Origin of the sequence: Micromonospora sp. URMC 105 (genome assembly GCF_051386295.1) — a bacterium.
Classification (GTDB): Bacteria; Actinomycetota; Actinomycetes; order Mycobacteriales; family Micromonosporaceae; genus Micromonospora.
This window is the reverse complement of record NZ_JBPQTL010000005.1, coordinates 55290-109454: the sequence shown is the minus strand read 5'-3', so window position 1 is coordinate 109454 and position 54165 is coordinate 55290. Positions and strand designations below refer to the sequence as shown.

55 protein-coding genes (1 of these 55 cut by a window edge) are annotated in these 54165 nt (G+C 74.4%); 32 read left to right on the top strand and 23 right to left on the bottom strand.

Annotated elements, in window-relative coordinates:
• Nucleotides 1–78 precede the first annotated feature (78 nt).
• Nucleotides 79–1236 (bottom strand): glycosyltransferase, encoded by a 1158-nt coding sequence (locus tag ACSNN7_RS03565; RefSeq protein WP_436679079.1) that lies wholly within the window; start codon nt 1234–1236, stop codon nt 79–81.
• A gap of 106 nt (nt 1237–1342) precedes the next feature.
• Nucleotides 1343–2356, bottom strand: a complete 1014-nt coding sequence (locus tag ACSNN7_RS03560; protein ID WP_436679078.1) for a glucosyl-3-phosphoglycerate synthase — start codon at nt 2354–2356, stop codon at nt 1343–1345.
• 218 nt (nt 2357–2574) lie between these two features.
• Between ACSNN7_RS03560 and ACSNN7_RS03555 the strand changes: the two genes are divergently transcribed.
• The 7 genes from ACSNN7_RS03555 to ACSNN7_RS03525 all read left to right on the top strand — a co-directional run bounded on the left by ACSNN7_RS03555 (nt 2575) and on the right by ACSNN7_RS03525 (nt 11217).
• Nucleotides 2575–3588, top strand: a complete 1014-nt coding sequence (locus tag ACSNN7_RS03555; RefSeq protein WP_436679077.1) for a Gfo/Idh/MocA family protein — start codon at nt 2575–2577, stop codon at nt 3586–3588.
• Entirely contained in the window at nt 3581–4669 is a 1089-nt protein-coding gene (locus tag ACSNN7_RS03550; RefSeq protein WP_436679075.1) for a zinc-binding dehydrogenase, read from the top strand. Before ACSNN7_RS03555 ends, ACSNN7_RS03550 begins: the two co-directional genes overlap by 8 nt.
• Before the next feature lie 47 nt (nt 4670–4716).
• On the top strand, nt 4717–6468 hold the full coding sequence (locus tag ACSNN7_RS03545; RefSeq protein ID WP_436679074.1) for an ABC transporter ATP-binding protein: 1752 nt from the start codon (nt 4717–4719) through the stop codon (nt 6466–6468).
• Between the two features lie 110 nt (nt 6469–6578).
• On the top strand, nt 6579–8870 hold the full coding sequence (secA2, locus tag ACSNN7_RS03540) for an accessory Sec system translocase SecA2 (protein WP_436679073.1): 2292 nt from the start codon (nt 6579–6581) through the stop codon (nt 8868–8870).
• A 178-nt stretch (nt 8871–9048) separates the two neighbouring features.
• Nucleotides 9049–9789, top strand: coding sequence for a GAF and ANTAR domain-containing protein (locus ACSNN7_RS03535; RefSeq protein WP_436679108.1), 741 nt, complete (start codon nt 9049–9051; stop codon nt 9787–9789).
• A gap of 102 nt (nt 9790–9891) precedes the next feature.
• The gene (locus ACSNN7_RS03530) at nt 9892–10395 is read left to right on the top strand and encodes a DUF2231 domain-containing protein (RefSeq protein WP_436679072.1); all 504 of its coding nucleotides are present in this window, start codon (nt 9892–9894) and stop codon (nt 10393–10395) included.
• Nucleotides 10396–10458: 63 nt separating this feature from the next.
• Nucleotides 10459–11217: a class I SAM-dependent methyltransferase gene (locus ACSNN7_RS03525; RefSeq protein ID WP_436679071.1), complete on the top strand. Its 759-nt coding sequence runs from the start codon at nt 10459–10461 to the stop codon at nt 11215–11217.
• A 6-nt stretch (nt 11218–11223) separates the two neighbouring features.
• Here ACSNN7_RS03525 and ACSNN7_RS03520 read toward each other — a convergent pair whose 3' ends face one another.
• Nucleotides 11224–12168, bottom strand: a complete 945-nt coding sequence (locus tag ACSNN7_RS03520; protein ID WP_436679070.1) for a DUF3500 domain-containing protein — start codon at nt 12166–12168, stop codon at nt 11224–11226.
• Nucleotides 12169–12311: 143 nt separating this feature from the next.
• On the opposite strand from ACSNN7_RS03520, the gene ACSNN7_RS03515 reads away from it, so the two are divergent.
• The 9 genes from ACSNN7_RS03515 to ACSNN7_RS03475 all read left to right on the top strand — a co-directional run bounded on the left by ACSNN7_RS03515 (nt 12312) and on the right by ACSNN7_RS03475 (nt 18220).
• Nucleotides 12312–12683 carry a signal peptidase I gene (locus ACSNN7_RS03515; protein WP_436679069.1) on the top strand — a complete coding sequence of 124 codons (372 nt, stop codon included), beginning with the start codon at nt 12312–12314 and terminating at the stop codon, nt 12681–12683.
• 107 nt (nt 12684–12790) lie between these two features.
• A complete protein-coding gene (locus ACSNN7_RS03510; RefSeq protein ID WP_436679068.1) occupies nt 12791–13228 on the top strand; it encodes a cysteine dioxygenase in 438 nt (145 codons plus the stop codon).
• A 53-nt stretch (nt 13229–13281) separates the two neighbouring features.
• The gene (locus ACSNN7_RS03505; protein WP_436679067.1) at nt 13282–13776 is read left to right on the top strand and encodes a rhodanese-like domain-containing protein; all 495 of its coding nucleotides are present in this window, start codon (nt 13282–13284) and stop codon (nt 13774–13776) included.
• Nucleotides 13777–13827: 51 nt separating this feature from the next.
• Nucleotides 13828–14385: a winged helix-turn-helix domain-containing protein gene (locus ACSNN7_RS03500; protein WP_436679065.1), complete on the top strand. Its 558-nt coding sequence runs from the start codon at nt 13828–13830 to the stop codon at nt 14383–14385.
• Nucleotides 14386–14662: 277 nt separating this feature from the next.
• Entirely contained in the window at nt 14663–15271 is a 609-nt protein-coding gene (locus ACSNN7_RS03495) for a winged helix-turn-helix domain-containing protein (RefSeq protein WP_436679063.1), read from the top strand.
• A 52-nt stretch (nt 15272–15323) separates the two neighbouring features.
• Nucleotides 15324–16043, top strand: coding sequence for a uridine kinase (locus ACSNN7_RS03490; protein WP_436679062.1), 720 nt, complete (start codon nt 15324–15326; stop codon nt 16041–16043).
• A gap of 116 nt (nt 16044–16159) precedes the next feature.
• Entirely contained in the window at nt 16160–16558 is a 399-nt protein-coding gene (locus tag ACSNN7_RS03485) for a TraR/DksA family transcriptional regulator (protein WP_334454402.1), read from the top strand.
• A gap of 51 nt (nt 16559–16609) precedes the next feature.
• Nucleotides 16610–17485, top strand: a complete 876-nt coding sequence (locus ACSNN7_RS03480; protein WP_436679061.1) for a DUF72 domain-containing protein — start codon at nt 16610–16612, stop codon at nt 17483–17485.
• Between the two features lie 306 nt (nt 17486–17791).
• On the top strand, nt 17792–18220 hold the full coding sequence (locus ACSNN7_RS03475; protein WP_436679059.1) for a DUF2267 domain-containing protein: 429 nt from the start codon (nt 17792–17794) through the stop codon (nt 18218–18220).
• 63 nt (nt 18221–18283) lie between these two features.
• On the opposite strand, the gene ACSNN7_RS03470 is transcribed toward ACSNN7_RS03475, so the two are convergent.
• Complete coding sequence (locus ACSNN7_RS03470; protein ID WP_436679057.1) at nt 18284–19033, bottom strand: DUF72 domain-containing protein; 750 nt, start codon at nt 19031–19033, stop codon at nt 18284–18286.
• A gap of 9 nt (nt 19034–19042) precedes the next feature.
• The gene (locus ACSNN7_RS03465; protein WP_436679055.1) at nt 19043–19825 is read right to left on the bottom strand and encodes a PIG-L deacetylase family protein; all 783 of its coding nucleotides are present in this window, start codon (nt 19823–19825) and stop codon (nt 19043–19045) included.
• 186 nt (nt 19826–20011) lie between these two features.
• On the opposite strand from ACSNN7_RS03465, the gene ACSNN7_RS03460 reads away from it, so the two are divergent.
• Nucleotides 20012–20302 (top strand): hypothetical protein, encoded by a 291-nt coding sequence (locus ACSNN7_RS03460; RefSeq protein WP_436679053.1) that lies wholly within the window; start codon nt 20012–20014, stop codon nt 20300–20302.
• Nucleotides 20303–20310: 8 nt separating this feature from the next.
• Nucleotides 20311–21594, top strand: a complete 1284-nt coding sequence (locus ACSNN7_RS03455) for a cupin domain-containing protein (protein WP_436679051.1) — start codon at nt 20311–20313, stop codon at nt 21592–21594.
• 112 nt (nt 21595–21706) lie between these two features.
• Here ACSNN7_RS03455 and ACSNN7_RS03450 read toward each other — a convergent pair whose 3' ends face one another.
• From ACSNN7_RS03450 to ACSNN7_RS03430, 5 genes are all read right to left on the bottom strand, one after another.
• Nucleotides 21707–22372: a hypothetical protein gene (locus ACSNN7_RS03450; RefSeq protein ID WP_436679049.1), complete on the bottom strand. Its 666-nt coding sequence runs from the start codon at nt 22370–22372 to the stop codon at nt 21707–21709.
• Entirely contained in the window at nt 22369–25011 is a 2643-nt protein-coding gene (locus tag ACSNN7_RS03445) for an FtsK/SpoIIIE domain-containing protein (RefSeq protein ID WP_436679107.1), read from the bottom strand. The genes ACSNN7_RS03450 and ACSNN7_RS03445 overlap by 4 nt, the downstream gene beginning before the upstream one ends.
• Nucleotides 25012–25045: 34 nt before the next feature.
• A complete protein-coding gene (locus ACSNN7_RS03440; protein WP_436679047.1) occupies nt 25046–25948 on the bottom strand; it encodes a hypothetical protein in 903 nt (300 codons plus the stop codon).
• Between the two features lie 10 nt (nt 25949–25958).
• The gene (locus tag ACSNN7_RS03435; RefSeq protein WP_334454418.1) at nt 25959–26219 is read right to left on the bottom strand and encodes a hypothetical protein; all 261 of its coding nucleotides are present in this window, start codon (nt 26217–26219) and stop codon (nt 25959–25961) included.
• Nucleotides 26220–26421: 202 nt separating this feature from the next.
• Entirely contained in the window at nt 26422–26817 is a 396-nt protein-coding gene (locus ACSNN7_RS03430; RefSeq protein ID WP_436679045.1) for a hypothetical protein, read from the bottom strand.
• 124 nt (nt 26818–26941) lie between these two features.
• On the opposite strand from ACSNN7_RS03430, the gene ACSNN7_RS03425 reads away from it, so the two are divergent.
• The 3 genes from ACSNN7_RS03425 to ACSNN7_RS03415 are packed head-to-tail and all read left to right on the top strand — an operon-like array spanning nt 26942 to nt 30023.
• Nucleotides 26942–29494, top strand: a complete 2553-nt coding sequence (locus ACSNN7_RS03425; RefSeq protein WP_436679043.1) for an ATP-dependent Clp protease ATP-binding subunit — start codon at nt 26942–26944, stop codon at nt 29492–29494.
• 14 nt (nt 29495–29508) lie between these two features.
• Nucleotides 29509–29673 (top strand): hypothetical protein, encoded by a 165-nt coding sequence (locus tag ACSNN7_RS03420; RefSeq protein ID WP_334454423.1) that lies wholly within the window; start codon nt 29509–29511, stop codon nt 29671–29673.
• The gene (locus tag ACSNN7_RS03415; RefSeq protein WP_436679106.1) at nt 29673–30023 is read left to right on the top strand and encodes a DUF3140 domain-containing protein; all 351 of its coding nucleotides are present in this window, start codon (nt 29673–29675) and stop codon (nt 30021–30023) included. Before ACSNN7_RS03420 ends, ACSNN7_RS03415 begins: the two co-directional genes overlap by 1 nt.
• Before the next feature lie 69 nt (nt 30024–30092).
• On the opposite strand, the gene ACSNN7_RS03410 is transcribed toward ACSNN7_RS03415, so the two are convergent.
• The 9 genes from ACSNN7_RS03410 to ACSNN7_RS03370 form a co-directional block, all read right to left on the bottom strand.
• Nucleotides 30093–30338: a hypothetical protein gene (locus ACSNN7_RS03410; protein ID WP_436679041.1), complete on the bottom strand. Its 246-nt coding sequence runs from the start codon at nt 30336–30338 to the stop codon at nt 30093–30095.
• 67 nt (nt 30339–30405) lie between these two features.
• Nucleotides 30406–33963 (bottom strand): ThuA domain-containing protein, encoded by a 3558-nt coding sequence (locus ACSNN7_RS03405; RefSeq protein WP_436679039.1) that lies wholly within the window; start codon nt 33961–33963, stop codon nt 30406–30408.
• Nucleotides 33964–34254: 291 nt separating this feature from the next.
• A complete protein-coding gene (locus ACSNN7_RS03400; RefSeq protein WP_436679037.1) occupies nt 34255–35124 on the bottom strand; it encodes a sugar phosphate isomerase/epimerase family protein in 870 nt (289 codons plus the stop codon).
• A 76-nt stretch (nt 35125–35200) separates the two neighbouring features.
• On the bottom strand, nt 35201–36391 hold the full coding sequence (locus ACSNN7_RS03395; protein WP_436679035.1) for an ABC transporter substrate-binding protein: 1191 nt from the start codon (nt 36389–36391) through the stop codon (nt 35201–35203).
• Between the two features lie 88 nt (nt 36392–36479).
• Nucleotides 36480–37430: an ABC transporter permease gene (locus ACSNN7_RS03390; protein ID WP_436679033.1), complete on the bottom strand. Its 951-nt coding sequence runs from the start codon at nt 37428–37430 to the stop codon at nt 36480–36482.
• Nucleotides 37430–38437 (bottom strand): ABC transporter permease, encoded by a 1008-nt coding sequence (locus tag ACSNN7_RS03385; protein ID WP_436679032.1) that lies wholly within the window; start codon nt 38435–38437, stop codon nt 37430–37432. Before ACSNN7_RS03385 ends, ACSNN7_RS03390 begins: the two co-directional genes overlap by 1 nt.
• A complete protein-coding gene (locus ACSNN7_RS03380; protein ID WP_436679030.1) occupies nt 38434–39975 on the bottom strand; it encodes a sugar ABC transporter ATP-binding protein in 1542 nt (513 codons plus the stop codon). The genes ACSNN7_RS03385 and ACSNN7_RS03380 overlap by 4 nt, the downstream gene beginning before the upstream one ends.
• Nucleotides 39976–40197: 222 nt before the next feature.
• Nucleotides 40198–41169: a LysR family transcriptional regulator gene (locus tag ACSNN7_RS03375; RefSeq protein WP_436679029.1), complete on the bottom strand. Its 972-nt coding sequence runs from the start codon at nt 41167–41169 to the stop codon at nt 40198–40200.
• 67 nt (nt 41170–41236) lie between these two features.
• Nucleotides 41237–41854 carry a hemerythrin domain-containing protein gene (locus ACSNN7_RS03370; protein WP_436679028.1) on the bottom strand — a complete coding sequence of 206 codons (618 nt, stop codon included), beginning with the start codon at nt 41852–41854 and terminating at the stop codon, nt 41237–41239.
• Nucleotides 41855–42030: 176 nt separating this feature from the next.
• Here ACSNN7_RS03370 and ACSNN7_RS03365 point away from each other — a divergent pair, with 176 nt between their 5' ends.
• Nucleotides 42031–43359, top strand: coding sequence for a M20/M25/M40 family metallo-hydrolase (locus ACSNN7_RS03365; RefSeq protein WP_436679026.1), 1329 nt, complete (start codon nt 42031–42033; stop codon nt 43357–43359).
• A gap of 50 nt (nt 43360–43409) precedes the next feature.
• Complete coding sequence (locus ACSNN7_RS03360; protein ID WP_436679024.1) at nt 43410–44069, top strand: hypothetical protein; 660 nt, start codon at nt 43410–43412, stop codon at nt 44067–44069.
• Between the two features lie 87 nt (nt 44070–44156).
• Here ACSNN7_RS03360 and ACSNN7_RS03355 read toward each other — a convergent pair whose 3' ends face one another.
• Nucleotides 44157–44348 carry a DUF5703 family protein gene (locus ACSNN7_RS03355; RefSeq protein WP_039906151.1) on the bottom strand — a complete coding sequence of 64 codons (192 nt, stop codon included), beginning with the start codon at nt 44346–44348 and terminating at the stop codon, nt 44157–44159.
• Nucleotides 44349–44540: 192 nt separating this feature from the next.
• Between ACSNN7_RS03355 and ACSNN7_RS03350 the strand changes: the two genes are divergently transcribed.
• Complete coding sequence (locus tag ACSNN7_RS03350) at nt 44541–45011, top strand: GNAT family N-acetyltransferase (RefSeq protein ID WP_436679022.1); 471 nt, start codon at nt 44541–44543, stop codon at nt 45009–45011.
• Nucleotides 45012–45074: 63 nt separating this feature from the next.
• Here ACSNN7_RS03350 and ACSNN7_RS03345 read toward each other — a convergent pair whose 3' ends face one another.
• Both ACSNN7_RS03345 and ACSNN7_RS03340 read right to left on the bottom strand, forming a co-directional pair.
• Complete coding sequence (locus ACSNN7_RS03345) at nt 45075–45926, bottom strand: SseB family protein (RefSeq protein WP_436679021.1); 852 nt, start codon at nt 45924–45926, stop codon at nt 45075–45077.
• On the bottom strand, nt 45923–46342 hold the full coding sequence (locus tag ACSNN7_RS03340) for a YbaB/EbfC family nucleoid-associated protein (RefSeq protein ID WP_436679019.1): 420 nt from the start codon (nt 46340–46342) through the stop codon (nt 45923–45925). The genes ACSNN7_RS03345 and ACSNN7_RS03340 overlap by 4 nt, the downstream gene beginning before the upstream one ends.
• 103 nt (nt 46343–46445) lie before the next feature.
• Between ACSNN7_RS03340 and ACSNN7_RS03335 the strand changes: the two genes are divergently transcribed.
• The 3 genes from ACSNN7_RS03335 to ACSNN7_RS03325 are packed head-to-tail and all read left to right on the top strand — an operon-like array spanning nt 46446 to nt 48780.
• Nucleotides 46446–46778 carry a hypothetical protein gene (locus tag ACSNN7_RS03335; protein WP_436679017.1) on the top strand — a complete coding sequence of 111 codons (333 nt, stop codon included), beginning with the start codon at nt 46446–46448 and terminating at the stop codon, nt 46776–46778.
• Nucleotides 46775–47839, top strand: a complete 1065-nt coding sequence (locus ACSNN7_RS03330) for a WXG100 family type VII secretion target (RefSeq protein ID WP_436679015.1) — start codon at nt 46775–46777, stop codon at nt 47837–47839. The genes ACSNN7_RS03335 and ACSNN7_RS03330 overlap by 4 nt, the downstream gene beginning before the upstream one ends.
• 23 nt (nt 47840–47862) lie before the next feature.
• Nucleotides 47863–48780 carry a hypothetical protein gene (locus tag ACSNN7_RS03325; RefSeq protein ID WP_436679014.1) on the top strand — a complete coding sequence of 306 codons (918 nt, stop codon included), beginning with the start codon at nt 47863–47865 and terminating at the stop codon, nt 48778–48780.
• A 68-nt stretch (nt 48781–48848) separates the two neighbouring features.
• Here ACSNN7_RS03325 and ACSNN7_RS03320 read toward each other — a convergent pair whose 3' ends face one another.
• Nucleotides 48849–49820: an aldo/keto reductase gene (locus tag ACSNN7_RS03320; protein WP_436679012.1), complete on the bottom strand. Its 972-nt coding sequence runs from the start codon at nt 49818–49820 to the stop codon at nt 48849–48851.
• Nucleotides 49821–50019: 199 nt separating this feature from the next.
• On the opposite strand from ACSNN7_RS03320, the gene ACSNN7_RS03315 reads away from it, so the two are divergent.
• The 5 genes from ACSNN7_RS03315 to ACSNN7_RS03295 form a co-directional block, all read left to right on the top strand.
• Nucleotides 50020–51072 carry an LLM class F420-dependent oxidoreductase gene (locus ACSNN7_RS03315; RefSeq protein WP_436679011.1) on the top strand — a complete coding sequence of 351 codons (1053 nt, stop codon included), beginning with the start codon at nt 50020–50022 and terminating at the stop codon, nt 51070–51072.
• A complete protein-coding gene (locus ACSNN7_RS03310) occupies nt 51069–51905 on the top strand; it encodes an undecaprenyl-diphosphate phosphatase (RefSeq protein ID WP_436679010.1) in 837 nt (278 codons plus the stop codon). The genes ACSNN7_RS03315 and ACSNN7_RS03310 overlap by 4 nt, the downstream gene beginning before the upstream one ends.
• 87 nt (nt 51906–51992) lie before the next feature.
• Nucleotides 51993–52697, top strand: coding sequence for an MSMEG_4193 family putative phosphomutase (locus ACSNN7_RS03305; RefSeq protein ID WP_436679009.1), 705 nt, complete (start codon nt 51993–51995; stop codon nt 52695–52697).
• A 111-nt stretch (nt 52698–52808) separates the two neighbouring features.
• Nucleotides 52809–53387 (top strand): DUF3090 domain-containing protein, encoded by a 579-nt coding sequence (locus ACSNN7_RS03300; RefSeq protein ID WP_436679008.1) that lies wholly within the window; start codon nt 52809–52811, stop codon nt 53385–53387.
• Nucleotides 53384–54165: the 5' portion of an SCO1664 family protein gene (locus tag ACSNN7_RS03295; RefSeq protein ID WP_436679007.1), read on the top strand. Its footprint extends 37 nt past the window's final position; only the first 782 of its 819 coding nucleotides appear in the window; it begins with the start codon at nt 53384–53386; the stop codon falls past the right edge of the window. Before ACSNN7_RS03300 ends, ACSNN7_RS03295 begins: the two co-directional genes overlap by 4 nt.

Genomic DNA, 54165 nt, shown 5'->3' with positions numbered 1-54165 from the left:
TCGCGGCGTTCCCGTCCCCCCGCACGACAAACGGGCCCGGACCATGCCGGTCCGGGCCCGTGCGAGTCGGGGGACGCCTCAGACGACCTGCAACTGCCGGACCCCGGCGCCCTGCCGAAGGCGCTCGTACAGCTCGACGTAGCGCTGCGCCATCACCGCCGGGGTGAACCGGCTCGCGGCCTCCCGGCGGCACTCGTCCGTGTCGAGCAGGTCGGCCGCCAGCAGCAGCTCGCCGAGCTCGTCCTCGTCGCCGGTGAGCAGGCCGGTGCGCCCGTGCTCGATCAGCTCGGGCAGGCAGCCGCGGGCGGTCGCCACCACCGGCGTGCCCAGCGCGAGGGACTCCACCACCGCGGTGCCACCCGGTTCCTCCCAGCGCAGCGGGAAGAGCGAGGCCTTCGCCCCGGCCAGCAGGTCGTCGCGCTCCTGCCCGGCCACCGTGCCGACCCAGCGGACCAGGTCGCCGTCGACGTGCGGGGCCACCTCGTCGTAGAAGAAGCGCACGTCCGGGTTCTGCCGGGCCTCGTCCCCGGCCGCGGCCAGGTCCTCCGGCCGGTGGTACGGCCCGACCGGGCCCGCGAGCACCAGTGGCACCCCGACCCGCTGGGCCAGCCGGGCGCCCACGTCCTGCCCCTTGCCCGGGTTGATCCGCCCCAGGATGATCGCGTAGTCGCCCTTCTCCGGGCGCGGCGCACGGTCGGCGCCGACGGCCAGCGGGGTGGACAGGTGCACGTGCCCCACCGAGTGCTCCCGCAGCGCACGGGGAGCGCGGGCCAGCTGGGAGGCGGAGACGCCGTTGACCCGGACCCGGTCACCGGCGTCGAGGTTGCCGTAGAGCTCGGGGTGCTTGGCCAGGTCCCAGTGCAGGGTGTGCAGCGCCGGTGGGGCGTCCGGCCCCATCGCGGCGAGGGTGGCCAGCCCGACGGCCTCCACGTGGTCGTGCACCAGGTCGATGTCGTCGCGCCGGCGCAACTGCCGGACCACCCCGTTGAGGTGGGCCTGCGAGATACCGCACACCTGGTTGTAAGGCCGCTGCAGGGCGTGGAACTGCCCGTCCGGGAAGACCGAGAACTTTTCGTCCACCGGCAGCGCGCTGCTGCCGACCGAGGCCAGCACCACCCGTACGCCCAGCCGCCGCAGCTCCGGGACAAGGGTGGCGATGACGTTCTCGATCCCGCCGTAGCCGGGAGGCGGCACGGACAACCAGGGACCGGCGTTCATCAGGACGGTGAGACTCATCGCGCTGGTTTCCTCTCCTCGGCGGGGCCCCCGTCGGCCGTCCGCTTCCCGCCATCGACCGGCCCGTGCGGCCGGCCGTTCCGTACCGGGCGCGGCGGCCCGTACCTCACGCCGCCACCCGCCGGCGCGGCACCCGGTGCTTCAGCTGGGCCAGCGGCGGGCGCTCCTCCACCGAGACGTCGCTGACCACGATCTCCCGGTCCAGGTTGGGCAGCGCGTCCGTCCCACCCCGACGGAACTGGGTGAGCGCCGTGGCCGGCATGGTGCCGGGGCTGGCCCAGCCGCGGCGCTGCAACCGTGACCAGGCGGTGTGCATGATCTGGGCGGACATCCGGCCCAACGCCGCGGTGTCCTGGTGGCGGTGCTTGCGCTCGCCGAGGTCCACCTGCGCGAGGGCGTCCAGGCCGACCAGTTCCAGCAGGTCGATCAGCATCGCCGTCTCGACCCCGTAGCCGGAGACGAACGGCACCTGCTCCAACACCTCCCGGCGGCCGGCGTACTCCCCGGCGAGGGGCTGCACGAAGCCGGCCAGCTCCGGCCAGAAGAGGTTGAGCAGCGGGCGGGCCATCAGCTCCGTCACCCGCCCGCCGCCGTCGGCCTCCACGCTGGTGGGGCCCACCAGCGGTCGGTGGTAGAAGCCCTTGACGAAGTCCACCGACGGGTCCGTCAGCAGCGGTCCGATCAGGCCGGTCACGAAGTGCGGGCGGAACTCGCGCAGGTCGGCGTCGACGAAGGCGACGACGTCTCCCTCCGCGGCGGCCAGGCCGGCCCAGAGGGCGTCGCCCTTGCCGCTGAGCCGGGGCAGTCCCCGGGTCATCGCGTCCTGGCTGACCACCTCGGCGCCCGCGGCGCGGGCGACCTGGGCGGTCCGGTCGGTGGACCGGGAGTCCACCACGATCAGTTCGTCGACCAGGGCGACCCGGTCCATCAGGTGTTCGCGGATCGTCGACACGATCGCGCCGACCGTCGCCTCCTCGTTGCGGGCCGGCAGCACCACGCTGACCCGGCTGTCACCCTTGGCGCCCAGCAACCGGCGGGCCGGCCAGTCACCGGCCGAAGTCGTCCGGTACGTGGCCCATGCCTCCACCACAGGTGAGACGATCGAATCTGTATCCCGCACTGGCACACCCCCAGATCGTGGCGGAAAACGCGGACTTGGTTTTCCCATCTGCACCCGCGCGCTAACCGGATCATGCCTAACAGCTTGATCACGAACCGTGCACTGCCTGGTTCCCGCCAGATGAACGGTTCGTTGCCGGACGCGCCGGGTTTCGCGTTCGGCCGCTGCGGAAAGTGCTGTTCCGCGAGTCGTGGAACAGCGTCGAGAGGGTCGGTGGAATGCGTACGTGCCGGGTGGGACTGGTAGGAGCCGGCGGGGTGGCACAACGTCACGCCCGCGTGCTGAGCGGTTTCGAGGACGTGGAACTGCTCGGGGTGACCGACGTGGCCCGCGACGCGGCGGCGGAGCTGGCCGGCGCGTACGGCGGCCGGACCTTCGTCGACATCGAGGAACTGCTCGCCGCCGGGCCGGACGCGGTGTACGTCTGCGTTCCGCCGTTCGCGCACGGACCGGTGGAGGAGGCGGTCATCGCCGCCGGCGTCCCGATGTTCGTGGAGAAGCCCGTCGCGGTCGACCTGGACACCGCCGAGCGGATCGCCGCGCTGGTCGAGCAGAAGCGGCTGCTGACCGCCGTGGGCCACCACTGGCGGTACCTGCACATCGTGGAGCAGGCCCGCGAGCTGCTGGCCGACCGGCCGGTGCGGATGGTCAACGGCGCCTGGCTGGACAAGGTCCCGCCGGTGCCCTGGTGGGCGGTGCGGGACCGCTCCGGCGGGCCGGTGGTCGAGCAGGCCGCGCACGTGCTGGACCTCGTCCGGTCGCTGGTCGGCGAGGCGGTCGAGGTGACCGCGTACGGCGACGGCAACCCGCCGCCGGTGCAGGGCGCCGACATCGACTCGGTGACCGCGGCCACGCTGCGCTTCGCCAACGGCGCGGTGGGCACCCTCGCCGCGGCCTGCGTGCTGGGCTGGAAGCACCGGGCCGGGCTGGAGATCCTCGCCGACGGGCTGGCGCTGTCGCTGGCCGAGGACGGCCTGGTGGTCTGCGACGCCGACGGGGAACGGCGGATGGAGTCCGATCCGGACGGAGCCCGGGTCGCCGTCGACCGGGCCTTCATCGACGCGGTGACCGGGGTCGGCGACGACATCCGGGTGCCGTACGCCGAGGCGCTGCGGACCCAGCGGCTGGCCCTGGCGGTCGCCGAGTCGGCCCACACCGGCCGTGCCGTGACCCTGCCGACCGGCCCGGCCGTCGCGCCGCTGGCCCGCGCGGGGGTGAGCGTCGATGCGTGACAAGGTCGTGGTGGTTAGCGGCCCCGGCGCCGTCGAGCTGGTCGAGCAGGACGCCGCCGAGCTGCGTGAGGGCGCCTTCCGGGTGGAGACGCTCTACAGCGGAGTCTCCGCCGGCACCGAGCTGAGCTTCGTCAAGGGCACCAACCCCTATCTGAACGTCACCTGGAATCCGGACCTGGGTCTGTTCCAGCCCGGCGAGGCGAGCACTCCGTACCCGGTCAACCGGCTCGGCTACATGCAGGTCGGCCGGGTGGTGGAGAGCCGGACTCCGGCCATCGGGGTCGGCACGGTCGGGGCCATGACCTACGGGCATCGCAGCGGCTGGGTGGCCGACCCGGTCGCCGAGCGCTTCGTCCCGCTCCCGGACGACCTCGATCCGCTGCTCGGCGTCTACGTCGCGCACATGGGCCCGATCTGCGCCAACGGTCTGCTGCACGCCGCCGCGGACCTGTGCGGCAGCGACGTGCGCTCGCTCGGCGACGGGGTGCGGGGCCGGCGGGTCGCGGTGGTCGGCAGCGGGGTGGTGGCCCTGCTCACCGCCCTGTTCGCCAAGCGGCACGGCGCCGCCTCGGTGGTGGTGCTGGACCCGACGCCCCAGCGGCGGCAGGTCGCCGAGGCGCTCGGCCTGGAGACGCTCGACCCGGAGGCCGACGACCCGGCCGTGGTGCTCAAGACCCGGTGGAACCACGCCGCCGGGGACCGGGGCGCCGACGTGGTGTTCCAGTGCCGCGGCCAGGCCTGGGCGCTGCACCTCGCGCTGCGCCTGCTGCGCCCGCAGGGCACCGTGATCGACCTGGCCTTCTACCAGGACGGCGCGGACGCCGTCCGGCTCGGCGAGGAGTTCCACCACAACGGCCTCTCGCTGCGCTGTGCGCAGATCGGGCGGGTGCCGCGGGGGCTGGCGCCGACCTGGGACCGGGAACGGCTCTCCGCCGAGACCATCGAGCTGCTGCGGCAGTACGGCGACGTGATCCGCAAGCATCTCGTCACGGCGGTGGTGCCGCTGGAGGAGGCGCCCGCTCTCCTGACCGACCTGGCCGAACGGCGCCGGCAGGAACTCCAGGTGGTGCTGACCGGCTGACCCGCGCCCCCGGCACCCGGCTGGGCGGCGGCGGCTACGGTCGGCTGATGACCACCACCGCCACCGCCGGCCGGCCGCTCGGCCTGGCCGCTCTGCTGCCGTACCTGCGCGCCCACCGCGGCACCCTCGCCGTGGTGGGCGCGTTGTCGCTGGCCGGCGCGGGCGCCTCGCTGGCCCAGCCGCTGCTCACCCGCCAGGTGCTCGACGGGCTGGCCGCGGCTCGCCCGGTCGGTGGCCTGGTGGCGGTGCTGGTGGCCCTGGTGGTGCTCGGCGCGGCCCTCGGCGGCCTGCGCGACTTCCTGCTGCAGCGCACCGCCGAGGGCGTCGTGCTGGGCACCCGCCGCCGGCTCGCCGGGCACCTGCTGCGCCTGCCCATCGTCGAGTACGACCGGCGCCGTACCGGCGACCTGCTTTCCCGGGTGGGCTCCGACACCACCCTGCTGCGGGCCGTGGTCACCTCCGGGCTGTTCGAGACGGTCACCGGCGCGGTGATGGTCCTCGGCGCGGCCGGTGCGATGGCGCTGCTCGACCCGGTGCTGTTCGGGGTGACCCTGCTGGGCGTGGCCGCCGGCATCGGGTTCGCGCTCACCGTGGCCCGCCGGGTGCGCGCGCTATCCCGCGCCGCCCAGGAGCGCGTCGGCGAGATGACCTCCGCCGTCGAGCGAGCGATCTCTGCGGCCCGCACCATCCGCGCCGCCGGAGCCGAACACCGCGAGGCCGATGCCGTCGGTGCCAGCGCGGCCCAGGCGTACGCGGCGGGGCTGCGGGTGGCCCGGGTGCAGGCGGTCGTCGGCCCGGTCAGTGCGGTCACCATCCAGGGCGCGTTTCTGCTGGTCCTGGGCGTGGGCGGGGCCCGGGTCGCGGCCGGGGCGATCACCGTCGGTGACCTGGTCGCCTTCGTGATGTTCCTGTTCTTCCTGGTTCTGCCGCTCGGTCAGGCGGTGCACGCGTACACGCAGTTGCAGACCGGGCTGGGCGCCCTGCAGCGGATCGAGGAGGTGCTGGCCGTACCGGTGGAGGACGCCGGGGACGACGCGGCTCCGGCGGCGGCCCCGCCGGCCGGGCGGCCGGCGGTGATCGAGTTCGACCGGGTGGGGTTCGGCTATCCCGACGGCGCGCCGGTGCTGCACGAGGTGAGCTTCACCGTGCCGGCCGGCACCCGCACCGCTCTGGTCGGCCCCTCCGGGGCCGGCAAGTCGACGCTGCTCGCGCTGGTGGAGCGCTTCTACGAGGTCACCTCCGGGTCGCTGCGCATCGACGGCGTCGACGTGCGCCGGCTGCCCCGGGCCGCCCTGCGGGCCCGGCTCGGCTACGTCGAGCAGGAGGCCCCGGTGCTGGCCGGCACGCTGCGGGACAACCTGCTCATCGGTGCCCCGGACGCTACCGACGCCGCGCTGCGCGCCGTCCTCGACGAGGTCAACCTGGGCCACCTGGCCGAGCGCACCGACGCCGGGCTGGACGTGCAGGTGGGGGAGGGCGGGGTGCTGCTCTCCGGTGGTGAGCGGCAGCGCCTGGCGATCGCCCGGGCGCTGCTCGCCGGCCCGCCGGTGCTGCTGCTGGACGAGCCGACCAGCAACCTGGACGCGCGCAACGAGGCGGCGCTGCGCCGGGCCATCGACGCGGTGGCGGTGCGGCGGACCCTGCTGATCGTCGCGCACCGGCTCGCCACGGTCGTCGACGCCGATCAGATCGTGGTGCTCGACGGCGGCCGGGTGGTCGCGGTCGGCACCCACGACGAATTGACCGTCACCAGTCCGCTCTACCGCGAGCTGGCCGCCCACCAGCTGCTGGTGAGCTGACCCGGCCGGACGCCGCTGACCTGCCCGGACGGGCCGGGACGGGGACACCGGGGACGCCCCGGACGAGCCGGGCAGCCACGGGCGGGCCGGTTCGCGTACCGTTGCCGCTCATGGGTGTGTCGCAACGGTTGAAGAGCAGGTTCCGGCGGTTCCTCCAGCGCCCGGGGACGACGGTCGACCTGGCCCCGCTGGAGAAGTTGCTGCCGCAGATCGCCGCGCGCGAGGACGAGCTGTCCGCCCTCGATGACGCCGAGCTGACCGAGGCCGCCGGTGCCGCCACGGAGTACGCGGAGATCTGCGCCGTCGGCCGCGAGGCCGCCCGCCGCGGGCTGGACCAGCGGCCGTACGACGTGCAGCTGCTCGGGGCGATGGCGCTGCTGTCGGGCAAGGTCGCCGAGATGGCCACCGGTGAGGGCAAGACGCTCACCGCCACCATCGCCGCGTACGGGCACGTCCGGCTGGGCAACGGCCCGGTGCACGTGCTCACCGTCAACGACTACCTGGCCCGCCGCGACGCGGAGTGGATGGCGCCGGTCTACCGGCTGCTCGGGCTCACCGTCGCCTGGGTGAACGAGGCCTCCACCCCCGAGGAGCGGCGCGCCGCGTACGCCTGCGACGTCACCTACGTCTCGGTCAGCGAGGCCGGTTTCGACTTCCTGCGCGACCAGCTCGTCACCGACCTGGCCGACCGGGTCCAGCCGCCGCTGAAGACCGCGATCGTCGACGAGGCCGACTCCATCCTGATCGACGAGGCCCGGGTGCCGATGGTGCTCGCGGGCGCGGTCGCCGGTGAGCAGGACCCGGTGCACGCCGCTGCGGCGCTGGTGCGCGGCCTGCGCAGTGGCAAGCACTACACCATCGCCGAGGACGGTCGCAGCGTGGCGTTCACCGCCGCCGGCCTGGCCACCGTCGAGGCGAAGCTCGGCGGCATCGACCTGTACGACACCGAGCACGTCGGGCAGCTCTCCGCGGTCAACGTGGCGCTGCACGCGCACGCCCTGCTGCACCGTGACGTCGACTACATCGTCCGGGACGGCTCGGTCGAGCTGATCGACGAGATGCGCGGCCGGGTGGCCCAGCGCCGCCGCTGGCCGGACGGCCTCCAGGCGGCGGTCGAGGCGAAGGAGGGCCTGGACGCCACCGCCGAGGGTGAGGTGCTGGGCACCATCGCCGTGCAGGCGTACATCGCGCTCTACCCCACCGTCTGCGGCATGACCGCGACCGCGGTGCTCGTCGGCGACCAGCTGCGGGAGTTCTTCGGCCTCGAGGTGGCGGTGATCCCGCCGAACACCCCCTGCGTCCGGGAGGACGAGCCGGACCGCATCTACGCGACCCGGGCGGAGAAGGAGGAGGCGCTGATCGACGAGATCACGCGCTGCCATCGCGCCGGCCGGCCGGTGCTGGTCGGCACCCTCGACGTCAAGGAGTCCGAGGGGCTGGCCGCGGGCCTGAATGCGGCCGGGGTGCCCTGCGTCGTGCTCAACGCCAAGAACGACGACGAGGAGGCGGCGATCATCGCCGAGGCCGGCGCGTACGGCGCGGTGACCGTCTCCACCCAGATGGCCGGCCGGGGCGTGGACATCCGCCTCGGCGGCAGCGACCAGGCCGACCGGGACCGGGTGGCCGAGCTGGGCGGCCTGTACGTCCTCGGTAGCGGCCGGCACGACAGCCGCCGGGTCGACGACCAGCTGCGCGGCCGGGCCGGCCGGCAGGGCGACCCGGGTGGCTCGGTCTTCTTCGTCAGCCTGGAGGACGACCTGGTGGTCCGGCACGCGGGCGACACCGTGCCGGCCTCGCCGCGGATGAACGCCGACGGCCTGGTCACCGACGAGCAGGTGGACTACGCCGTGGAGCACGCCCAGCGGGTGGCCGAGGGCGTCAACCACGAGATCCACCGCAACACCTGGCGCTACAGCGTGGTGATCGAGCAGCAGCGCAAGGCCCTCGCCGAGCGCCGTGAGCGGCTGCTCACCAGCGACGTGGCCGCGCTGATGCTGCTCGACCGGGTGCCGGAGAAGGCCGGCGAGATGGACGAGGACCTGCTCGCCCGGGTGGCCCGGTCGATCGCCCTCTACCACCTCGACCGGCTTTGGGCCGAGCACCTGGCCGAGCTCTCCGAGGTTCGCGAGGGTGTGCACCTGCGGGCGCTGGGCCGCCTCGACCCGCTGGACGAGTTCCACCGGGCGGCGGTGCCGGCGTTCAACAATCTCGTCCCCGAGATCGAGACCCGCACCATCGCCACCTTCACCGAGACCGAGTTCGACGACGACTGGGAGCCGGACGCCGCCAAGCTGGTGCGGCCGAGTGCCACCTGGACGTACCTGGTCCACGACAACCCGTTCGGCTCGGAGCTGGACCGGCTGATCGCCTCGGTCGGCCGGCGGCTCTCCGCCGCGCGCTGAGCGGCCTGCGGGGTCCCTTCCGGCGCCGACCCGCGCCGGAAGGGACCCCTTTTGCGCGGTTTCGAGCCTGGTCTGCGAGGGTAGTAGCCCGGGGCTCAAGAGTCAGGGGAGATCACACGATGAGACAGGCAACGGGGCCGGTCGGCGGGGTCGGTCGGTGCGCGGGGGCCGTGCGCCGGTGAACCTGGGCATGCGGGAACCGACGATCGACACCCTCGGCGTGCTGGAGACCGCCGCCCTGCTGCGCGAGCTGACCGCCGGCCTGATCGCCGCCGCCGACTTCGACGCGGCGCTGGCCCGGCTGGTGCGCATCGCCCGGGACGCGGTACCGGAGGTGACCTGGTGCGGCTTCACGGCGCTGCGCGCCGGGGAGCCGGCCGGGGTGGCCGCTTCCGACCCCCGGCTGGCGGAGCTGGACGACCTGCGGCACGGTCCGGAGTCGCCGGCGATGACCGCCATCGGGCGGCGCGAGCTGACCGTGGCGCAGGATCTCGCCGCCGAGGAGCGCTGGCCGGGCTGGACCGCCCGGGCGCGCGGCCTCGGTGTACGCGGGGTGATCTCCGCGCCGGTCGACGTCGACGAGCAGGCCATCGGAGTGATCAACCTCTACACCGACTCCGCCGGCACCTTCACCGCCCGGCACCAGCTCACCGCAATGCTGCTGGCCGAGCACGCCGGCCTGCTGCTGGCGGCGGTACGCGACCGGGTCAAGCAGGCGGAGCGGGCCGGCGAGCTGGACGGGTCGCTGCTGGAGGAGGGCGTGGTCGGCCAGGCGGTCGGAGTGATCATGACGCAGCGCGGGTGCCCCGCGCCGGAGGCCCTCGACGTGCTGCGCAACGCGGCGTCCTCGCTGGACATCCCGCTGCGCGAGGTCGCCGAGCGGCTGGTCGCCACGGTGTCGCGCTCCCGGCAGGGCTGATCGCGTCGTTTCGCCCGCGGAGGGTCGGGCGCGTCGTTTCGCCCCGCTGGCGTACGGGTAGCACCCTGGATTCGTGATTGACGCGATCCTGGGGAGGAACCGATGGAGAGCCGGCTGCGGGTGCAGGGGCATCCGATCCAACCGATGCTGGTGACGTTCCCGTTGGGGCTCTTCGTCAGCGCGGTCGTCTTCGACCTCGCCGACGTGGCGGGCGGGCCGGCCTTCCTCGGCGAGGTCGGCTACTGGACGGCGGTCGCCGCCCTGGTCGCCGCCGCGCTCGCCGGCGTCGCCGGCATGGTCGACCTGTGGGACGTCCGGGCCGGCCGGACCCGCCGCACCATGCTCACCTTCAACCTGGTCAACGCCGGCATGGCCGCGCTGTTCCTGCTGGCCTGCCTGATCCGGGCCGACGTACCGCAGCGTGGCGCGAGCGGGGTGCTGCTCGGCGTCGAGCTGGTCGCTCTCGTGGTCGGCGCGGTCGGGGTCCGGCTGGGCGCGCGCCTGATGCGCCAGTTCGAGCGCGGCCGCCGCGAGCCGAGCGGCTTCGAGGCGCTCGACGGCGTGCCCGCCGGTTCCACCGTCGAGATCATCCGCCCCCGGGCCTGACCCGCGCCCGGGCCGGGCGATATCCGGTTGCCCGCAGGCGGCGCCGGCGGGCACGGTGGCCGGATGGCAGCGCGTACCTTCGCCGAGCTGGTCGCCGAGGCGGCGGGCGCGCCCGTCGACGGGTGGGACTTCTCCTGGCTGGACGGGCGGGCCACCGAGGAACGCCCGCCCTGGGGCTACGCCCGCCTGGTGGCGGCCCGGCTGGCGGAGGTCACCGCCGCGCTCGACGTCGACACCGGTGGGGGCGAGGTGCTCGCCGAGGCGCCGGCCCCGCCGCCGCTGCTGGTCGCCACCGAGGCCTGGCCGCCCAACGTCGCCGTCGCCCGCCGTACGCTGCGCCGGGCCGGCGCGCGAGTCGTCCAGGTCGGCCCGGGGTCCGGGCTGCCGTTCCGCAACGCCTCCTTCGACCTCGTCACCAGCCGGCACCCGGTCGCCACCGGCTGGGCCGAGACCGCCCGGGTGCTGCGCCCCGGCGGGGCGTACCTGTCGCAGCAGATCGGCCCGGGCACGATGCGCGAGCTGAGCGAGGCGATCCTCGGCCCGCTGCCGCCCCCGGCGGCCCGGCACCCGGAGCAGGCCGTCGCCGCCGCCCGGGCCGCCGGCCTGACCGTGACCCGCCTCGAAGAGGCCACCCTGCCGGCGGTCTTCCACGACGTGGGCGCGGTGGTCTGGTTCCTGCGCAAGGTCGTCTGGACGGTGCCGGGCTTCGACGTCGCGCGGTACCGGCCGCAGCTCGCCGCGCTGGACCGGCGGATCCGCGCCGAGGGGGCCTTCGTCGCCCACGCCCGCCGCTTCCTGATCGAGGCGGTCCGGCCGGCCTGACCGGCGTCAGTGGGACCGGGCGCGGTGGGCGGCGAGCACGTCGGCGCCGAAGTCGCCGGCGGGGCGCCGCAGCACGGTGTGCGCGTGGTTGCCGTCGTCGGTGGTGTTGTCGTACTCGATCAGCAGGTCGTCGCCCTGCACCCGGTAGTAGTGCCGCCCGCCCGGCCGGGTCGACCCGGCCCAGGCGAAGTGCAGCTCACCGCCGGCCAGCCGGTCCGCCTCCCGGACGGCCAGCTCGGCGGGGAGCCGGTCCAGGTAGAGCGCCACCAGTTGGTCCAGCAGGGCCCGGCCGGTGACCCCGAGCCGGTCGCCGGGCACGCCGAGCGGGGTGAGTGGCGCCTCGACCGACGCGCGGGTGGCGCTGACGATGTCCGCCGGCGCCTCGTCGGCGACGATCGCCGTGGCCCGCGCGGCCGGTCCGATCGCCGCCAGCAGTTCGTGGCCGAGGTCCTCCTCGACGCCGAGCGGGCGGGAGACGGGCCGCCCGGCGTGCCGGACGGTGGCCGGGTTGGCGCCGAGGAAGACCGGGGCGGGGGAGACCTCGTCGTCGACCACCGTCATGCTCACCGACAGGTGGTGCCCCTCGAACCGCCAGGCCCAGCGGTCGTCGCGGTTCGGGTCGCCGTACAGGGCGATCCAGTAGTCGCCGCTGTGCCGCCCGCGCCGCCATCCCTCGGCCCGGTCGAGCACCTCCTCCAGCGCCACCACCGTCATCGCCTGCGCGTACGCCGCCGGGCTCAGCGCGGTGGCCAGCAGCCGGTGCGCCGCCTTGCGCCCGGCGCGGTCCAGGTCGGCCAGGCAGACACCGGGTCGCGGCCGGGGCCGGTACTCCAGCCACCGTCGGCCCTGGTCGTCGAAGGCGTGGCCGGCGGCGGCGCGCGCCGGCTCGTCGAGCGTGGCCAGCAGCGCGGTGGCCGCCGTGCGCATCCGCTCCGGTACGGGATCGTCCATGGTGTCGCCTCAGCGGAAGGTCAGCGGGGTGAGCAGCGCCGGCAGGGCGGGCGTCTCGGCGTCCGGGTCGTCGGTCACCGGTCCAGGCTAGTCGGCGGGCACGTCCGGCGACTGGTAGCTTGCCAGCCCACGACGGGAGGGTCATGGACGAGGTGTACGTGGGCAACGCGGGCGTCGACGGCGCCACCAACGCCGGTTGGCTGCTCGGTCACTTCATGCCCGCCGGCGACCCCCGGCACAGCGCCGAGCTCGAGGTGAAGTGGGGCGTGCACCCGCCGGGGCAGGCCCGCTCGCGGTGGGCCACGGGGGAGCGGCGGACGGCGCTGCTGGTGCTGGTCAGTGGCCGGTTCCGGATGGAGTTCCCGGACCGGACGGTGGTGCTCGGCACCCCGGGCGACTACGTGGTGTGGGGCCGGGTCGACCACTGCTGGTACGCCGAGCAGGCCTCGGTGGTGCTGACCGTGCGCTGGCCGTCGGTGCCGGGCTACCGGGTGGACCCGCCGGTGCTGCGCTGACCCTCCGGGGGAGCACGGGACCGCCGTCCCAGCATCCGATATTCCTACTAAACCTATAGGCTTTGACTCCTATAGTGGTGTCCGGACGCACCACACGGGAGACCACCATGAACGACCTGCTCGCCGCCGCCGCCTCGTACGCCGACCCGGCCACCTGGCCGGTGCCGCTGCGCTTCGACCCGGCCGAGCGCTGGTACGCCCGGCTCGCCGCCACCGGCACGCACGAGGTGTGGGCGCTGAGCTGGCTCCCCGGCCAGGGCACCGACCTGCACGACCACGGCGGCTCCTCGGGCGCCTTCCTCGTCGTCGCCGGGGAACTGACCGAGGAGACGGTGGCCGGCGCGCACCTGCGCCCGCACCGCCTGGCGGCCGGCGCAGGGCGACGGTTCGGCCCGCGGCACGTGCACGTGGTGACCAACCGAGCCGACCAGCCCGCCGTCAGCGTCCACGTCTACCGGCCGGCGCTGCGCCGGATGACCCGCTACCGGCTCGACGCCGGCCGGCTGCGGGTCGCCGACGTGGCCGAGGCCGGGATCGCCTGGTGATCCCCACCGCCCGTACGCCCGCCCGCCGGCTCGATCCTGGAAGGACCGCGAGGATGCCGCAGCAGCTTCACCCGATCATCGAGAACTGTCCGGTCCCACCGACGGGATCGCGCGGCATCGACGAGATCCTCGCCGCCGCCCGCGCCCGGCTGCGCCGGCTCGACCCCGAGGCGGCGCACCTGGCGTACCGCGGCGGGGCCCTCATGGTCGACATCCGGCCCGCCGCCCAGCGGGCCGCGCACGGCACCGTGCCGGGCGCGCTGACCATCGAACGCAACGTGCTGGAGTGGCGGCTCGACCCGCGCTGCCCGGCCCGGCTGCCCCAGGCGGTCGGCTACGACCTGCCGGTCGTCGTGATCTGCCAGGAGGGCTACACCTCCTCGCTGGCCGCCGCCGCGCTGCACGATCTCGGCCTGCGCCGGGCCACCGACGTGATCGGCGGCTTCGTCGCCTGGCGCATCGCCGGCTTGCCCGCCCTCGGCCCGACCCCGCCGCCCGGCTATCCGTTCACCGCGCTCCCGGTGACCGCCGGCCGGGCGCCGCGCTGACCCGCCACGCTCCACCGCGCGTGGCGGACGACCCGCCGTCTGGAGGCACCGATGTCCGTCGTCGCCATCACCTCGCGCCCGTACCCGCCGGGCCGTCCCGACCGACCGGGGCCGCCCCGGCCCCGGTCCGCCCCGACGCTGACCATCACCCTCGACCTGACCGCCGCGCCGCTGACGCCGCGACTGGCCCGCCTGGTCGACCTGCTCGGTGAACTGGCCGAGGCGGGGGAGGGCGTGGTCCGGCCGGCCGAGCTCGCCGCCGTACGGGCCGTGCCGGACCCGCCCGCGCCGGTCGACGAGCACCCCGGCACGCTGCGGATCCTGGCCGCCTCCCGGCGGGTCCGGCAGGGCGACCGGGAGATCCCGCTCACCCGCATCGAGTTCGACCTGCTGCTCTTCCTCGCCGAGCACCCGCACCGGGTCTTCACCCGGCTCCAGCTGCTGGGCAGCGTCTGGGGCTACGAGCACGCGGTGGCCCGTACCGTCGACGTGCACGTGCGCCGGCTGCGCGCCAAGCTCGGCGGGGACGTTCCGCTGGTCACCACCGTCTACGGCGTGGGATACCGCCTGGCCGACGAGGCCCGGATCCGGGTGGACCGGTTGCGCTGACCGCTCGCCCTGGGCCGCGCCGGCGACCGTCGGCCCTGGTCGGGGGGGGCGGCACCGGCCAATGTGAACCGGAGCGGGTACCCCCGTCTCCGGACGCCCCGGTGACTCTGCTGTAATCATCTGGCTCGGACGCAGAGCGAGGGTTCGGCTGCGATGTGTTCGTCAATTGTCACATTCATGCAACGTGGCCGCCCCTTGACCCTCGCTCAGGGGCCGGGAAGCATCGATGAAGCGGCGTCCCGGGCCGTGGGTTTACCCGGACCAGCCAAGGAGGACCATGTCGGTCAGCCCCGCCTCGTCGCGCGCCGGATGGCATACGTCCCAACCTGCGGTTCCCGGTCGTCCCCCCGGCGGCCAGCGCCGCCCGGCGAACACGGCCGCACCCGTGCTCACCGTGACCCTGTCCATCCCGTTGGCGTGTGAGGAGTCGTTGACCCCGCCGGCCCGCCGGCTGCTCGAGGCCGCCCGCGAGCTGCTGGAACGCGGCGAGGGCATCATCAGCACCAACGGTGTCCCCGCCGAGCGGCGGCCCGAGCCGGTGCCCGGCGGCCGGTCCCCGGGCCGGTCGCTCGCGCCGACCATCCCGGCACTGCACATCCTGGCCTCCTCCCGCTCGGTGCTGCGCGACGGCGAGCCGCTGCCGCTGACCCGGCTGGAGTTCGACCTGCTGCTGCACCTGGTGGCCCACCCGCGCCGGGTGTTCACCCGGCTGCAGCTGCTCAACGCGGTCTGGGGCTACGAGCACGCCGGGGTCCGCACCGTCGACGTGCACGTGCGCCGGCTGCGCGGCAAGGTCGGCGTGGACGTCCCCCTGGTGACCACCGTCTACGGCGTGGGCTACCGGCTCGCCGACGACGCCCGGGTCACCATCGACCGCACCGGCTGACCGCCCGGGCGTCCCCGACGCGCCGGCCGACCGGCCGGGGCACCATGGTCGGATGCGCGTCCGACCCATCTCGCCCGAGCGGCTCGTCGCCGAGCTGACCGAGCGGCTCCTCGCCGCGACCACCGAGCCGGGTCACCCGGCCGCGACCGGGTCGGGCTCCGACGGCCCGGCCGATCGACCCGGCCGGCTGCGGGTCGCCGTCGACGGTCCGCCGGCCGCCGCGCCGCAGCGCCTCGCCGAGGCGCTGGTCGATCCGCTGCGCGCGCTCGGCCGCCCGGTGCTGCACGTGCGCGCCGAGGACTTCCTGCGACCCGCCTCGATCCGCTTCGAGCAGGGCCGGACCAACCCGGACGCGTACTACGAGAGCTGGACCGACGAGGCCGGGCTGCGCCGGGAGGTGCTCGACCCCGCCGGTCCCGGCGGCTCCGGGCGGGTGCTGCCCTCGCTCTGGGACGCCGCGACCGACCGGGCCAGCCGAGCGGCGTACGTCCCGCTGCCACCCGGCGCGGTGCTGCTGGTCAGCGGGGCGTTGCTGCTCGGCGGCGGGCTGCCCTTCGACCTCGCGGTGCACCTGGCGCTCTCGCCGGCCGCCCTGGCCCGGCGTACCGATCCGGAGCTGCGCTGGACCCTGCCCGCCTTCACCCGGTACGCCGACGAGGTCGACCCGGCCTCCTTCGCCGACGTGGTGGTCCGGGCCGACGACCCACGGCACCCGGCCCTCGTCGAGCCGGACGAACCGGTCGACTCCGGGCCGGAAAACTCGTCGGTTTGATCCACAGCGGAGGTGGGTATTCGCCCGGCTCACAGAGCACGGGTGATCTCGCCCGTGCGGACCGTATCCGGGCGACCGGGCCGATCGGGCCGGAGCCCCACGAAAGGCAGGCAGCGATGCTCGTCCACGACACGGTCGGTACGGGCCGATCCCAGGCGGAGATCGACCAGATCCGACTCTCCCTGAAGGCCCGCTACGACGAGCTGTCCGCGGAGTACGAGCAGGCGGTGGCCCAGAGCCAGGTGCTGCGGCTGGTGGAGGTCGGCGACACCGCCGGCGACGACCAGGCCGACAGCGGCACCAAGACCGCCGAGCGAGACACCGCCCAGTCGTTGCTGCGCACGATCCTGGACCGCCGCGCCCAGTTCGAGCACGCGCTCACCCGCCTCGACGAGGGCACCTACGGCTTCTGCGAGGGCTGCTCGGCGCCGATCCCGGTCGAGCGGCTGGAGATCTTCCCGTCGGCCACCGCCTGCGTGGCGTGCAAGCAGACGCGGGAGCGGCGCGCCGCCTGAGCGGCGTCGTCGCGGGTTGCCGGTCGGGTCCGGGCGCGGTGCACTTGTCCCATGGGTGACATCCTGGTGGGCACCGCGTCCTGGACCGACCCGACCCTGCTGGAGTCCGGCTGGTACCCGCAGACCGCGGACACCCCCGAGAAGCGCCTGGCGTACTACGCCCGGCGCTTTCCGCTGGTCGAGGTGGACGCCACCTACTACTCGCCGCCGGCCGAACGGACCGCGCGACTGTGGGCCGAGCGCACCCCGGCGGGGTTCACCTTCAACATCAAGGCGTTCAGCCTGCTGACCGGGCACCCCACGAAGGTGTCCGCGCTCTACAAGGACCTGCGCCCCGAGACGGAGAAGAAGAACCTCTACCCGGACGACCTGCCCGCCCAGGCGTACGAGGAGGTGTGGACGCGCTTCCTGTCCGCACTGGACCCGCTGGTCGAGGCCGGCCGGCTCGGCGCGCTGCTGTTCCAGTTCCCGCCCTGGTTCACCATCAAGCGGGAGAACAAGGAGTACCTGCTGGAGGTCGAGCGGCGTTGCCGCCCGCTGCGGCCGGTCTTCGAATTCCGGCACGCCTCCTGGTTCGACGGCGCCAACGCCGACGAGACGCTGGCCTTCCTGCGCAAACACCGGCTGCCGTACGTCGGCGTGGACATGCCCCAGGGCCACCGCTCCTCCGTACCCCCGGTGCTGGCCGCCACCGCGGACCTCGCGGTGGTGCGCTTCCACGGCCACAGCGACAAGTGGACCAGCAAGGACATCCACGAGAAGTTCGGCTACCACTACTCCGAGCGGGAGTTGCGGGACTGGGCGCCGAAGCTGCGCGAACTGGCCGACTCGGCCGAACAGACCCACGTACTGATGAACAATTGTTACCGCGACTACGCGCAAACCAACGCCACCACGCTGGCCGGCCTGCTCGACGCCACCGCCTGAGCCGCCGGGCGGAGTTCACCCGCTCGGGGTGAGGCCGGCTCACCTGATCGCCACGCAGCATGGACGGTGTCTGCGGTCCGTCGACCGACGGGACGCGAGGCCGACAGCGACGGAGGTGGCCCATGGCGGTTCGGGTCGTGACGGACAGGCGACGTGGCGGAGTGCTGCACGTGGTCGGAACGGCCGACGGCAACGCCCGCGAGCGACCCGGTCGGATCAGGCCGACCCGGCTGTGGCGGGGGCCGAGCGGGCCGCCGCCCCGCACCGACAACCGTCGGTGGGAAGACGACGCACGGGGGTGGACAGATGGCTGAGCAGTTGAGTTCGGCGTTCGAGTCCTCGCTGGACAAGACGAACCTGATCCTGAAGGACATCGAGCAGGCGTACGGGTGGCCGAAGGCGCAGCGCAACCAGTCGTACGCGGCCCTGCGGACCGTCCTGCACCTGCTGCGCGACCGGATGTCGGTGCAGGAGAGCGCTGAGTTCGCGGCCCAGTTGCCGGTGCTGCTGCGCGGGATCTACTTCGACGGCTGGCAGCCGGACAGCGTGCCGATCAAGCTGAACCGCGACGACTTCCTCTACGAGGTCCGCCAGGGCTTCCCGTACGACGTGGAGGGCGGCACGGAGCGGGTGGTGCAGGTGGTGCTCGACACCCTGCGCAAGCACGTGACCCAGGGCGAGTGGCAGGACGTCAAGTCCAACATGCCGGGCGACCTGCAGCGCATGATCCCCTGACCGGGCGATCCACGGCCCGTCCCGCCGTGCGGGGCGGGCCGGCGCGTGCCCGGGGCCGGCAGGTCACGCCGTCCGGCTCACCGTACGCCCCGCCCGGCGAGCCAGCCCGGCGAACGCGACCGCGTCGACGACGGCCGCGCCGCCCGGGTCGTTGTTGAAGTAGACGTAGGCCGGCTCGGCGTCGTCGAAGGCCTCGCCCAGGCGGCGCACCCAGGAGGCGAGCGCCGCCCGGCCGTAGCGCGGCCGGGGCCGGGCGCGGCCCTCGTGCAGCCGCAGGTAGCCGAAGTCCGTGGTGCGCCACAGCGGGGTCACCGGCCGGCCGAGCCGGTCCGCCCAGACCAGCGCGGCCCGCCGCCGCTGGAGCACCTGCCGCACCTCGGTGGTCCACCAGGACGGGTGCCGGGGCTCCACCGCCACCCGCACCTCGTCGGGAAAGAGCCGCAGGGTGGCGTCCAGCGCCGCCGGGTCGGCGGGCAGGTTCGGCGGGAGCTGCACCAGCACCGGCCCGAGCCGGTCGCCGAGCGCGGTGGCCCGGCCCAGGAACCGGGCGACCGGCTCGGCCGGGTCGCGCAGCCGCTTGATGTGGGTCAGGTAGCGGCTCATCTTCACCGCCACGCAGAAGTCCTCCGGGGTACGCGCCCGCCAGGCGGCGAAGGTCTCCCGCTCGGGCAGCCGGTAGAACGCGTTGTTCACCTCGACGGTGGCGAACCGGGTGACGAAGTGCTCCAACCAGAGCCGCTGCGGCAGCTTCGGCGGATAGAAGCGGTCCCGCCAGTCGCGGTACTGCCAGCCGGAGGTGCCGATCAGGATCATCGCGACCGCCTAGTGCAGGCCCAGCGGGAAGACCTCGAACGCGGCGCCGTAGCGGACGCCGAGCCTGGTGCCCACCGGACGGCTGAGGCTCTCCAGGAACTCCTCCGGGTCGAAGCCGCCGTCGCCGAGGCCCCGCAGGTACGCGTCGTGCGCCCGCAGCGAGGCCAGCCCGGCGTCGAAGGTGGCGGTGACGTCCACCCCGTGCCGCGACAGCGGCGAGGCGGCCGCCCACACCTCGCGTACCCCGTTCCACCGCGCCACCCCGCCGGTCAGCTGCTCCGGGAAGATCCACCGGTTGCCGGCGTCGCGGGCCGCGTCGAGCACCGCCCGCCCGGTCGCGATGTGGTCGGCCTGGTTGAGCGCGTACGCCCCGTCCCAGGTGTCCCGGAAGTTGTTGGTGATCACCACCTCGGGGCGGTGCCGCCGGATCACCTCGGCGATCGCCCGGCGCAGCGGCACGCCGTACTCCAGCAGGCCGTCGGGCCGGCCGAGGAACTCCACCGTGGTCACCCCGACCACGGCGGCCGAGGCGCGCTGTTCCTCCTCGCGGACCACCCGGGCCCGCTCGGGCGTCATCCCGTCGATGCCGGCCTCGCCGCTGGTGACCAGGCAGTAGACGACCTCCTTGCCCTGCCCGGTCCACCGGGCGACGGCGGCGGCCGCACCGAACTCCAGGTCGTCGGGGTGGGCCACCACGGCCAGGGCGCGCTGCCAGTCCTCGGCCAGCGGCGTCAGCGGTGCGGGCTGCGGCTGCCCCATGGTGACCTCCTGCCGGACGGGGTGTCCTCCCATCCTGGCACCGCCGCCGCTGCCGCGCCGTCCGGCGGCGCGCCGCCGAGCCCCGGCGGGGGCGGGCGAACTGTCCCTCTCGCCGGGTCCCGGCGTCTACGGTGTGGTTAGAGAAGATCGCGCGTGGGGTACCACCCGCTGCACGACGGACCCCGACCGATGGCGGGGCGGCACACCCGAGGGAGCACCATGGCACTCAACGACGACGACATGCAGACCACCAGCGGCGGCGGCCTCGAGGGCCCGGCCGACGGTGGCGCGACTCCCGGTCACCAGGACGGCGGCGCCGACGGCGGCGCGGACCGTGGTGCCGAGCGCGGCGCCGACCAGGGCGCGGACCAGGGTGCCGAGGGTCCGGCCGACGGTGGCGCGACCCCCGGCCAGCAGGACGGCGGCGCCGACGGTGGTGCCGAGGGTCCGGCCGACGGTGGCGCGACCCCCGGTCACCAGGACGGTGGCGCCGACGGCAGCGCCGGCTGACCGGCGTCGTGACGATCATCGACCCGCCGGGCGGCCCTGACGCAACGCGCCAGGGCCGCCCGGCGGATCCGTCCGCCGCGGACGCCCTGGCGCGCTGCGTCAGCGTCGAGCCGGCGAAGTTCGCCGCCGCCCACTGGGGCCGGGCGCCGCTGCTCTCCCGCGCCGACGAACTGCCCAACCCCGACGGCTTCACCGACCTGCTCAGCCCCGCCGACGCCGACGAGCTGCTCAGCCGGCGGGGTCTGCGTACCCCGTTCCTGCGGGTGGCCAAGGACGGCCAGCTCGTGCCGGCGGCCCGCTACACCGGCGGCGGCGGCGCCGGCGCCGAGATCACCGACCAGGTCCTCGACGAGAAGGTGCTGGAGCTGTACGCGTCCGGCGCCACGCTGGTGTTGCAGGGCCTGCACCGCACCTGGCCGGCCCTGGTCGACTTCGCCCGCGACCTCGGCACCGCGCTGGCGCAGCCGTTGCAGGTCAACGCCTACCTGACCCCGGCCGGCAGCCAGGGCTTCGCCACCCACTACGACACCCACGACGTCTTCGTGCTCCAGGTCGACGGCCGCAAGCACTGGCGCATCCACCCGCCGGTCCTGCCCGACCCGCTGGAGAAGCAGCCCTGGGGCGGACGGGCCGACGAGGTCGCCGCCACCGCCGACGGCCCCGCCGCGCTGGACGTGGTGCTCGCCCCGGGCGACGCGCTCTACCTGCCGCGCGGCTGGCTGCACAGCGCGCAGGCGCAGGAGTCCGCCTCGCTGCACCTGACCGTCGGCATCCGCGCGCTGACCCGGTACGCCCTGGTCGAGGAGCTGCTCGCGCTGGCCGCCGAGGACCCCCGGCTGCGCGCCGGGCTGCCCTTCGGCACCGACGTCGCCGACCCCGACGCCATCGAACCGGAGCTGACCGAGACCGTCGAGGCGCTGCGGGACTGGCTGCTGCGCGCCGACCCGGCGGCGGTCGCCGCCCGGCTGCGCGGGCGCGCCTGGCCCGCCGCCCGGCCGGCCCCGATCCGGCCCCTCGCGCAGGCCGCCGCGCTCGCCGCGCTGGACGCCGACAGCCGGATCGCCCCGCGGCCCGGACTGCGCTGGCAGCTCAGCACCACCACCGGGCACCGGGTGGCGCTGCGGCTGCCCGACCGGACCATCACCCTGCCCGGCACCTGCGAACCGGCGCTGCGCACCCTGCTCACCGGCACCGTCACCCGGGTGGGCGACCTGCCCGGCCTGGACGACGACGCCGACCGGCTGGTACTCGCCCGCCGGCTGCTGCGCGAGGCCGTCGCCGTCCCCGCCTGATCCGACCCGGCCCGCCGCCGCCCGTCCGGGCGCGGCGGGCACGCCGCGCGTGCTCCGGCCGGGGCCGCGCGTGCTCCGGCAGGGCCGGGCGAGCGGGGCCGGACCGCCGCGCTCAGCGGGTCAGCACCAGCAGCGCCACCGTGGTCGCCACCCCGGCGACCAGCACGATCGCCATCGGCCGGGGGCCCAGCAGGGCGTGCCGCCGGTCCGCCAGCCGCTTCGCCGGCGCCAGCCCGGCCAGCGGGCCGAGCAGCGTCACCACCAGGGCCAGCACCGGCATGCCCACCGCCAGGTCGCCGCCGTAGCGGTGGCCCAGCGCGCGGGCGCCCGCCCCGAGCAGGTACGCCACCAGCGCGCCCGCCACCCCGCAGAGCGCCAGCAGCGGATTCACCGAGGCGGGCAGCTCACCCGGCTGCCCGGCCCGGTCCAGCAGCTCCCGCACCCCGCGCAGGGCGGCCACCGGGTCACCGGTCGCGTCCCGGGCCGGCCCCGGCGCCGGCCCGAGCCGCCGCCCGCCCAGCCCCAGCCGGCCGCGCAGCTCCGCCCAGAGGTGCCCGACCTCGGCGTCGACCCGTTCCACCATGGACCGGGCCTGCGCCACCTCCGCCTCGGCCCGGCGCAGCCCGGCGGTCGCCTCGGCCACCGCCCGCTCGGCGGCGGCGCACTGCTGCTCGTGCCAGGCCTGCGCCTCGGCGCGCTGGGCCCGGACCCGGCCGGTCAGGTCGGCGAGCCGGCGGACGTGGGCGGCGTACGTGTCACTGGCGACCGGTTCGTTCATCGGGAGGGACCATAAGGGATGATCACCTGTCCGGTGCGGTGCACCGCCCGGTCGAAGAAGAGCCCACGCCACGGGCGGGGGTACCAGTCCGGGCCGCCGGTGCCGGGATAGAGCGAGGAGCCCAGCTCCGCGCCCTGCACGTCGAGGGCCACCCAGGCGCCGATCTGGTCGGTACGGGCGGCCGGCCCGCCGAGGTCCACCCGCATCCGGGCGATCCCGCGCCACCAGGCCAGCACGTGGGTACGCCGCTCCGGCCCGTCGTGCAGGATCCGGCGCAGCTGCTCCAGCCCGCTGCGCCCGCCCGCGGGTGCCGCCAGCCGTCCGGCCGCCGCGTCGACGGCGAACAGCAGCAGGTAGTGCGGGGTGCTCGGGGTGCCCGGCCGGCCCAACGCCTCGGCCGTCTCGGCCATCAGTTCCGGCACCGTCTCCTCGTCGTACCAGGCCGCGTCGTCGGCCAGGTCCTCGTAGAGGGCGCGGGCGGCCGGGTCGGCGTCCGGGTCCAGGCAGGCGATGGAGAACCGGGCGGTGCCCGGCCGGTGCTGGCGGGCCAGCGACCGGGCTGCCGCGTCGAGCACCGCGCAGGCCTCGTCCACCCGGGTGCCGAGCACCGCCAGGTTGCGCCCGGGGGCGCGGGGCAGCCGCAGCGCCGCCGAGCGGGCCTGCACGTCGATGATCTCGCCGAGCAGGGCGACCGGACCCCGGGGCGGCGGGGTGTCGCCCTGCGGGGCCAGCGCGCGGTAGTCTGGCGCGTCGACCAGCCGGGGGACGGCGTCGCCGTCGAAGAGCCGGGCCGGGGCGGCGTCCGGCGGCCGCATCCGCCACAGCCGGTGCTGCAGCTCGCTCCAGGTCTCCCAGTCGCTCGCCGACGGGATCCGGGCCACCTGGTTGCCCTCGGTCATCCCGGACTCCGCGTTGACCACCGCGTGGTGGCGCGGCAGCGCCTGCGCCGCGTCGTTGCGCTCGGCCAGGATGCGCAGCGCCTTGGGCAGCGCGATGCGCAGGGTGAACTGCGCGACCAGCGCCGGGCGTCCCCACAGCGCCTCGATGCCCCGCACGTCCTGCGAGGCGAGCACCAGGTGGATGCCCTGCGACCGGCCCCGCCGGGCCAGGTCCTCCAGCAGGTCGGCGGCCTCCCGCGCGACCACGTCCCGGCCGGCCAGCAGCGCCTGGAACTCGTCGACCACCGCCACGATCCGCGGCCAGTGCCCGGTCGGGTCCACCGCCCGCAGCTCGGCCAGCTTGGTGACCTCGTGCTTCTTGGCGGCGTCGGCCCGCCGGCGCAGCTCCTCGGCGAGGAACCGCAGCAGCGCCAGGCCGAACTCGCGGTCGGTGTTGACGTTGATCCCGACCAGCCGCATGTGCGGCAGCCAGCTCGGGTCGCGGCGGCCCTGCGCGAACCGGGCGAAGGACACCCCCTCCTTGAAGTCGAGCAGGTAGAACTCCAGCTCGGCGGGGGAGTAGCGGGCGGCGAGCGCGCCGATCCAGGCGAAGATCAGGTTGGTCTTGCCGGTGCCGGAGGGGCCGCCGATCAGCGCGTGCGGCGGATAGTCGCCCAGCGTGAGCAGCACCGGCCGGCCGTGCGGGCCCTCGCCGATCGGAGCGGTCAGCCCGTGCGCCGAGTCCTCCTTCCACATCTGCTCCGGTGGGGGCAGCAGATCGGTGAAGGGCGTCGGCGGCGGGCCGGCGTTGACCCGGGAGGCGATCTCCCGGCAGGTCTCGGTGACCAGCGTGCCGGGCGGCGGCGGGTCGAGGCGTACCGGCAGGGTGGCGGGGACGCCGACGTGGGCGTCGCCCGGCTCGGCGACGATCCGGGTGACCGTCGGGTCCTCCGGCAGCGGGATGCCGCGCACCACCAGGTGCACGCCGCAGGCCGCGCCGGTGCGTACCACCCGGTCCAGCTGACCGCGTTCGTGCCGGGACAGCTCGTCCCCGCCGAGCAGCACCGCCACCCGCCACGGCTCCGGCCGGCGGCCGGTCGCCGCGGCCAGTTCGCGCAGCGAGCCGTACTCGCCGGCCAGCACCGTCTCGTTGATCCGGCGGATCTGCTCCACCAGGTCGTCCAGCAGCCGGCCCAGCCCGCCCGGGCCGACGAAGGTGAGCAGCCCGGCGGTGCCCAGCGGGGCGAAGCCGGCCAGCCCGCCGCCCAGGTGCTCCGGGTCGTAGCCGTACAGCCGCACGCTGCCCGGGTCGGCCCGGCCGACGCCGCGCAGCAGCAGCGCGGTCACCACCGCGTCCGCGCCCTCGCGGTCGCCGCCGGACAGTTGCACGTGCCCGGCGTCCAGCAGCGGCACCAGCGCCGGGACCGGCTCGGCACCGGCGATGCGCAGCGTGCCGACGCGGACCGGACCGATCGGCTCGCCGCGTCCGGCCGGCGTCGCCCGCCACGCCGTCCACGGCGCGGACGCGGCGCCAGGCGCCTCGCGCAGCGCGGCGGCGGCGGCCCGGCGGGCCAGCTCGGCGATCCGTGCCGCGTGCCGGTCGTCGATCTCGGCCAACCGGCGGTCGCGTTCCGCGCCGACGCGCTGCGGCACCGCCGCGGCGGCCCGCCGCACCCGCACCAGCCGCTCCCGCGCGACGGTGAACTCCGTCTCGGCGTCGGCCAACCGGGTACGCGTCGCGCCGAGGGCCTCGGAGAGCATCCCCCGTACCCGCGTCACCAGGTGGTTGCGCAGGTCAGCCACGATGCCCACCGCCGGGCCGGCGCTCGGCGGCCGGCGCCCGGCCGGGGTTCGGCTCGTCGCGGGGCAGGTCCCGGCCGAGGCGGGCCAGCAGCACCCCGGTCACCACGCCGGCGGTGACCGCCGGATCGGCGGCGTGCGGCTGCTCGCCCGAGCGGGGCGGGGGCATCCGGCAGACCCGGGTGAGCAGGGTGTCCAGTACCGGCGGCGGCAGCCCGGGCAGCAGATCGCGGACCCGGCCGTCCAGCTCGCGGCGAAGCCGGCCCAGGTCGTCGGCGCGGGGCGGGTGCCCGAGCAGTTCCCCGGCCAGGTCGCGCAGCAGCGGCGGGGCCACCGCGGCCAGTCCGAGGCCGACGTCGGCGTGCGCGGTGCGCAGCTCCCGGTGCAGCCGGTCCCGGTCGCCGGAGCGGACCCCGGTGACCACCCGGCGCAGCAGCTCGCGGGAGTCGGCGATCCGCTCGTCCGGCTCGTCCGGCGGGCCCTCCCGGCCCCCGGTCAGCTCCGCCACCCGCACCGACCACCACCGCTTGACGGTCGGGTCGGCCTGCGGCTGCGGTGCCGGGCCGGCCGGCGGTACGGCGTCCGCGCGGGGCGCGTCGTGCCTCGGCTCGCGGCGGCCCGGCGCCGCCGGGGGCGCGCCGTCGGGGGCCAGCCCGATCGCGGCCAGGTACGCCGACAGCTGCTCCTGCGCCACCCGCAGCGCGTGCCCGGCGGCCTCGGCGTGCTCGGTGGCGGCGGAGAGCTCCGGCACCCCCATCGGGTTGGCCGACTCCTGCCGGACCCAGCGCAGCCGCTCGGTGGCCTGGCCGAACTTCTCCAACGCCTGGGCCAGCGGCGCCAGCGGCAGCTCCTCGGCGGCGGCGCGCACCTGCGCCCCGACATCCTCGATGATGGACACGGCCGCCGGCTCAGAGCGTCGAGACGTAGAGCTGCGCCTGCTCCACCGCGACGAGGGTCGCGGCGAGACACTCCTCCAGCTCCTGGCCGGCCTGGGTCAGCGAGGCCTGCGCGTTCTCCACCGTCTCGTGGCCGCTGCCCTCCAGCGCCCCCGCCAGGGTCTGCTGCGCCTCGGAGAGCTTCTCGCCGGCCGCCTGCACGGCTGTCTGCCCGTCACCGATCTGTTGGAGGGCGACCTCGATGGCTGCCTTCAGCTCGGCGACGCTCGCCACGGTGACCTCCTGGGGGCGGGGAGACGTCCATTACAACGTATACCCGCCGGGGAGAGAACATCCGCCCTGGCGGTGTTGCCGCCTGGGTGTCCGGTCACCCCCGTGACGTGCGCAGAAGGCGTCAAGCGGCGGTTCGTCCGGTCCCGTCCGGGGGTGCCCGGGTCCCATCGACGGGACCGGCGGCGCGGCCCGGTCCGGCTGGTCAGGCGGTCGGGTGGGTGTGCTCGCGCAGCCAGCGCGGGCCGTGCAGCTCGGCGCCGAGGGCCGCCACCCGGTCGCGCAGCTCCCGGTCGGCGGTGATCACCAGCCGGCGCCGCTGCGGCGCGTCGCGCACCAGCGCCACGATGGCGTCGTCGCCGGAACCGGGTGCCGGCACCGTGTGCACCCCGGTCACCCCGGGCACCTCCCGGGCCGCGCCCTCCACCACCAGCACCACCTCCACCGGCGGCGGCAGCTCGGGCGGCAGCCCCCGGTCGGCCAGCGGCGCGAGGGCGTCGCGCAGCCGGGCGGCGGCGCCGGCCCGGTCCCGCCACCACCCGTCGGGTCGGGAACCGACCACGTTGGCACCGTCGACGATCAGCAGCGGGCGGGAGTCCATGCCCCCAGCCTGCCACCCGGTGGCGTTTGTCGCGCCGGTCGCCGGGTAGCCACCGGCGACCGTGCCGCGCCCTGGCGGTGTCGCTCCCGGCGACCGTGCCGCGCCCCGATTGCGGAGGACAGAGATGATGGGACCCGGTGACTTCGGCTCCGACCCCTGGGACGAGTTCCTGGCCCGGTACTTCGGGCGGGGTGAGGGTGGACGCCGACCGGCCCACCGGGTCGACATCACCCGGCTGATGACCGCCGATGCCCGGGAGATGCTGGCCGACGCGGCCCGGCGGGCCGCCCAGAAGCACAGCAACGACCTCGACACCGACCACCTGCTCTGGGCCGCGCTGCAACGCGAGCCGCTGCGGGACCTGGTGCGCCGCGCCGGTGCCGACCCGGATGCGCTGGTCAACGCGCTCGGCGGGCGCGGCGACGGCGCGCCGAAGGGGGAGGTGCCGCCGAACCTGTCGCTCACCCCCGCCGCCAAGCGGGCGCTGCTCGACGCCCACCAGCTGTCCCGGGCGATGGGGGCGAACTACATCGGCCCCGAGCACATCCTGATGGCGTTGCCGCTCAACCCGGAGTCGCCGGCCGGCCGGATGCTCGCCGCCGGCCGGATCCAGCCGGAGTCGTTGCAGGCGGCCAGCGCCGAGCGCGGCACGGGTGGCGGCCCCCGGCCCGACCGGGGCACCCCCACCCTGGACCAGTACGGGCAGGACCTCACCGAGCTGGCCCGGATGGACCAGATCGACCCGGTGATCGGGCGGGCCGACGAGATCGAGCAGGCAGTGGAGATCCTCTCCCGGCGTACCAAGAACAACCCGGTGCTGATCGGTGAGGCGGGTGTCGGCAAGACGGCCATCGTGGAGGGACTGGCCGAGCGGATCTGCGACGGCGACGTGCCGCAGACCCTGCTCGGCAAGCGGGTGGTGCAGCTCGACCTCTCCGGTCTGGTCGCCGGCACCCGCTACCGGGGCGACTTCGAGGAGCGGCTGAAGAAGGTCATCGAGGAGATCCGGGCCCACCGCGACGAGCTGATCATCTTCATGGACGAGATCCACACCCTGGTCGGCGCGGGCGGCGCCGGCAGCGAGGGCGGCATGGACGCGTCCAACATGCTCAAGCCGGCGCTGGCCCGCGGCGAGCTGCGGGTGATCGGCGCGACCACGCTCGACGAGTACCGCAAGAGCATCGAGAAGGACGCCGCGCTGGCCCGCCGCTTCCAGCCGGTCCTGGTGCCCGAGCCGAGCGTCGAGGACACCGTCACCATCCTGCGCGGCCTGCGCGACCGGTACGAGGCGCACCACCAGGTTCGCTTCACCGACGAGGCGCTGGTCGCCGCCGCGGAACTCTCCGACCGGTACGTCACCGACCGTTTCCTGCCGGACAAGGCGATCGACCTGATCGACCAGGCCGGCGCGCGGGTGCGGCTGCGCACCCGTACTCCGGACGCCGACGTGCGGGAGCTGGAGCAGCAGCTCGACGAGGTGCGCCGGGACAAGGAGCAGGCGGTCGCCGACGAGCAGTACGAGAAGGCCTCGGCGCTGCGCGACCGGCTCGCCGAGGTCGAGGAGCAGATCCGCCGCGCCCAGGGCGACGAGGGGGCCACCCGCGTCCCCTCGGTCGGCCCGCAGGAGATCGCCGAGGTGGTCTCCCGGGCCACCGGCATCCCGGTCAGCCAGCTCACCGAGGAGGAGCGCGACCGGCTGCTGCGGCTGGAGGGCCACCTGCACGAGCGGGTCGTCGGCCAGGAGGACGCGGTCACCGCGGTGGCCGAGGCGGTGCGCCGCTCGCGGACCGGGCTGGCCGACCCGAACCGGCCGATGGGCAGCTTCCTCTTCCTCGGCCCGACCGGGGTCGGCAAGACGGAACTGGCCCGGGCGCTGGCCGAGGCGCTCTTCGGCGAGGCCGACCGGATGGTGCGGGTCGACATGAGCGAGTTCCAGGAGCGGCACACCGTCGCCCGGCTGGTCGGGGCGCCTCCCGGCTACGTCGGGTACGAGGAGGCCGGCCAGCTCACCGAGGCGGTGCGCCGCCGCCCGTACGCGGTGGTGCTGCTCGACGAGATCGAGAAGGCCCACCCGGACGTGTTCAACATCCTGCTCCAGGTGCTCGACGACGGCCGGCTCACCGACAGCCAGGGCCGGACGGTGAACTTCAAGAACACCGTCCTGATCATGACGAGCAACCTGGGCTCGGAGCTGATCACCGGCACCACGCGGGCGGTGGGCTTCGAGGCCGGCGAGCCCGGCGGCACCCAGGAGAGCGACGAGCTGCGCGAGCGGCTGATGCGCCGCCTCCAGGAGAACTTCCGCCCGGAGTTCCTCAACCGGATCGACGAGACCATCATCTTCCGCCGGCTGGAGGCCCAGCAGCTGCGGCAGATCACCGAGCTGCTGCTGGAGGAGACCCGCCGCCGGCTGCACGCCCAGGACGTCCAGGTGGAGTTCACCACCGCGGGCGTGGACTGGCTCGCCGAGCACGGCTACCAGCCGGAGTTCGGGGCCCGGCCGCTGCGCCGGGTGATCCAGCGGGAGGTCGACAACCGGCTGTCCCGGATGCTGCTGGAGCACCAGATCGGGCCGGGGCAGAAGGTCACCGTCGACGCGCGCGACGGTCAGCTCGCGGTCGACGTGAGCGCAGGGGAGCGCGGTTACACCGCCGCCTCGACGTCCCATCCGCGATGACCCGGAGGGCGGACATGACCGAACCCGAGGAGAGCGACGAGGAGACCCACCGCACCGAACCGATCCACGCGCCGCCGACGGCGAACCCCGCGCGGGTGCGGGTGCCGCCGGAGGGCCTGAAGCAGCAGACCGACGACGGGGACCCGGCGCCGTCCGGGCCACCGGAAGAGGAGGCGTGATGGTACGCGAGCAGCGAATCGACCCTGAGGTCGAGGTGATCTGGGAGGACTTTCACGCCGAGGTGAACGTCCCCTCCGAACAGCTGCGGCAGTGGCTGTTGACCCGGGGCTCGGGGGAGGAGTCGTTCGGCCCGAACCCGGATCTCGACCTGCCCCAGCCGGGCCGGCACATCCTGCGGGTGCTCAGCAAGCGCAAGGTGGACCTGACCCCGGAGGACGTCGAGGTGATGCGGGACGCCATCGACCGCATCCGCTCACTGATGGACGAAAAGCCGCGCCGGGGCAACGCCGACGACGAGTGGCGGCACTCCCTGCTCGACCTGGGCCACGACGTTCTCGTCGAACGCTGAGCCTCGCCGCACGAGACCGCGAGGGTGCCGTCACGGTCGGACCGTGACGGCACCCTCGTGATCGCCCGGTCATCGGCCCTGGTCGGACTCCAGGCTGCCGATGGTGAGGCCGACGGCGTCCGCGGCGGCCTCCCGGTTGGCGCGGGCCCGCTCCTCGCGGGTGACCAGGTTGGCGTACTCGGCGATGTCCGCCGGGTCGGGGACCTGCGGCAGGCGCCGCAGGAAGCTCTCCACGTCCAGGGCGGCGGCGGTGTGCGAGGCGGCCGCCTCCCGGAGGATCTCCCGGTCGTCGGCGGCGGGGTCGAGGTCGGTCATGTCCGCCAGATACCCGGCCGGCGACGGTTCGCACCGCCACCGGCCGGGTATTACCGGCCGCCGGTGCTCAGCCGACCGGGGTCAGCCGCCACCGCTGGTTCGCGGCGCCGCCGCAGGTCCACTGGATCAGTAGCGCCCCGTCGGCGGTGGAGTTGCCGTTGACGTCGAGGCAGAGCCCGCTGTGCCGGGCCTTGAGCTCGTACACCCCGGTGGTGGTGGTGGCGACCGCCTGCCACTGCTGGCTGGTGGCCGTGCCGCAGGTCTGCTGGACGACCTGGGCCGCCCCGGCGGTCGAACCGCCGGCCACCGCCAGGCACTTGCCGCTGTGCACGGCCCGCAGCGTGACCGCACCGCCGCCGGCGTCCACCGCCTGCCACTTCTGGTTGTTCCCGCCGGTCGCCGGCCACTGCAGCACCCGGGCGCCGTCCGCCGTGGAGACGCCCTCCACGTCGGCGAGCTTGCCGCTGTGCTGCGCGGTCAGCGTGTACGTCTTCCCGGCGATCCCGGTTCCAGGGGTGCCCACCCCGGCTCCGCCGAAGGTCATCGAGTCCAGGTCGAAGGAGTTGTTCTGGCTGGAGCGGAAGACCAGGTAGAGCTTGTGGGTGCCGGCCAGCGCCGCCACGTTCACCGCCGGCTGCTGCTGGTAGCTGTCCCAGCCGCCGGTGTTCGGCACCGCCTGGGTGGCGAGCAGTTGCCCGGTCGGCGAGTCCGCCCGCAGTTCGACGCTGCCGCCTCCGTACGGCGAGGAGACCCGGAGGCTGAGCGTGCTGATCCCCTGGAGGCTCATCGGGTCGAACATGATCCAGTCGCCGTTGCTGATGTCGCCGATGCGCTTGCCGCTCTCCGCGCCGGCCTGGTCGATCACCCGGATCCCGGACTGGCCGGTGAAGAACTCGGCCTGCTTGTGCTTCGGTTGCAGGATCGCCTTGCCGTAGCCGGTGAGCGCGGCCACGCCACCCGCGCCCTTGTCCTGGTAGCGGGCGTTGAGCACGTAGAACAGGTTGGCCCCGTCGGGGTGGCCGCCGAGCAGTTCGGTGTTGATCGTCCCGGCGCAGCCGGCGTAGTCGGTGGTGCCGTGCTCGTGGTCGTCGTGGCCGAGCGCCGGGTTGAGCAGGACCTTGGTGCAGTCGATGGTGCCGTCCTCGGGGTCGGTCACGGTCACCGTGTAGGCGACCTGCTGGCCGAAGTCGAGCATGCCACCGTTGGGCGGGCCGGTGATGGTCACCGTCGGGGCGGTGTTGCCGACGGTGATCGGGACGTTGGCGAAGGAACTGCGCCCGGTGTTGTCCCGGACCGTCAGCTTGGCGGTGAAGTTCCCGTTGGTGGTGTAGGTGTGCGACGGGTTCGCCGCCGTCGAGTCGGTGGTGCCGTTGCCGTCGAAGTCCCAGACGTAGCTGATGGTGTTGCCCGGGTCGGGGTCGGCGGAGCCGGCGCTGGAGAACTGCACGGTCAGCGGGGCCTTGCCGTTGGTGGGGGTTCCGCTCGCCTTGGCCACGGGTGCCCGTCCGCCGCGGACGTAGTCGATGCGGTAGAGGCCGGAGTCGTTGTTGCCGCCGCCGAAGTTGGAGCCCCATTCCAGCAGGTAGAGCGAGCCGTCGGGGCCGAACCGCAGGTCCATCGGTTTGACGAAGTTGCCGCCGGGCAGGAACGGGTTGATCTTCACCAGTCCGCCGGCGTCGTCGAAGTGGATCTCCTTGAGGTAGTTGCGGGACCACTCGTAGAAGAAGTGCACCCGGTCGTAGTAGGCGGGGAACTTGGTCGGCGACGGGTTGGCCGCGTCGTACCGGTAGATCGGGCCGCCCATCGGCGCCGACCCGCCGGAACCCAGCTCCGGGAACTGCGCCGAGGCGCCGTAGCCGTACCAGATCTGGGGTTGCACCAGCGGCGGCAGCGTGGTCAGGCCGGTGTTGTTGGGGGAGTTGTTCACCGGGTTGGCGCAGTCGAACTTCGCCCCGACCACCCCGGTGTCCGGGTTGTACGGCGCGTACGGCTGGTTGTCGCCGTGGCAGAACGGCCAGCCGAAGTTGCCGGCCTGCTTGATGACGTTGAGCTCCACCAGGCCCTCCGGGCCCCGGTTGGTGGTCGGCCCGCTGCGGTCGGGGCCGTAGTCGGCGAGGTTGACCCAGCCGTTGACCGGGTCGACGGAGAACCGGAACGGGTTGCGGAAGCCCATCGCGTAGATCTCCGGCCGGGTCTTCGCGGTGCCCGGGGCGAAGAGGTTGCCGCTCGGCACGGTGTACGTCCCGTTCGACTCCGGGTGGATGCGCAGCAGCTTGCCGCGCAGGTCGTTGGTGTTGCCGGCGGAGCGGGCCGCGTCCAGGAAGCTCTTGCCCGGCCGCCAGTCCAGCGGGGCGTACCCCTGCCAGGCCGGGTCGTAGTTGGGCGGGCTGTCGTCGCCGGTGGACAGGTAGAGGTTGCCGCCCGGGCCGAAGGCCAGGTAGCCGCCGGTGTGGCCGGGCTCCGGGTGGGTCCGCGAGCGGTACGCCGGCACCTCCAGCAGCACCTTCTCGCTGGCCAGGTCGAGGGTGTCCCCGGTGACGGTGAACCGGGACAGCCGGTTGACGTCGGTCGCGCTGGCCTGCGGCGAGTGGTAGAGGTAGATCCACTTGTTGGTGCCGAATGCCGGGTCCAGCGCCATGCCGACCAGCCCGTCCTCGCCGCCGGTGTAGACCGGCAGGGTGGCCGCGGTGACGGTGGTGCCGCCGGCCGGCTTGAAGATCTTCACCTGGCCGCCGCGCTGGACGTAGAAGACCCGGCCGTCGGCGGCCACGTCGACCGCCATCGGGTCAACGGTGTTCTGGTCCAGCGACACCTTCTCGAAGTTGCCCCAGACGGTGCCGCCGCAGTCCCCGCCGGCCACCCCGGCCGCCCACTGCACCCCGCCCAGGACGTGCTGGCGGAAGAACGGCTCGGCGTAGGAGCCCTTGGCGTGACCCATCGCGGTGGTCCACACCCGGGCCGCACCCACCTCGCGGCACCAGGAGATCGGGTGGTCCGGGCCCATCGCCCGGCTGCCCGGGTTGTACGTACGCTCGTCCGCGGTGACCAGCACGTGCACGTCACCGCGGGGGTTGGCGTCGAAGTTGTACCACTCCTCGCTGCGCTGCCAGCGTTGCGGCAGCCCGGCGGTGGAGGGGTGCGCCCGGTCGGCGACGTGGGCGGTGCCCGGCAGTACGCCGGGGGAGTGCTCGGGCATGTGGGCGCCGGCGTTGACCAGGTCGTCCCACCAGGGGAAGGAACTCTCGACGCCCATGTCGGTGGCGTTGTGGATGGCGGCGATGCCGCCCCCGCCGGTCACGTAGTCCTGCAGGGCCTGCCGCTGGGCGTCGTTGTCCCACACCATGCCGGAGGTCTGGAACATCACCACCACGTCGAAGGTCGCCAGGTTGGCCGGGGTGAAGACGGTGGAGTTCTCCGAGTGCACCACGGTGAACCCGTGCTGCGCGGCGAGCTCGTTGAACATGGCGACGCCGTCGGGGATGGAGTCGTGCCGGTAGCCGGCCGTCTCGCTGAACAGCAGCGCCCGGAACGGCGCCGCGGCGGCCGTGGCCGGACCGGCCGGCGCGACGAACAGGGACAGCAGCAGTGCGTACAGGGCGCCCAGGATGAGGTGTCGGCGGCGCATGCCGTCTCCTTTCGGGGGATAACGGTGCCGGGTGCCGCCCGGGCGCTCGCCGGGCGGAGGGCTGCGACGCGCCGCCGAATGGGGTGACCCCCGCGCTCGCCGGTGTCGTCGGCCGCACCGGCCGTCGTCACCTCCTGCTCTGCCCGCAACCGTGCGCCTGAAATCGACGTTCGTCAACGCGAGTTTCAGCAATAGTGAATTCACCGGAAATGTGGCGCTAAATGCTGACCGAACGCGGTGCATCGCCCGTCGGGCGGGTCGCCCCGACGGTTCTTCGGCCCGCCGCTGCGGTCAGCCGGTCGTCGGCACCGCCGGCCCGCCGAGCAGTGCCCGCAGGAAGGCCAGACCGGCCGTGGCCAGCTGGTCCTGGGTCGGCGCCAGCGGACGCCAGATCGCCGCCGCCCGGGCGATGGTGCGGTTCTCCGCGGTGAACGACTCGATGCAGAGCGGCCCCGGATAACCCACGTCGTGCAGCGCCGCCACGATGCCGGTCCAGTCGAGGTGGTCGTTGCCGGGCGCGCCCCGGTCGTTGGCGCAGACCTGGACGTGGGCCAGCCGGTCGCCGGTGGTGCGGATCGCGGTGGGGATGTCCCGCTCCTCGATGTTCATGTGGAAGGTGTCCAGCGCGATGCCGGCCCCGGGGATGCCGTCGACCACCTCCAGGGCCTGGTCGGCGGTGTTGATCAGGCTGGTCTCGAAGCGGTTCAGCGGCTCCACCGCGAGCGTGACGCCCTGCGCGGCGGCGTCCTCGGCCAACGGTCGCAGCCGGTCGCGCAACCGGCCGACCGTCGCCACCCGCTCCTCGGCGTCGAGCAGCCAGGTCCGGCCGACCGGCGCGTAGATCGGGCCGGCGACCACGCGGGCACCGACCCGGGCCGCCGCCCGGACGCAGTACCGCAGGTAGTCGCCGGTCCGGGCGACCACGTCCGGGTCGTCGCCGACCAGGTCGCGGCCCGGCGGCATCACCGCGCAGACCGTGGCGGTCAGCCCCAGGTCGTCGAGGAGGGCGGCGGTGGTGTCCGGATCCCAGTCGCCCGGGTTCTCGATGGGCAGCTCGATCGTGTCGAAGCCCCAGCCGCGGATCCGCGGGGCCAGCTCGGCCAGCCGGGCGTCGGTCAGCGGGGAGACCCAGATCCAGGTGTTGGCGCCGAGGCGATGCACACCGCGCTCCTCACAGCTCGTCGGTGGGTCGGGTCGCCGGCGCGGAACCGGCCGGGCCGGTCCCGCGCCGGGCGGGCTACTGGTTGCCGCCCCAGTTCTGCGGGAAGCCGGGCATCTTCTCGCAGCCGCAGAGCGCGTAGTGCAGCGGCGGCAGTTGCGGCAGCACGTACTGCCCGAGGTTGTCCTGGGTGATGGTCGGCTGGGGGAGCACCCACTCCTTCGGCACCTGCTTGCCGGCCAGGATGTCCAGCGCCGCCTGGATCGGGGTACGCCACTGGTAGGTCGGGTAGGTCGGGGCGATGGCGGTCAGCTTCTTCTCCTGCCACAGCCGCAGGAAGTCCTGCTGGTCCTCGCCGGTGATCACCGGCGCCGGCTGGCCGGCGTCCTCGAACGCCTCGACCGCCGCGACCGAGGTGGCCCCGGCGTCCATCCAGACGCCGTCGATGCTGCCGTAGCGCTCCAGGTAGTCGTTGACGATGGTCTTCACCTTGGCCGCGTCGCCGTCGGTGAACTCGACCCCCACCACGTTCACGTCCGCCTTGTCGAAGACCACCTTCGCGGCCGACCAACGGGTCTCCAGCACGTCCACGCCGGGCAGGATGCGCAGGGCGAGGATCCGGCCGTTCTTCTTGACCTTGTCGGTCAGGAACTCGGCGGCGGTGGCCCCGAAGGCGTACCCGCCGATCGGGTGGATGAAAGTCACCGGGCAGTCGGTGTTGACGCCCCGGTCGAAGACGATCACCGGCAGGCCGGTCTGGCAGGCCTTCTCGACCGCGGGGGTGAGCGCGGCGGTGGTGTTCGGCGAGACGATCAGCGCGCTGCATTTGCGGCTCGCCAGCAGTCCGTCGATGTCGCTGATCTGCTTGTCGTCCTTGCCCTCGGCGTCCACCGCGGTCAGCGCGGCGATCTCGGGGTGCAGCTTCGCCTCGGCCTGCATGGTGGTCCAGCCGACCACCCGCCACGGGTTGTTGACCCCGGCGTTGGAGAAGCAGATGGTGTGCCGGCCGGACTTCTTGAACTTCGCGGTGTCGGTGAGCTGCGGGTTGATGGCCTGCAACCAGGGCTGGTCGGCGGGCCCGGTCGGGGTGCCGGCCCGCTGCGCAATCTGCTCGTCGTAGTCGGCCTGCACGAAGAACGACGACTGCTGCCCGGTGCCGGCACCGGCCGGGCCTTCCTCGTCCTCCGGCGCGGTCGAGGTGCAACCGGCGGTGACGACGAGGACGACCACGCCGACCACGGCGAGCCGGGTCCGTAGGGGAGGTCTCATGGGGCTTCTCCTCACGACGGTTCTCGGGCGCGGCGTCAGCCGGACCGGCGCAGCCGGTGTGCGGCGTACGCGGCCGCGCCGATGATGATCAGGCCCTGCACCGCGTCGCGCAGCGACTTGGCCAGGCCCAGGAGGTTGAGCAGGGTGAACACCGATTGCAGGGTGAGCGCGCCGGCGAGGGCGGCGCCGACGCTGCCGCGACCCCCGCCCGGCACCGCGCCGCCGAGCACGACGGCGGCGATCGCCTGGAACTCGTAACCCACGCCGGCCTCGGCGGTGACCCCGGGAAGCCGCCGAGCAGGATCCCCGCCACCACGGCGGCGAGACCGGAGATGACGAAGGCGACCGTCCGCACCCGACGGACGTCCACCCCCGAGAGGGCGGCGGCGCGCGGGTTGCCGCCGGCGGCGTAGACCTGGTGGCCGAAGCGGCTGTGCGACAGCAGCAGCCACGACCCGACGCCCACGGCGACCAGGATCAGCACCGCGTACGGCAGTTGACCGAGCCCGGGCAGATCGATGCCGAAGCGGCCGAACTGGCGGAAGTTGTCGGCCAGCGACCCGCGCGGGGCTCCGCCCGACCAGAGGAAGACCGCACCGTTGAGCACCAGCAGCATGCCCAGCGTGGCGATGAAGGACGGCACCCGTAGCCGGGTGGTGACCAGCCCGTTGACCAGGCCGACCCCGGCGCCCGCGGCGAGCAGCAGCGGGATCAGCCACCAGGTGGCGGCCGGATCGCCGTCGGAGAGCCGCGCGGCCACCACCACCACGGCGGTGACCAGCGCGCCGACCGAGAGGTCGAACTCGCCGGCGATGATGACGAAGACCTGTCCGGCGGCGAGCACCGCCAGCGGCGCGCAGCGGCGCAGGAAGGCCAGGAACGGGCCCGGCTCGACGAACGTCGGGTTGCGCCAGGCGATCAGCACGATCACCACGGCGAGTACCAGCCAGATCGGCGGGACCGCGCGCAGCAGGCGCCCGACCCGCGCGCCGGGGCGCTCCGCGGCGGGCCCGGTCGGCGGGGCCACGGTGGCGGTCATCAGAAGCTCCCCTCGCTGCGCCGGCCGCGCGCCGCGTAGAGCGCCACCGCGCCGACGATGATCACGCCCCGGATCAGGGTCTTGAGGAAGGCGTTCACCTCGAACTCGTTGAAGACCTGGTCGATGACGGCGAGGATCAGCACCCCGGCGAGGGTGCCGGCCACGCTGCCCCGCCCGCCGGCCAGCGCGGTGCCGCCGACCACCGCGGCGGCGATCGACTCCAGGTCGTACCCGCCGTCCGGGCCGACCCAGGGCGCGCCGGAGCGCAGCCGGCTGACCAGGAACAGTCCGGTCAGCACGGCGGTCAGGCTGCACAGCACGTGCGCGGTGACGACCACCCGGTCGGTACGGACCCCCGACAGCCGGGCCGCCTCGGCGCTGCCGCCCACGGCGTAGAGGTGGTAGCCGAAGCGGGTACGGCGCAGCAGGTACCAGGCGAGTGCGACCACCGCCAGCAGCAGGAGCACCGCCACCGGCACCGGCCCGAGCGCCTGGTAGCCCAGCCCCTGGAACTGCCGGGGCACCGCGCCGGTGAAGTTGGTGAAGAGCGCGTTGAGGATGCCGCTCATCACCAGCGAGGTGCCCAGGGTGGCGATGAACGCGTTGACCCGCAGGCCGGTGACGATCAGCCCGTTGACCAGCCCCACCACGACGCCCAGCACCAGGGTGACCGCGACGCCGAGCGCCATCCGGTCCGGGTCGCCCTGCATGACGAAGGACGCGCCGACCGCGGTGACGCTGACCATGTACGCCACGGACAGGTCCAGCGAGCCGCCGATCAGCACGATCGTCTGGCCGACCGCGACCAGCCCCAGCGCCACCGACCGGACCGCCATGTTCTGCAGGTTCTCCACCGTCATGAACTGGCCGCCGTTGAGCTCCACCAGCAGCCAGGCGACCGCGAACACTCCGCCGAAGACCAGCCAGACCGGCGCGCTGGAGGCCGGGGCGGCGTCGAGGGGCAGGCCGGGCCGGGCCGCCGGTCGGGCCACCGTCGAGGTGGTCATGCGGCACCGCCCTGACCGGGCGCGCCCACTGCGGCGGCGCGGCGGTCCGGTTCGCCGGTGGCCAGCAGCATGATCTCGGCCTCGCTCGCGCCGGCCGGCAGTTCGCCGGCGACGGTGCCCTCGCGCAGCACCACGATCCGGTCGGCCATCCCGATCACCTCGGGCAGTTCCGACGAGATCATCAGGATCGCGGTGCCGGCGTCGGCCAGTTCGCGCATCAGCTCGTGAATGCTGGCCTTCGCGCCCACGTCGACGCCCCGGGTCGGCTCGTCGAAGATCAGTACCCGGGCGCCGGTGGCGAGCCAGCGGGCGAGCACCACCTTCTGCTGGTTGCCGCCGGAGAGGTAGCGGACCTCCCGGGCGGTGGAGCCGCGCAGCCCCACCCGGTCGAGCAGGTCGCCCAGCCCCGCCCGGCGCACCGCCCGGCGGCCCAGCGCGCGGACGGCGAGCAGGCTGTTGTCGCGTACCGACAGCTGCAGCACCAGCCCCTCGGTCTTGCGGTCCTCGGTGAGCAGGCCGATGCCGCTGCGGATGGCGTGCCGGACCGAGCGCAGCCGGCGTGCCCGTCCGTCCAGCTCGACGCTGCCGCTGGTCATCCGGGTCGCGCCGAAAAGCAGGCGGGCAAGTTCGGTCCGGCCCGACCCGGCCAGCCCGGCCAGCCCCACGATCTCGCCGGCGCGCAGGTCGAGGTCGATGTCGTGCAGCGGCCCGGCGCCGGCCCCGCGCAGGGCGAGCCGGACCGGCCCGATCCGCCCGGGCCCGGCGCGGGGCGGGTAGTAGTGGTCCAGCTCCCGCCCGACCATCAGGTGCACCAGCGTCCGGGTGTCCACCTCGGCGGTGCGGACGGTGGCCACCCGCCGGCCGTCCTTGAGTACGGTGATCCGGTCGGTGAGGTCGAAGATCTCCTTGAGCCGGTGCGAGATGTAGAGCACGGTCAACCCGTCGGCGCGCAGCCGGCGGATCCGGTCGAACAGCGTGTCCACCTCGTGCGGGGAGAGCGCCGCGGTCGGCTCGTCGAGCACCAGCAGCCGCGGCGCGTAGGAGAGCGCCTTGGCGATCTCCACCAGCTGCTGCTGCGCCACGGGCAGCCGGCCGACCAGGGCCCGCGGCGAGATGAGGTCCTCGGCGCGCAGCGTGGCCAGCAGCCGGGTGGCGGCCCGGTCCATCGCCGCGCGGTCCACGGCGAGCCGGCGGCGGGGCTCGCGGCCGAGGAAGATGTTCTCCGCCACCGTCCGGTCGGGCAGCAGGTTGAGTTCCTGGTGCACGATGCTCACCCCGGCGGCGAGGGCCTGGCGGGGGTGGTGGAACCGGACCGGCGTGCCCTCCAGTTCGATCCGCCCGGCGTCCGGCTGGTGCACCCCGACGAGGATCTTCATCAGGGTCGACTTCCCGGCGCCGTTCTCGCCCATCACGGCGTGGATCTCGCCGGGGAGGCATTCCAGCCGTACGTCGTCCAGGACCGGTACGCCGAAGAAGCTCTTGCTGATGCCGTGCATGCCGAGCAGGGCCGGCCCTCGCGCTCCACTGTCATCCGTCATCCGCGTCACCTCGGGGGGATCGACGACCGTGACATTGAACATAGGGAGGTGGGACTGCCGTGTAAAGCAAAAGTTAGGCGTGAAAGCTCAATACTTTTGCAGTTCTGACCGAAAGTACGGCTTGATCGAGAGAAAGAAATCTGATCGGTGCCGTTCGATCGGCGCGCGAGGCTCCGGCGCGGTGGGTCCGCGCCGCACCGGTCCGACGGGTCGTGGGACGGGTCAGACTCCGCTGCGTTGCCGCACCCCGAACGCCGGGTTGCGCAACAGCCAGGCCAGATAGGCCGGGTGCGCCGCCAGCGAGTCGGTGTACGCCGCCAGCGCCGTCTCCAGCACCGGCTCGGCGACCCGGGCGGCGGGTGAGTCGGGGTGCCAGCCGAGCAGCAGCCGCCAGCGCAGCGGCGTCCCGGCCAGCCGCCGGGTGACCAGGCCGGCGACCGGGCGGAAGGTGGCCTGGCACAGCGCCACCCCCTCACCGGCGTCGACCAGGTCCATGCAGCCGCGTACGTCGGTCTCGTAGACCTTGCGGGGGGTGAAGCCCGCGCGGGCGCAGGCGGCGGCGAAGCAGTCGCCGAAGCAGCCGTCGCCGGGGGCGCCCACCCACTGCTCGCGGCGCAGGTCGGCCAGCGCGACCTCGTCGCGGTGCGCCATCGGATGGGTGGCCGGCAGCAGCACCATCACCGGGTCGAGCGACACCTCCCGCCAGCGCAGGCCGTGCTCGGTCGACGGGGTGGCGTCGCCGCACACCCCGGTCAGCGCGAAGTCGAGCCGGCCGCCGGCGACCAGCGTGGCCAGCTCGTCGGTCGACCAGGACGCGTACGTGGTGATCTGCGCCTGGGGCTGCTCGGCGGCCAGCCGATGCACCAGCCGGCCGAGGATCGGGGAGTTCACCCCGCCGAAGCGGTACCGCCCCAGGCTGTCCTCCGCTCCGGCCAACCGGGCCGCCTCGTCCTGCAGGCCCTTCATCGCCGGCAGCAGCACTCGGGCCCGGGCCAGCACCAGCTCGCCGAGCGCGGTGGGCCGGGCACCGCGCCGGTCCCGTTCGAACAGTGGTCCGCCGAGCGTGCGCTCGATGCGCTGGAGCTGCGCCGTCAGGGCCGGCTGGGCCAGGCCCAGGGTCGACGCCGCCTTGGTCACGCTCCCCGTCTCGGCGATCGCGCAGACCACCCGCAGGTGTCGCAGCTCCAGATTCATAACGTGACGGTAGGACCACCGCACGGGCTGGCGGAAGGGCCTGAACGGATCGGCGTCGGACGATGGATCAGTCGGCCTGGTCGCGCTTCAGATCGGCGAGGTACGTCCGCCGCCCGGTGACCGCGTCGCGCACCTTGTCCACCACGCCCAGCGCCGGCTCGACCACCCGGTTCCACGGCGGCGTGGCCGGCGTGCCCGGGTGCGGCCGGGTGGGGGCCGCCTCCTCGGCGATCTCCCAGCGGTTGCCCAGCCGGATCAGCTCCGCGTCGGTGGCCACCTCGCGCAGCGGGACGATCAGCGCCGACACCGCGGCGACGTGCCGGCGGACCCGCTCGGCGACATCCGCCAGCGCCGGGTCGTCCGGCGACTGGATCGCCTTGAGCGCGGCGAGCAGCCCCGCGTCGGCCGCCAGTTCCCGGTCGACCCGCTCAGCGGCCTCGGGCAGCGCCGCCCGCGCCGCGGGCAGCAGGTACTGCTCCTCGGCGGAGAGGTGCCGGGAGATCGCCGCGGTCAGCACCTCGGCCACCTCCCGCCGCCGCTCGGGGGTCAGCTCCGGATCGGTGACCTCGTCGGCCAGGTCGAGCAGCTGCCGGTGCTCGGTGTCGGCGATGTCGGCCATGCTGCGTCCGCCGGGCCGGTAGGCGTCGTCGGCGGTGGGCGGCAGGGGAGGCAGCGGGACGGTCATGAGGCCCTCCTCGACGGGCGGCCGGAACGTGGGGACGGGCGGTGCGCCGGACGCCGACGCGGTACCCGTACCGCAAGATCATGAAACGGCGGCGCGCGCGAGCGCCGCGCGGGCCCGCGACGCGTGAGCACCGGCCGGGCCGTCGCGGGAGGCCGCCCGACTGGTAGAAAGAGGCGATGACGAGCGACCCCGCCTCCGCCCACCTCGACCCCACCGACGAGGTCGTGGAACTCTGCCGCGACCTGCTGCGCATCGACACCACCAACACCGGTGACAACGCCACCAGTGCGGGGGAGCGCCGCGCCGCCGAGTACGTCGCGGAGAAGCTGGCCGAGGCCGGCGTCGAGTCGCAGATCTTCGAGTCCGCCCCCGGCCGGGCCAACCTGGTCGCCCGGATCCCCGGCACCGACCCGGGTCGCGACGCCCTGCTGGTCCACGGCCACCTGGACGTGGTGCCCGCCGACGCCGACGAGTGGTCGGTGCATCCGTTCTCCGGGGAGATCCGCGACGGCTACCTCTGGGGCCGGGGCGCGATCGACATGAAGGACTTCGACGCCATGGTGCTGTCCGTGGTGCGGCACTGGCAGCGCACCGGCGTGCGCCCGCCGCGCGACATCGTGCTGGCCTACACCGCCGACGAGGAGGCGGGCAGCGACTACGGCGCGCACTTCCTGGTGCAGCGGCACCGCGACCTCTTCGACGGCTGCACCGAGGCGGTCGGCGAGGTCGGCGGCTTCTCGTACTCCATCGACGACACGTCCCGGCTCTACCTGATCGAGACGGCGGAGAAGGGGCTGGACTGGCTGCGGCTGCACGCCAAGGGCCGCCCCGGGCACGGGTCGTTCATCCACGACGACAACGCCGTCACCGCGCTCGCCGAGGCGGTGGCCCGCATCGGGCGGCACCGCTTCCCGGTCACCGTCACCCCGACCGTGCGGGCGTTCCTGGAGGAGGTCTCCGAGGTGCTCGGCGTCGAGCTGGACCCGGACGACCCGGAGGCCGCGATCGCCAAGCTCGGCCCGATCGCGAACATCATCGGGGCGACCATCCGCAGCACCGCCAACCCGACCCGGCTCGCCGCCGGCTACAAGGACAACGTCATCCCCGGCCGGGCCACCGCCACCATCGATTGCCGCAGCCTGCCCGGGCAGTCCGAGATGCTGGAGCGGCAGCTGCGCGAGCTGGTCGGCCCGGACATCGACATCGAGTACATCCAGCGGCAGCCGGCGCTGGAGACCACCTTCGACGGTGACCTGGTCGAGGCGATGTCGGCGGCGCTGCGCGCGGAGGACCCGGGCGCCCGGCCGGTGCCCTACATGCTCTCCGGTGGCACGGACGCCAAGGCCTTCTCCCAGCTCGGCATGCGCTGCTTCGGGTTCGCGCCGCTGCGACTGCCCGCCGACCTCAACTTCTCGGCCCTGTTCCACGGCATCGACGAGCGGGTACCGGTGGACGGACTACAGTTCGGCGTGCGGGTCCTCGACCGGTTCCTGCGCACCTGCTGACCAGGTCCGTCGCCGGACCGCATCCTCCCCATCGCGAAAGGGACTCCCTCATGACCGACCAGCACGGTGAGCTGGACGCTGCTCTGGAGCGCGTGATCGACGCCGCCCGCGCCCACCTGACGGCCGTGCGCGCCGCCCAGGGCCGGATCGACGACGACGGCGTCTGGCAGGCGTACGTGGCGTTGAACAACGCCTCCTACGCCTACGACGAGCAGCTGCTCGACGCGTTCGGTGAGGTCACCCCCTGGGACGTCGAGTCGATCGACCCCGACGAGGCCGACGAGCGCTTCGGCGGCGTCGAGGGCGTCGAGGCCACCGACCCGCACCCGGCGGTGATCTCCGTGCGGCAGCGCCGCGACTACCGGGTGCCGAGCGTGTCCGCGCTGATCCGGGTGGCCGAGGCGGCCCGCCGCGAGGGCACCCCGGAGGAGGACGAGCCGGCGCCGGTCGAGGGGGTCGGCGAGGCGGTGCTGGAGCTGCTGCAGAGCGGCGACGGCTCGCTGAGCGCACTGGACGTGCCGGAGCTCGAACCGCTCGACGGCGTGGTGATGGTCAGCGAGGTCGGCACGCCGGTCGATCTGGAGTCCTTCGACGACGACGACCCGGTGGGCCCGTTCCAGCCGGCCGCCGACGACCGGCTCGTCGGGCGGCTCGACGAGCACCCGTTCCTCGACGAGGACGAGCACGACCACGCCGGTCACCAGCACTAGGCCGCGACGCCCCGGGGGCCCGACCGTGCGGTGCGGGCCCCGGGGGCGGGGCCTGCGGCGCGGGTACGCCGCGCGGCGTACCCGCCGTCAGTAGGACAGGCCCGGCTGCGGCTGGTTGACCCGCCGACGGCGCAGCATGACCTGCCGCGTCCCGTCGCGGAACAGCCGCACCCGGGCCAACTCCCATCCGGAGAACTCCGCCTGGATCGCCAGCTGCGCCGCGGCGGTCAACCGGTCGACGTTCGGCGGCAGCCGCAGCGGCGCGTATTCGTAGTCCATGGCCCTATGCTGCCCAGCCCGCAGGCCGTCCGCCACCCCCTCGCGCGTGAGCCGCGCCGCTGGTCCGCCGCCCGGGCGGCACGCCGCCCCCGCCCGCCGGGACGCTGCGGGCCTCCCGCCCGGTACGACCGATCTGCCCCAGCCTGTCCTGGCTGTCCCCCGACCGGTTCGAGCAGCACCTATGGTGCGTTCGTGGCGACCATCCGACTCGAGCCGATGACCGACGAGCAATATGCCCGCTACCAGGAGCGGGCCGCGGACGACTACGCCGAGAACATCGCCGCCAGCGGTCTGCTGCCGCCGGCCGAGGCGTGGACCAAGGCACGCGAGGACTATGCCCGGCTGCTGCCCGACGGCCGGCGCACCGAGGGCCACCGGCTGTGGACCGGCTACGACGGTGCCGACGAGGTCGGCGTGCTGTGGCTGCACCTCCAGCCGCGCTCCGACGGTCTGTACGCCTTCGTCTACGACATCGAGGTGCGGGAGCAGCTGCGCCGACGGGGCTACGGCCGGGCGATGATCCAGGCGGCGGAGCAGGTGTGCCGGGAGGCCGGGGTGGTGTCGATCGGCCTGAACGTGTTCGGCTTCAACACCGGTGCCCGCGCGCTCTACGAGCGGTTGGGCTTCGAGGTCACCTCCGTACAGATGGCCAAGCGGTTGTGACGCGCGCGCCGGGTCCGGCGCGGCGACAGGCGTCGCGGCAGGGGTGATCCCTCGGGCCGCCCGTCACCGGGCTGCGGTGTCCGGTTCCGCGACGCTCGACGGGGCGGGGGAGCCGGGCTCCGGGCCGGTCAGGTCGTTCGCGGCGAGCAGCGCGGCCAGCGCCGGGGCGGTCAGCGTCAGGCCGTGGGCGGCGCCCGGGTCGACGGCGAGGCCCCAGCCCGGGTCCGGCCAGTCGGCCAGCAGGTCGGCGGCGGCGAGCGCGACGAACGGCACCCCGGCGCCGGTGAAGGCGGTCAGCGCGTCCGCCGAGGTGAAGACCGGCAGCAGCGGCGCCCGGTCGGCTCCGAGGACGACCGTCCACGGGAACTCCCGTTCGGGCGACGGCTCGCCGGCCAGCGGTACGCAGACCGGGCCGGCGGCGAGCACCCCCAGGTAGCGGGAAAGGTCGCGCCGCGCCGCCGCCTGCGCGAGCAGCGCCACGAGCTCCGGCTCGGCCGGCTGCGCCACGGGCGCCGGCTCGGCCGGGTACGGCACGCTCGTCGGCGCGGCCGGGTGGGCCACGGGCGCCGGGTCGGCCGGCTGCGGCACGGGGAGCACCCGGCAGGAGAGCGCGCCCGGGTCGGCGGTCAGCGCGACGGCGGCGGTGCGCGCGGCGAAGCCGCTCCACCAGTGCAGGCCCTCGGCGGTGCGCTCGGTGGCGTACCACCAGCCGCCGGTACCGTCGGATCGCCACCCCAGGTCGGCCAGCCGCGGCCCGGCCTCGCCGCCGGGGCAGTGACCCTCGACGGTGTCGCGGCGGACGGAGAGTCGCAGCCGGCGCGGCCCGGCGGCGAGCTCCAGGTCGGTGTCCCGGTCGCAAGCGGCCAGGGTCCGGTGCAGTCGGGCCACGATCTCCGGCCAGCCGGGGGCGGTCACGCCGGCGGCCTCGGCAGCCGGGCGTCCAGGGCGCCGAGCCGGGCCACGGTCTCCTCCAGGCGGCCCAGCGCCGCGAAGTCGCCCGGCTTGCCGAACAGCTCGCCCAGGCCCGACCCGAGCGTCGCGTCGAGGCCTTCGGCGCGCTCGTCGAGCTGGGCGGTCGCGGCTGTCCGCGCCCGCCGGTACGCCTGGAGCACCATCGCCGACAGGTCGGCGCTGCCCGAGCGCAGCGCCGCCGGCTCGAAGGTCAGGTCGGTGAGCCCTCCGGTGGCGTCCACCGTGGCCGACACCAGGCCGGTGTCGTCGGTGGCCGTGCCGGCCAGCTCGTCGAGGTCGGCGTGCAGCCCGGCGAAGCGGCGTTCGATCTCGGCGAGCCGGCCGGCGAGCGCGTCCAGACCGGACAGCGGGTCAGTCATGCGGGCTTCCTCCCCCTGCGGTTCCTCCGCGCCGCCCGGGGTGGCGGCCGGAGGCCGGGGAATCGTATCTTCGACCCGCGTCGGATGCGGGGGAGGAACGGCGATGGCAGCTGACATCGAAGTGGACGTCACGGCCGTGAAACGGCTGGAGGCGGCGGCCACCGGGGTGGCCCAGGCGCTGGGTGGGCTGGAGAGCCGGGTGGTGGCCGCCGGTGACCTGCCCGACGGCGTCTTCGGTCATCTGCCCTTCGCCAGCGACATGCTGCGCGCCGCGTACGCCGAGCAGGTGGCCGAGGGCACCGCGATGTTCCGCGCCGGGCAGGACGCGTTCACCCGCGTCGGCGCCGCCCTGGCGTCCACCGCCGAGACGTACGAGCGCAACGAGCAGGAGATCGACTCCGGGTTCCGGGCGATGCGCGACGGGATGGGCCGGTGAGCGGGCCCGCCGGCAGCGCCGTCCAGCTCTGGAACGGCATCGACAATGCGCTGTCCGGCGTGGAGGACGTGGTCGACAGCGTCTGCCGCACCCTGGCCTGGCCCCTCATCCAGCTGGTCGACATGGTCGACGGCGAGCCGGAGGCGCTGCGCGCCCGGGCCGGCGAGTGGGACGCCCTCGCCGCCCAGGTGCGCGAGCTGGCGCTGAGCCACCGCGGGGTCCGCGAGGCCGAGCAGGCGGGCTGGCGGTCGTCGGCGGGGGAGGCGTACGGCAGGCGCCTCGTCGAGGTCGAGCAGCAGTTGCTGGACGTGGCCGGGCAGTTCACCGCCACCGCCGAATACCTGCGTGGGGTCGCCGACGCCCTGCAGACCGTGCACGACGTGCTGGTCGACCTCTGCGTCGAGTTCGTCAACTTCCTGTTGGTCACCCTGGTGACCGCGCTGCTCATGGCGCCGTTCACCGCCGGGGCGTCCTGGGCGGCCGGCCTGGCGGTCAGCGTGACCCGCGGGATGATCGTGCTGACCCGGGCGCTGAAGATCATTCGGCCGCTCGCCGCGCACCTGCAGAAGGTCATCCGGCTGCTCCAGCGGGTCATGCTGTACCTGCGCAAGCTGCGCAACCACCTGGACAAGCTGGTGGACAAGCAGAAGGCGCTGCGGGCGGGGCAGAAGGCGATCGACAAGCGGCGTGCCGCCGGCAAGGCCGACAAGTGGTTCCACAAGATCACCGACCCCGCGCAGGGCACCTTCAAGCTGGGCAAGTCCGGGTCGCCGTTCGACATGTCGATGCTGGACCGGGCCGGTGCGCTGCGTGCGAACGGCATGGCCGACGGCGGCCGGATGATCGCCCAGGACTGGGCCGCCAACCTGCCCTGGAACGTGCCGAACTCGGTCGTGCACGGGGCCGTGTGGGGCGGCACCGCCCTGGTCAGCGGCCTCTCGGTGCCCGGTGCCGACACGGTGGCGGACGAGGTCGGCGAAGCGGTGCGCGGCGGCGCCGACTGGATCGACCAGAATGTCTTCGGGCAGCCGCCCGCCGAGCAGCAGCCGGCCGGCCGCTGACCGGCGAGCAGAGGAGGTACGGCGTGACGGGTACGTGGGGACGGCTCGGGCGGCTCGGCGACGCGGTGCGCGACGGCGCGCGGGTGGCCCGCGACCGGGCTCGCGCCCTGCGCGACGAGTTCCGCACCTCCGACGAGCCGGAGCGGGCCCTGGTGGCTCCGCTGGTGACCGGGCAGGAGCTGCGCTACGTCGGCCTGGCGCCGGTGCGGGCGCACGAGACGCACCGTGCCGGCAGCCAGTTCGTCGACCACGTCGGCAGCGAGGTCGCCGAGGCGCTCGACCCCCGGGCGCTCTTCGGGCTGCTGCACATCGTCAACCCGGTGGCCTGGGTGGAGGCGGTGCTGACGCCGGTCCGGATCGTCGCCGGGGTGCTGCTGCTGCCCGGCAAGGCGGCCGCGCTCGCCGCGGGGCTGCCCGAGGCGGCCGGCCGGGAGGTGGACGCCGAGCCCACCCCGGCGACCCCGCAGCCGCGGCCGGTGCTGCCGCTCACCGCGGAGCAGGAGGCGTTCCGGGCGTTGTTCCGGCTCAGCCGGTACCGCCCGCTCGCCGACCAGCTCGCCGAGATCGCCTACCGCCGGCGGTATGTCTTCAGCGGCGACCTCGCCACCCTCGCCGGCAGCCTGCTGCTGTTCCTGGAGCGCTACACCGGCACCCCGCTCGCGGTCACCGACACCCACCTGCATCTGCTGCGGATGGGGCGCCGGCCGGACGAGGGCCGGCCGGACCGGCGCGAGCCGCGGCTGCTGTGCAGCATCGAGCGGCGGCGGATCAGCCGGATCGACTGCGACCACGGCTCGGCGCGGCTGATGCAGTTCCCGACGACGCTGCACTTCGACGACGGCTCGTGGATCCGGATCGTCAACCCGGCCACCCGCGACGACCAGGCCCGCTTCCTCGCCGCCGTGCGCGAGATCCCCGGCGACCGTCCCGCCCTCGGCTGACCCGCGTCCCGGGCCGCCGCGCCGGTCGTCGCCGGGCCGTCCCTACCGGCCGGCCCGCCGCCGGAGCGTCAGCCGTCGCGTTCCGGGTAGCCGACCGGCACGGCGGAGACGTCGTCGAGCGCGGTGGTGATCTCCGCGGGCAGGGTCACCCGCTCCACCTGCAGCGCGCCGAGCAGCTGACCCACCGTGCGGGCGCCCAGGATCGGCGCGGTGACCCCGGGCCGGTCCCGGATCCAGGCCAGCGCCACCTCGGTGGGCGAGACGCCGAGCCCGCCCGCCGCGGTGGCCACCGCCTCCACGATGCTGGAGCAGCGCGGCTCCAGGTAGGTCGCGACGAACCGTTCGAAGTGCGGCGAGGCGGCCCGGGAGTCGGCCGGCCGGCCGTGCCGGTACTTGCCGGTGAGCACCCCACGCCCCAGCGGCGACCAGGGCAGCACGCCCAGCCCGAGCGCGCCGCAGGCCGGCAGCACCTCCCGCTCGACGCCCCGCTCCAGCAGCGAGTACTCCACCTGCGTGGCGACCACCGGGGCGCGCCCCGGCCAGGCCGCCTGCCACGCCGCCGCGCGGGCGGTCTGCCAGCCGGAGAAGTTCGACAGGCCGACGTAGCGCACCCGGCCGCTGGCCACCGCGTGGTCCAGCGCCGCCAGGGTCTCCTCCAGCGGCGTGTCCGGGTCGTACCCGTGCACCTGCCAGAGGTCGACGTGGTCGGTGCCCAGCCGGCGCAGCGACGCGTCCAGGGTGCGCAGCAGGTGCCCGCGCGAGCCGTCCCGGCGCCGGCCGCTGCCCGGGCGCAGCCCCGCCTTGGTGGCGATGAGCAGCTCGTCGCGGGGGACCAGGGCGCCCAGCAGCGAACCGAGCACCGACTCGGCGTCACCGTCGCCGAAGACGTCGGCGGTGTCGACGAGATTGCCGCCCGCGTCGAGGTAACTCTTCAGCTGGGCGGCCGCGTCGTCGGCGTCGGTGTCCCGGCCCCACGTCATGGTGCCGAGCGCGAGCCGGGAAACCGCCAGCCCGCTTCGGCCGAGCGGTCGCTGTTGCATGGGTGAACCTTATTTCGAACCCGGCGTCACGGATATCCTCGCTCCCGTCATCTCTGCCCGCCGCGTCGCCGATCTGACCGTGGCCGGGCCCCGCGCTGCTCGCCGGGCACCCCGGCGCGGGCGGGTGAGCCGGTGATCGGAGCCACCACCGCCATTGCGTACCCTGGTGCGACCTGTGGTGCGGATGGGGGAGGATCCAGTGCGACTAGGGCTCAGCCTCGGATACCAGACGGCGTGGAGCACACCCGCCGACCACCTGGCGCTTGCCCAGGAGGCGGACCGGCTCGGCTACTCGGTGGTGTGGGCGGCGGAGGCGTACGGCTCCGACTCGCCCAGCATGCTGGCCTGGATGGCCGGCCAGACCCAGCGGATCGACGTGGGCAGCGCGGTGATGCAGATCCCCGCCCGGACCCCGGCCATGACCGCGATGACCGCGGCCACCATCGACGCGCTCTCCGGCGGCCGGTTCCGGCTCGGTCTCGGCGTCTCCGGCCCGCAGGTCTCCGAGGGCTGGCACGGCGTGCGGTTCGCCAAGCCCCTGGCCCGGACCCGCGAGTTCGTGGACATCGTGAAGCTCGCCGTCGCGCGCAAGGAGGTCGCCTACGACGGCGAGTTCTACACGCTGCCGCTGCCCGACGGGCCCGGCAAGGCGCTGCGGCTGGGCTTCCACCCGCCCCGCGAGGAGATCCCGATCTACCTGGCCGCCGTCGGCCCGAAGAACCTGGAGCTGGCCGGCGAGATCGCCGACGGCTGGCTGGCCGTCTTCTACGCCCCCGAGTTCGCCGAGGAGCAGCTCGCCTCGGTGGCCGCGGGCCGGGCCCGGGCCGGCAAGGAGCTGGCCGGTTTCGACGTGGTCCCCTCCGTGCCGGTGGTGGTCGGCGACGACGTCGCCACCTGCGCCGAGCTGGTCCGCTGGTACGCCGCGCTCTACGTCGGCGGCATGGGCAGCCGCCAGCAGAACTTCTACAACCAGCTCGCCACCCGGATGGGCTACGGCGACGCCGCCCGCGAGGTGCAGGACCTCTACCTGGCCAAGCGGCAGCGCGACGCCGCCGCCGCGGTGCCGATGGAGTTCATCGACCGCACCTCGCTGCTCGGCCCGAAGGAGCGCATCGCCGAGCGGATGCGCGAGTACGCCGCGGCCGGCGTGACCACCCTGTCGGTGACCCTCTTCGTCGCCGACCGGGACAGCGGCGTGCAGACCCTGCGCACCGTCGCCGAGGCGCTGGAGCTCTCCGGGGTCGGCGAGTGACCTGGGTCGAAGCCATCGTCCTGGGGATCGTCCAGGGGCTCACCGAGTTCCTGCCGGTCAGCTCGTCGGGACACCTGCGGATCACCTCCGCGATCTTCTTCGACCGGGACGCCGGCGCCTCCTTCACCGCGGTGACCCAGCTGGGCACCGAGGCGGCGGTGCTGATCTACTTCGCCAAGGACATCTGGCGGATCACCCGCACCTGGCTGCTCGGCCTGCGGGACCGCTCGGTGCGTACCAGCCTCGACTACCGGATGGGCTGGTACGTCATCGTCGGCTCGATCCCGATCGGGCTGTTCGGCTTCCTGTTCAAGGACCAGATCCGTACCGCCGGCCGCAACCTCTGGGTGGTGGCCACCACGCTGATCGTCTTCGCCTTCGTGCTCGCCTTCGCCGAGTACTGGGGGCGGCAGACCCGCACCCTGGAGAACTTCCGGATGCGCGACGGCGTGGTGATGGGCTTCGCCCAGGCGATGGCGCTGATCCCCGGGGTGTCCCGCTCCGGCGGCACGCTCACCGCGGGCCTGCTGCTCAACCTCACCCGGGAGGCGGCGGCGCGGTACTCGTTCCTGTTGGCCATCCCGGCGGTGGTGATGTCCGGCGTCTTCAGCGTCGGTGACGTGTTCGAGCCGGCCGCGCCGGGCACCTCGGTGCCGACCGTGGCGCAGATGGTGGTGGCCACGGTGATCGCCTTCGCCATCGGCTACGCCGCGATCGCCTGGCTGCTGCGCTACGTGGCCCACCACACCCTGTACGTCTTCGTGCTCTACCGGGTGGCGCTCGGCACGTTGGTGCTCGCGCTGCTGCTCACCGGCACGATCACCGCCACCTGAGGCGTACCGGCGGCGACGCCGGCGACGGCCCCCGACACCCTGGTGCCGGGGGCCGTCGCGTCTGCGGCCTGCGCCTAGGGTGGTGTCGTGGCGACCCTTCTGCTTCTGCGACACGGCCGGACGACGGCGAACGCCGACGGGGGGCTGGCCGGCCGCCAGCCGGTCGAGCTGGACGACACCGGCCGGGCCCAGGCCACCGCGGTCGGCGAGCGGCTGCGCGCCCTGCCCCTGGCCACGGTGGTGACCAGCCCGCTGATCCGCTGCAGGCAGACCCTGCAACTGGCGTTGCCGCAGGTCGAGCCCGTGATCGAGGAGGGCCTGATCGAGTGCGGCTACGGCGCCTGGGAGGGGCAGCCGCTGAAGAAGCTGGCCAAGGAGCCGCTCTGGCCGGTGGTGCAGCAGCATCCGAGCGCGGCGGTCTTCCCCGAGGGGGAGGCGATGGCGGCGATGGCCGCGCGGGCGGTCGCCGCGGTACGCGCCTGGGACGCCACGGTCACCGCCGAGCACGGGCCGGAGGCGGTCTGGCTGGCGTGCAGCCACGGTGATGTGATCAAGGCCATCGTGGCGGACGCGCTCGGCGTACACCTGGATCTGTTCCAGCGCATCGTCGCGGACCCGGCGTCGGTCACCGCGATCCGCTACACGCCGCTGCGGCCCTTCCTGGTCCGGCTCAACGACACCGGTGGCGACCTCGCCGGGCTGGTGCCGCCGCCGCGCAAGCGGCGCCGGCGGGCGACCCGGCCGACCGACTCGGACGCAGTGGTGGGCGGCGGCGCCGGCGCGGCCGGGTGAGCCGCCCGCCACGCCCGACCCGGCGCCACGTGGCCCGCGGCGTTTCGCCCTGGGCTGAACCACCCTCGGTGCGGTGCGCGACGCTCCCGCGCGCCGGATAGGGTCGTGGGTATGACCCACCAGGTGCACGCCTTCGAGCCGCCGGAGCGGTTCGTCGCCGGGACCGTCGGGCCACCGGGGGAGCGCACGTTCTTCCTCCAGGCGCGCGGCGGCGGCCGGCTGGTCAGCGTCGCGCTGGAGAAGGTGCAGGTGTCCCTGCTCGCCGAGAAGCTGGAGGAGCTGCTCGCCGAGGCTCAGCGCCGCTTCGGCGTCGACCTGCCCGAGGCGCCCGCCGTCGTCGGCGACAACGATCCGCTGGACACCCCGGTCGACGAGGAGTTCCGGGTCGGCACCCTCGGCCTGGCCTTCGACGTCGACAGCGCGACCGTGGTGATCGAGGCGATCGCGGCCGGCGAGGCCGAGGCCGAGGTCGAGCTGGGCGACGAGGAGGACGACGACTCCGACGACGTCGAGGAGCCCGACGAGGACCTCGACCGGCTCCGGGTCCGGCTGACCCCCGAGGCGACCCGCGAGTTCATCGAGCGGGCCCGCCGGGTGGTCAACGCCGGCCGCCCGCCCTGCCCGCTCTGTGGCCAGCCGCTCGACCCCGCCGGGCACCTCTGCCCGCGGCACAACGGTTACCACCGGTGACCTCGTCGGAGTTGCAGCCCCGCCAGGACGGCAGCGCGGCGCTCCGGCTGCTGCGCGACGGTGAGCTGACCCTGGAGGGGCGGCTGGTCGACGCCTCCAACACCACGCTGCGCGGGATCCTGACCCTGGGCGGTCGGACGGCCCGCTGCGTCTACAAGCCGATGCGCGGCGAGCGCCCGCTGTGGGACTTCCCCGACGGCACCCTGGCCGGCCGGGAGGTCGCCGCCTACCTGGTCTCCCGGGCCACCGGGTGGGACCTGGTGCCGCCGACCGTGCTGCGCGACGGCCCGTTCGGGCCCGGTTCCTGCCAGCTCTGGATCGACGAGCCCGACGACGCGGAGCCGCTGGTCGGCTTCGTGCCCGCCGAGGCGGTGCCGCCGCGCTGGATCCCGGTCGCCGCGGCCCGCGACGACGACGGCGCCGCGTACGCCCTGGCGCACGCCGACGACCCGCGGCTGGCCCGGCTGGCGGTGCTCGACGCGGTGCTGAACAACGCCGACCGCAAGGGCGGTCACGTGCTGCTCGGCCCGGACGACCGCCTCTACGGGGTCGACCACGGCGTCTGCTTCCACGTGGAGGAGAAGCTGCGCACGGTGCTGTGGGGCTGGGCCGGGCGGCAGTTGCCGCCGGACGCGGTGGAGATGCTCGACACGCTGGCCGGTCAGGTCGCCGGCGAGCTGGGCGAGGAGCTCTCCGCCCACCTGACCGTCGGGGAGATCGCCGAGCTGGCCGCGCGGGTCGACCGGCTGCGCGGCACCGGCCGGTACCCGAACCCCCC

Excerpts from the sequence above, each read along its gene's own strand:
- ACSNN7_RS03565 (WP_436679079.1), bottom strand. The coding sequence starts at position 1,236 with ATGAGTCTCACCGTCCTGATGAACGCCGGTCCCTGGTTGTCCGTGCCG.
- ACSNN7_RS03555 (WP_436679077.1), top strand. The coding sequence starts at position 2,575 with ATGCGTACGTGCCGGGTGGGACTGGTAGGAGCCGGCGGGGTGGCACAA.
- ACSNN7_RS03550 (WP_436679075.1), top strand. The coding sequence starts at position 3,581 with ATGCGTGACAAGGTCGTGGTGGTTAGCGGCCCCGGCGCCGTCGAGCTG.
- ACSNN7_RS03545 (WP_436679074.1), top strand. The coding sequence starts at position 4,717 with ATGACCACCACCGCCACCGCCGGCCGGCCGCTCGGCCTGGCCGCTCTG.
- secA2 (WP_436679073.1), top strand. The coding sequence starts at position 6,579 with ATGGGTGTGTCGCAACGGTTGAAGAGCAGGTTCCGGCGGTTCCTCCAG.
- ACSNN7_RS03530 (WP_436679072.1), top strand. The coding sequence starts at position 9,892 with ATGGAGAGCCGGCTGCGGGTGCAGGGGCATCCGATCCAACCGATGCTG.
- ACSNN7_RS03525 (WP_436679071.1), top strand. The coding sequence starts at position 10,459 with ATGGCAGCGCGTACCTTCGCCGAGCTGGTCGCCGAGGCGGCGGGCGCG.
- ACSNN7_RS03520 (WP_436679070.1), bottom strand. The coding sequence starts at position 12,168 with ATGGACGATCCCGTACCGGAGCGGATGCGCACGGCGGCCACCGCGCTG.
- ACSNN7_RS03515 (WP_436679069.1), top strand. The coding sequence starts at position 12,312 with ATGGACGAGGTGTACGTGGGCAACGCGGGCGTCGACGGCGCCACCAAC.
- ACSNN7_RS03510 (WP_436679068.1), top strand. The coding sequence starts at position 12,791 with ATGAACGACCTGCTCGCCGCCGCCGCCTCGTACGCCGACCCGGCCACC.
- ACSNN7_RS03505 (WP_436679067.1), top strand. The coding sequence starts at position 13,282 with ATGCCGCAGCAGCTTCACCCGATCATCGAGAACTGTCCGGTCCCACCG.
- ACSNN7_RS03500 (WP_436679065.1), top strand. The coding sequence starts at position 13,828 with ATGTCCGTCGTCGCCATCACCTCGCGCCCGTACCCGCCGGGCCGTCCC.
- ACSNN7_RS03495 (WP_436679063.1), top strand. The coding sequence starts at position 14,663 with ATGTCGGTCAGCCCCGCCTCGTCGCGCGCCGGATGGCATACGTCCCAA.
- ACSNN7_RS03490 (WP_436679062.1), top strand. The coding sequence starts at position 15,324 with ATGCGCGTCCGACCCATCTCGCCCGAGCGGCTCGTCGCCGAGCTGACC.
- ACSNN7_RS03485 (WP_334454402.1), top strand. The coding sequence starts at position 16,160 with ATGCTCGTCCACGACACGGTCGGTACGGGCCGATCCCAGGCGGAGATC.
- ACSNN7_RS03480 (WP_436679061.1), top strand. The coding sequence starts at position 16,610 with ATGGGTGACATCCTGGTGGGCACCGCGTCCTGGACCGACCCGACCCTG.
- ACSNN7_RS03475 (WP_436679059.1), top strand. The coding sequence starts at position 17,792 with ATGGCTGAGCAGTTGAGTTCGGCGTTCGAGTCCTCGCTGGACAAGACG.
- ACSNN7_RS03470 (WP_436679057.1), bottom strand. The coding sequence starts at position 19,033 with ATGATCCTGATCGGCACCTCCGGCTGGCAGTACCGCGACTGGCGGGAC.
- ACSNN7_RS03465 (WP_436679055.1), bottom strand. The coding sequence starts at position 19,825 with ATGGGAGGACACCCCGTCCGGCAGGAGGTCACCATGGGGCAGCCGCAG.
- ACSNN7_RS03460 (WP_436679053.1), top strand. The coding sequence starts at position 20,012 with ATGGCACTCAACGACGACGACATGCAGACCACCAGCGGCGGCGGCCTC.
- ACSNN7_RS03450 (WP_436679049.1), bottom strand. The coding sequence starts at position 22,372 with ATGAACGAACCGGTCGCCAGTGACACGTACGCCGCCCACGTCCGCCGG.
- ACSNN7_RS03445 (WP_436679107.1), bottom strand. The coding sequence starts at position 25,011 with ATGCTCTCCGAGGCCCTCGGCGCGACGCGTACCCGGTTGGCCGACGCC.
- ACSNN7_RS03430 (WP_436679045.1), bottom strand. The coding sequence starts at position 26,817 with ATGGACTCCCGCCCGCTGCTGATCGTCGACGGTGCCAACGTGGTCGGT.
- ACSNN7_RS03425 (WP_436679043.1), top strand. The coding sequence starts at position 26,942 with ATGATGGGACCCGGTGACTTCGGCTCCGACCCCTGGGACGAGTTCCTG.
- ACSNN7_RS03420 (WP_334454423.1), top strand. The coding sequence starts at position 29,509 with ATGACCGAACCCGAGGAGAGCGACGAGGAGACCCACCGCACCGAACCG.
- ACSNN7_RS03415 (WP_436679106.1), top strand. The coding sequence starts at position 29,673 with ATGGTACGCGAGCAGCGAATCGACCCTGAGGTCGAGGTGATCTGGGAG.
- ACSNN7_RS03410 (WP_436679041.1), bottom strand. The coding sequence starts at position 30,338 with ATGACCGACCTCGACCCCGCCGCCGACGACCGGGAGATCCTCCGGGAG.
- ACSNN7_RS03405 (WP_436679039.1), bottom strand. The coding sequence starts at position 33,963 with ATGCGCCGCCGACACCTCATCCTGGGCGCCCTGTACGCACTGCTGCTG.
- ACSNN7_RS03395 (WP_436679035.1), bottom strand. The coding sequence starts at position 36,391 with ATGAGACCTCCCCTACGGACCCGGCTCGCCGTGGTCGGCGTGGTCGTC.
- ACSNN7_RS03390 (WP_436679033.1), bottom strand. The coding sequence starts at position 37,430 with ATGACCGCCACCGTGGCCCCGCCGACCGGGCCCGCCGCGGAGCGCCCC.
- ACSNN7_RS03385 (WP_436679032.1), bottom strand. The coding sequence starts at position 38,437 with ATGACCACCTCGACGGTGGCCCGACCGGCGGCCCGGCCCGGCCTGCCC.
- ACSNN7_RS03380 (WP_436679030.1), bottom strand. The coding sequence starts at position 39,975 with ATGACGGATGACAGTGGAGCGCGAGGGCCGGCCCTGCTCGGCATGCAC.
- ACSNN7_RS03375 (WP_436679029.1), bottom strand. The coding sequence starts at position 41,169 with ATGAATCTGGAGCTGCGACACCTGCGGGTGGTCTGCGCGATCGCCGAG.
- ACSNN7_RS03370 (WP_436679028.1), bottom strand. The coding sequence starts at position 41,854 with ATGACCGTCCCGCTGCCTCCCCTGCCGCCCACCGCCGACGACGCCTAC.
- ACSNN7_RS03365 (WP_436679026.1), top strand. The coding sequence starts at position 42,031 with ATGACGAGCGACCCCGCCTCCGCCCACCTCGACCCCACCGACGAGGTC.
- ACSNN7_RS03360 (WP_436679024.1), top strand. The coding sequence starts at position 43,410 with ATGACCGACCAGCACGGTGAGCTGGACGCTGCTCTGGAGCGCGTGATC.
- ACSNN7_RS03355 (WP_039906151.1), bottom strand. The coding sequence starts at position 44,348 with ATGGACTACGAATACGCGCCGCTGCGGCTGCCGCCGAACGTCGACCGG.
- ACSNN7_RS03340 (WP_436679019.1), bottom strand. The coding sequence starts at position 46,342 with ATGACTGACCCGCTGTCCGGTCTGGACGCGCTCGCCGGCCGGCTCGCC.
- ACSNN7_RS03335 (WP_436679017.1), top strand. The coding sequence starts at position 46,446 with ATGGCAGCTGACATCGAAGTGGACGTCACGGCCGTGAAACGGCTGGAG.
- ACSNN7_RS03320 (WP_436679012.1), bottom strand. The coding sequence starts at position 49,820 with ATGCAACAGCGACCGCTCGGCCGAAGCGGGCTGGCGGTTTCCCGGCTC.
- ACSNN7_RS03300 (WP_436679008.1), top strand. The coding sequence starts at position 52,809 with ATGACCCACCAGGTGCACGCCTTCGAGCCGCCGGAGCGGTTCGTCGCC.